This window comes from Paraburkholderia sp., assembly GCF_024281035.1.
Taxonomy (GTDB): domain Bacteria; phylum Pseudomonadota; class Gammaproteobacteria; order Burkholderiales; family Burkholderiaceae; genus Paraburkholderia.
In genome coordinates, this window is sequence record NZ_JAMXLH010000037.1 from 1 (window position 1) to 55467 (window position 55467).

The window sequence follows — 55467 nt, forward strand, 5'->3', positions numbered from 1 at the left end:
AGAAGCTGAAGACCGAAGCCAAGGTGCTGTAAGGGTTCAAGGAGATTACGAAATGACGGTTCTGGTTATTGCCGAACATGACAATGCGTCCGTGAAGGCCGCAACGCTGAACACGGTTGCTGCTGCAACGAAGATCGGTGGTGACGTGCACGTGCTGGTTGCGGGCCACAATGCTCAGGGCGCAGCGGATGCCGCTGCAAAGATCGCGGGCGTCGCGAAGGTGCTGCTGGCCGACGCGCCGCAGCTCGAAGCGGGCCTTGCTGAAAACGTCGAGGCGACGGTGCTCGCCATCGCGAAGCAGTACTCGCACATCCTCGCGCCTGCAACGGCTGCGGGCAAGAACGTCGCGCCGCGCATCGCCGCGAAGCTCGACGTCGCGCAGATCAGCGATATCACCGCAGTGGATTCGCCGGACACGTTCGAGCGTCCGATCTACGCGGGCAACGCAATCGCGACGGTTCAGTCGGCCGATCCCATCAAGGTCATCACGGTTCGCATGACGGCGTTCGACGCCGTTGCTGCAGAAGGCGGCAGCGCAGCGGTCGAGAAGCTCGAAGCCGCAGCCGACAGCGGCCTGTCGCAGTTCGTGAGCCGTGAAGTCACGAAGCTCGACCGTCCGGAACTCACGAGCGCAGCCATCATCGTCTCGGGCGGCCGCGGTCTGGGCAGCGGCGAGAACTACACGAAGATCCTCGAGCCGCTCGCCGACAAGCTCAATGCAGCGCTCGGCGCCTCGCGCGCAGCGGTGGATGCGGGCTACGTGCCGAACGACTACCAGGTCGGCCAGACCGGCAAGATCGTCGCGCCGCAGCTGTACATCGCGGTGGGCATCTCGGGTGCGATCCAGCACCTCGCCGGTATGAAGGACTCGAAGGTGATCGTCGCGATCAACAAGGACGAAGAAGCGCCGATTTTCAGCGTCGCCGATTACGGCCTCGTGGGCGATCTGTTCACGCTCGTGCCGGAGCTGGTCAAGGAACTCGGCTGATCGCCAGCGCGGACCAGTGCGACGCTGGATGCAAGGCGCGATGTAACGCGTACTGAGCGCAAGGCATCAGGCACAACAGGAAGGGGCGCTGCGGCGCCCCTTTTTTTACGCCGTTCACAAACAGTGGAGAGAGGAGACCGACATGTACAACGCGCCGACGAGCGACATGCTGTTCGTGATGAAGCACCTGGCGGGCCTCGACGAAATCGCGGCGCTGCCGGACTACGAAGAGGCGACGCCGGAAACGGCCCAGGCCGTGCTCGAAGAGTCGGCGAAGCTGTGCGGCGAAGTGCTCGCGCCGCTCAACGTCGAAGGCGATCGCAATCCGAGCCGCTGGGACAACGGCAAGGTGAGCGCGACGCCGGGCTTCGCCGAGGCGTTTCGCCAGTTCGTCGCGGGCGGCTGGCAGGGCGTGAAGCATCCGCACGCGTACGAAGGCCAGGGGCTGCCGAAGCTGGTGGCGACGCCGTGCGTCGAGATGCTCAACGCGTCGAATCTCTCTTTTGCACTGTGCCCGCTCCTGACCGACGGCGCGATCGAGGCGCTGCTCACGGCCGGCACCGAAGAGCAGAAGCAGCGCTATGTGCCGCGCCTGATTTCCGGCGACTGGACCGGCACGATGAATCTCACGGAGCCGCAGGCCGGTTCCGATCTCGCGGCGGTGCGCACGCGCGCCGAGCCGCAGGGCGACGGCACGTACCGGCTCTTCGGCACGAAGATCTTCATTACGTGGGGCGAGCATGACATGGCCGAAAACATCGTCCATCTGGTGCTCGCGCGCACGCCCGACGCGCCCGCGGGCGTCAAGGGCATCTCGCTCTTCATCGTGCCGAAGTTCCTCGTGAACGACGACGGGTCGCTTGGCGCGCGCAACGACGTGCATTGCGTCTCGATCGAGCACAAGCTCGGCATCAAGGCGAGTCCCACGGCCGTGCTGCAGTACGGCGATCACGGCGGCGCGATTGGCCAGCTCATCGGCGAGGAGAATCGCGGTCTCGAATACATGTTCATCATGATGAACGCCGCGCGTTTTGCGGTGGGCATGCAGGGTGTCGCCGTGTCGGATCGCGCGTACCAGAAGGCCGTCGCCTACGCGAAGGAGCGCGTGCAGAGCCGTCCCGTCGACGGATCGTCGATCGAGGCCGTCACGATCATTCATCATCCGGACGTGCGCCGCATGCTCTCGACGATGCGCGCGCTCACCGAGGCGTCGCGCGCGCTCGCGTACGTTGCGGCAGCGCAGAGCGACCTCGCGCACAGCCATCCCGACGCAGCCGCGCGCGCGCAGCACGAGGCGCGCTACGAATACCTCGTGCCGATCGTGAAGGGCTGGAGCACCGAACTCTCGGTCGAGGTGGCGAGCCTCGGCGTGCAGGTGCACGGCGGCATGGGTTTCATCGAGGAAACGGGCGCCGCGCAGTTCTATCGCGACGCGCGCATCCTGCCGATCTACGAAGGCACGACGGCGATTCAGGCCAACGACCTCATCGGGCGCAAGACGCTGCGTGACGGCGGGGCGGCAGCGAAGGCGCTGATGGCCGATGTCGCGCTGACGGTCGCCGCGCTCGGCGAGCAGGACGGCACGCCGTTCAAGTCGATGCAAAAGCATCTCGCGGCGGGACAACAGGCGCTGGCGTCCGTGGTGGATTACGTGCTCGCGAATGCGAAGCGCGATCCGAACGCGGTGTTCGCGGGCAGCGTGCCGTACTTGATGCTGGCGGGCATCGTGCTGGGTGGCTGGCAGATGGCGCGCGCGATGCTCGCATCGGCGCGTCTGAAGCCGGAGGATCCCGCGTTCCACGGCGCGAAGATCGCGACCGCGCAGTTCTATGCCGAGCATGTGCTGCCGCAGGCCGTGGCGCTCGAAACGGCAATCGTCAGCGCGAAGGGCGACGAAGGCGTGCTGGCGCTGTCGGTGGATCAGTTCTGACTGCGATGTGCGTCGCGACAGACGCCGCAATGAAAACCGGCGCCGCTTCTTGCGAAGTGCGCCGGTTTTGTGTGTGCCGTGGAGCGGCTGCTACGTTATGAGCACATTATGCGTAAGCGGGGCGGCCCGTGCCTTGCGTGTCGCCGAGGTAGCGATGCACGGAGAGGTCGTCGGCGCGGATCGCCGGCTGCTTGCCCGAGATGAGATCGGAGAGCAGCTGGCCCGAACCGCACGACATCGTCCAGCCGAGCGTGCCGTGGCCCGTGTTCAGGAACAGGTTCGACAGCGGCGTGCGGCCCACCACCGGCGTGCCGTCCGGCGTCATCGGACGCAGGCCGGTCCAGAAGGTGGCTTCGGTCGTGTCGCCGCCGCCCGGGAACAGGTCGTTCACGCACATTTCGAGCGTGGCGCGGCGCTTTTCGCGCAGCGTCTTGTCGAAGCCCACGATCTCGGCCATGCCGCCCACGCGGATGCGGTCGTCGAAACGCGTGATCGCAATCTTGTAGGTTTCGTCGAGCACGGTCGACACCGGCGCTTTGTCGGCGTTGACGATCGGCGTGGTGATCGAGTAGCCCTTGAGCGGATAGACGGGGATCTTCACGAGGTTCGCGAGCATCTTCGTCGAGTACGAGCCGAGCGCCACCACATAGGCGTCTGCGCGCACGAGTTCGCTGCCGCACTGCACGCCCGCGATGCGGTCGCCCGTGACGGCGAGACCGTCGATCGGCGTGTTGTAGCGGAATTTCACGCCGAGTTCCTCGGCCATCGCGGCGAGCTTCGTCGTGAACATCTGGCAGTCGCCGGTTTCGTCGCCGGGCAGGCGCAGGCCGCCCGTCAGTTTGTGCGACACCGCGCCGAGCGCCGGTTCGGCGCGCTGGAGTTCGGCAGCGGTGAGCAGCTCGTAGGGGACGTTCGCTTCCTTGAGCACGGCGATGTCCTTCGCCGCGCCGTCGAATTGCTGCTGCGTGCGGAACACTTGAAGCGTGCCGCCCGTGCGGCCTTCGTACTGGATGCCTGTATCGGCGCGCAGCGCCTGCAGACAGTCGCGGCTGTATTCGGCGAGGCGAACCATGCGGCCCTTGTTGAGCGCATAGCGTTCGGCCGAGCAGTTCATCAGCATCTGCCACATCCACTGAAGCTGGAACTTCGTGCCGTCGAGGCGAATGGCGAGCGGAGCATGCTCCTGGAACATCCACTTGACCGCCTTGAGCGGAATGCCCGGCGCGGCCCACGGCGCGGCATAGCCCGGCGAGATCTGACCTGCGTTGGCGAAGCTGGTGTCGAGTGCGGGGCCCTCTTCGCGGTCGATGACGGTGACCTCGTGGCCCGCACGCGCGAGATACCACGCACTGGTCACGCCGACCACACCACTGCCCAAGACGACAACTCGCATAGCTGCTCCGATTCGATTGTTGATGCCACGCCGACTGTGCGCCTGTGCAGGTCAGTTACCGCCCTGGAGGCCCGCTGGATGCGGGAAACAGGAAAAAATACGGTTTAAACGGTGTGGCTAGTAATAACAGCTATGTTATTGTTGAATGTCTAGATTTTGTTATTGTATTTTTGAGATATTCAGGAAAAAGACATGAGAACGCAGCGCCAACCGGTCCGTGCGCTCGACCGGCTCGATCACCGCATCCTCAAGCTGCTCCAGGAGGACGGCCGCATGGCCATGAAGGACCTCGCCGAACAGGTCGGACTCTCGGTTACGCCCTGCATCGAACGGGTCAAGCGCATGGAGCGCGATGGCGTCATCACCGGCTACTACGCGCGCGTGAATCCGGCGGTGCTGGGTGCGGCGCTGCTGGTGTTCGTCGAGATCACGCTCGACCATAAAAGCGGCAACATGTTCGAGAAATTCCGCCGTGAAGTGCAGAAGATCCCCGAGGTGCTCGAATGCCATCTGGTCTCGGGCGACTTCGACTATTTGATCAAGGCGCGCATCGGCGAAATGGCCGACTACCGCAAGCTGCTCGGCGACATCCTGTTGCAGTTGCCCGGCGCCGTGCAGTCGAAGAGCTACGTCGTGATGGAGGAGATCAAGGAGACGCTGATGATCGCCGTCCCTGAGTAACGGCGCTCCGGCGCTCCGGCGCTCCGGGTTTCGGGACGCGAAAGGCCCCTCTTTTTCGGACTCGACAAAGCGGCCATGTACTGTATATTTATACAGTACATGGCCGCTTTTTATCGTTTCGAATTTCCCCGTGAATATCCCCGACCACGATCGCCACGACGATCCCGACGCATGGCAACCCGTCGCGCCGCCCGCGCCGAGGAAGGGGCGCGGCGCGGTCACGAACCTCCAGGGGCGCTACGAAGTGGATCAGCGCGAGGCGTTCGACGACGGCTGGCAGCCGTCTCCGGACGACCCGCTTGACTGTGCGCCCGCGCTCTCCACGCAAGTCTTCGAGGAGCGGGCGAAAACCATCCTCACGCGCAACCAGTCGCCGGATCTTCCGTTCAACGTATCGCTCAATCCCTATCGCGGTTGCGAGCACGGTTGCATCTACTGCTTTGCGCGGCCCACGCACAGCTATCTGGGGCTGTCGCCGGGGCTCGATTTCGAAAGCCGCATCTACGCGAAGATCAACGCGCGCGAACTACTCATGCGCGAGCTATCGAGGCCGTCCTACGAACCCGAACCCATCGCACTCGGCGTCAACACCGACGCCTGGCAGCCCGTCGAGCGCGACTTGCGCATCACGCGCGGCGTAATCGAGGTGCTGGCCGAACGGCAGCATCCGTTCGCGGCGATCACCAAGTCGTCGCTGATCGAGCGCGATCTCGACCTGCTCGTGCCCATGGCGCAGCGGCGGCAATTCATGGCGGCGATCACGATCACGACGCTCGACGCCGGAATCGCCCGCACGCTGGAGCCGCGCGCCGCAGCGCCCGCGCGGCGTCTGCGCACGATCCGTACACTGGCCGAGGCGGGGATTCCGGTCGGCGTGAGCATCGCGCCGGTGATTCCGTTTGTCACGGAACCCGATATGGAACGGGTGCTCGAAGCTTGCGCCGAGGCGGGCGCGACGAGCGCGAGCTACATCGTGCTGCGTCTGCCGTGGGAAGTCGCGCCGCTGTTCCAGCAATGGCTCGCCGCGCATTTTCCGCAGCGCGCCGGGCGCGTGATGAACCGCGTGCGCGACATGCGCGGCGGCAAGGACTACGACGCGTCGTTCTCGCAACGCATGAAGGGCACCGGGCTCTGGTCCGATCTGCTCAAGCAGCGCTTTCGCCAGGCCGTGAAGCGCCTCGGGCTGAACGAGCGGCAACACGGCATCCTCGACATGTCGGCGTTCGTCGGCGCGAAGGTTGCGCGTGAGAAGCCGCAGCTCGATCTGTTCTAGCGCGTGCGTCCGCGTGGTGGCGGGTGTCCGCGTGGGTTGGCGTGCGTTATTGCGAGATCGCCTTGGCGGCTTCGACCTGCGATTCGAAATAGGTTTGGAACGAGAGGGCGAGGCCCGTCATCAGCAGGAAAGCGCCGATCAGGAGCGAAAAGATCACGATTAAAACGACGGTCCAGCCCGAGCGGCTTGTGCGGCCGGTCTGCGCATTGAACTGCGCGTCCCATTTCTCGTCGGGGCGCAAGCCATAGACGATGGCCGCCAGAAACGCCGAGAGCACGGAAACCGCGCCGATCACGGCGAGCGCCCAGCCGGGAATCGAGGCGCGCGCGGTGGCGGCGAGCAGCAGGACGCCGGGGATGCCGATCAGCGTGCCGATGACGTGCGCCCAGCCCCAGACGTCGCGCGGGCCGTACAGATAGAAGCGGTGCGCGCCGAAGCTGCCGAGGAAGCACGCGAGCGCGGCGGTGAGCGTCCTGGAGCGAAAGCGTGCGGGATTGTTTTCGTTGGACATGGGCGGGCGGAGTCGTTGGCGCCGTGGGCGGCGCGGACAATTGGGGATTGTACGTCGCACCCGTGACCGTGCGCGCAACCTGCGGCGAGACCGTACCCGGCGTGCCGCCGCCGTCTGCTTACGGCTTCGTATAGGTCACGCGATAGATCGCGCCCGCGTAGTCGTCGCTGATAAGGAGCGAGCCGTCGGGCAGCGGCAGTACGTCGGCGGGCCGCCCCCATTCGGTTTCGTCGGCGTTGAGCCAGCCTTGTGCGAACACGTGCTCGCGCGCGTTCGTGCCGTCGGCGTTCGCCGTGATCCGTACGACGCGGTAACCGGTTTTCTTGCTGCGGTTCCACGAGCCGTGTTCGGCGATGAAGATGCTGTCGCGATAATCGGGCGGGAACATCGCGCCGGTATAGAAGCGCATGCCGAGCGACGCCACATGCGCGCCGAGCTTCGCGACCGGCGGCGTGAAGCTGCTGCACGGATGACCCGCTCCGAAGTCGGGATCGGCGATATTGCCGCCGTGGCAGTAGGGGAAGCCGAAATCGAGACCGGTGCGTGCGAGGCGGTTGAGCTTGTCGTCGGGGATGTCGTCGCCCATCCGATCGCGGCCGTTGTCGGTGAACCACAGTTCGTGCGTCTGCGGATGCCACGCGAAGCCGACCGAATTGCGTACGCCGCGCGCAATCGTCTCGTAGTGGCTGCCGTCCGGGTCTATGCGGCCGATCATCGCGTAGTGCGTACGCTGCAGATCGTTCGCGGGGAGGCAGACGTTGCACGGCGCGCCTTGCGGCACGTACAGCTTGCCGTCCGGCCCGAACGCGATGAATTTCCAGCCGTGGTGGCGCGCCGCAGGCAGGGCGTTGGTCACGACGACGGGTTTCGGCGGATCTTCGAGATGCGAGTCGATGGCGTCGAAGCGCAGGATCGACGAAATGGCCGAGACATAGAGCGAACCGTCGCGCCACGCCACGCCGACCGGCATCGGCAGCCCCGATGCAATCACATGGCGCCGCACGAGCTTGCCGTCGCGCAGTTCGAGGGCGTAGACGTGGCTGTCCAGGCTGCCGACATAGAGGATGCCGTTGGGCGAAAGCGTCATTTCGCGGGCTGCGGGGACGTCGTCGGAGAGCACTTCGATGTGAAAGCCCGGCGGCAGCGCGATGCGCTCGATTGGCAGCGCCGCGTGTACGAGCGGCGCTGTCAGGGCGAGGAGGGCCGCAAGGGTGGGGAAAAGCGCAGCGGCGCGCGCGCGGCGTGTCAGAATGGCGTCGTCTGTCTCGCGCGGGGCTGCGCGGGCCCGACCGGCCTGGTCAGCAGACGGGGAGCGAACCGGGGAACGATCATCCTGTGGCGTTCCGGCATCGCGCCGCGATTGCGCAATAATGCACACAACAACTCGCAAAACAACCCGCACAGCTGGCCCAAAGCGCCCAACGAGCCGCAGCAGCGCCGTGAGAGCCCGCACGCAGCGGCCATCCGTCCGTGATCGACTGCCATTCATCGCACTCTCCCGCTCGGTTTTCCCAGTTAAGTGTTTGTTATGGCTTCGGTTTCGGGATATAATCGCCGGTTTCAGTGGTTCCGAACCCCGGTTTTCAAGGATTCTAGTATGGTCATCATCCGTCTGGCACGCGGCGGCTCGAAGAAGCGCCCTTTCTACAACATCGTCGCAACCGACTCGCGCAATCGCCGCGACGGCCGTTTCATCGAGCGCGTGGGCTTCTACAACCCGGTCGCGACCAAGGGTGAAACGCTTCGCATCGCGCAAGACCGCGTGACGTACTGGCAAGGCGTTGGCGCACAACTGTCGCCGGCCGTCGAGCGTCTCGTGAAGGAATCGCAAAAGGCGACGGTTGCTGCTTAATTGCGGCGTTCGTGTCTTTTTGCCGACTGGTTTTACGCACGCACGCGCAGCATGAGCCGCGCGTGCGTGTTGGTTTTACAGCAGGGTTTGCAGCGGATTTCGCCGCAGGCTTTGCCAAGTGAGTGGGTTGTGAGGTTCGCCGATGCATGACGACGCAAAAGCGGACGCACCAGCCGCTGATAAATCACCTGACACGGCGGCCGGCAAAGCGGTCGACAAGCCGCGCCAGGGCGCAGCCGATGAGGCCGGGCGCCGCGCTGCACCGTCCTTCGGGGCGTTCGTGCGCAAGCCTGCGCGCGAAGGCGCGGCAGGCGCGAGCGGCAAAGCTGCGGCAGCCGTGGCTGAAGGTCTGCGCCCCGAAACCGAGGCGAGCTTTCCGGCGGACGCGCTCGAAGTGGGCGCCGTGGTCGATGCTTACGGTCTCAAGGGCTGGGTGAAAGTCGCGCCGCACGCGCAGGGCGGCGGCGCGTTGCTCTCGGCGAAGCGCTGGTGGCTCGTCAAGGGCCGCGAGCGGCAGTCGACGGCGCGTGTTGCCGCGAAAGTGCACGGTGACAGCGTCGTCGGGCAGCTTGCCGGCGTAGCCGACCGCGACGCCGCGATGCTGCTGCGCGGTTCGCGCATCTACGTGAGCCGCGCCGAATTCCCCGCTCCCGCAGCCGACGAGTATTACTGGGTCGACCTGATGGGTCTCGATGTCGCCAACGAGGCGGGCGTCGAACTCGGCAAGGTCGCCGACCTGATCGACAACGGTGCGCATTCGGTGTTGCGCATCGAGTATCCGTCGACGGGCAAGGACGGCAAGCCGGCCACCGGCGAGCGGCTGATTCCGTTTGTTGGCGCGTATGTCAAGACGGTGGACCTGACGGCGAAGCGCATTGTCGTCGACTGGGAAGCCGATTACTGATCACGCAACTGAGCCCGCGCCGTTGTTTTGTACACCGCTTTGTACACATTTCGCTGACTGGAGAGGGCGATGCAGTTCGATGTCGTGACGCTCTTTCCCGAGATGTTCCGCGCGCTGACCGACTGGGGCATTACCAGCCGGGCGGTAAAGCAGGCGCGTTATGGTCTGCGCACGTGGAATCCGCGCGATTTCACGACCGATAACTACCGCACGATCGACGATCGTCCGTACGGCGGCGGCCCCGGCATGGTGATGCTGGCGAAGCCGCTGGAAGAGGCGATCGGCGCGGCGAAAGCCGCGCAGGCGCAGGCGGGCTTGCCCGCGCCGCGCGTGTTGCTGATGTCGCCGCAAGGCGCGCGCCTCACGCACGAGCGTGTGATGGAGTTCGCGGCCGAACCCGGGCTCGTGCTGCTGTGCGGCCGTTACGAAGCGATCGACCAGCGTCTTGTCGACCGTTGCGTCGACGAGGAAGTGAGTCTCGGCGACTTCGTGCTGTCGGGCGGCGAATTGCCCGCGATGGCGCTGATGGATGCCGTCGTGCGGCAGCTGCCGGGTGTGCTCAACGATGCGCAGTCGGCGGTGCAGGACAGCTTTGTCGACGGTCTGCTCGACTGTCCGCATTACACGCGCCCCGAGGAATACGACGGCGTGCGCGTGCCCGATGTGCTGCTTGGCGGCCATCATGCGGAAATCGAGCAGTGGCGCCGCCGCGAGGCGCTGCGCAATACGTGGAACAAGCGGCCCGATCTGATCGAGCGGGCCAGAAAGAACAAGATGCTGAGCCGTGCCGACGAGGCATGGCTTGCTAGTCTCGCGAAAGGTCCGGGCGAAGCGTAAGGCTTCGGACGGGCGCGCCGCGAGGCGCCCAGGCGGCGCCGCTTCATGCGTGAACGGCGCCAGTTGTGAACCCATCCTCTATCGGGGCCGTGGCTGCCGGAATCCGGCACAGGTGCGAACGCCGACAAGATGGCTTTTGGAGTGTATCCATGAACCTGATTGAAAAACTCGAACAGGAAGAAATCCAGCGCGTGCTGGGCGAGAAGACCATCCCCGAATTCGCCCCCGGCGATACGGTGATCGTCAACGTGAACGTGGTTGAAGGTAACCGCAAGCGCGTTCAGGCATACGAAGGCGTCGTGATCGCGAAGCGTAACCGCGGCCTGAACTCGTCGTTCATCGTGCGCAAGATCTCGTCGGGCGAAGGCGTCGAGCGTACGTTCCAGACGTACTCGCCGCTCTTGGCCAGCATCGTTGTGAAGCGTCGCGGCGACGTGCGTCGCGCGAAGCTCTACTACCTGCGCAACCTGTCGGGCAAGAAGGCTCGCATCAAGGAAAAGCTGGTGTCGAAAGACCGCGCAGCCGCTCCGGGCGAGCAAGCGTAAAAGCTGTAAGAAAAAGCACCCTCCGGGGTGCTTTTTTCGTTTTCGACGCAAAATATTTGCCATGCAGGACAGTTCGCTCCGCCACCTTGCCAACGGCCGCCAAGGGCCACCCGCGGCAGGGAAGTGCGGATCATCCGCACCCCGGGTGCGTGTATTTCGAGAGAACCGTTGATTCGCCCAGTTTTTGAACCTGAAAGCTTGCCGATCGAATCGACCGGCGCCAGGCTGCCGCTCGTGGCCGCCGAGCGGCTCACGCCACCGGGTTTGCGCGCGCGCTTCGAACAGAGCCTGCCGTGGGATCCCGAGCCGCAGGAAGCCGCGCTGTTCGACGTGCGCGATCCGCGCCGCGCTGCGGTGCTGATGCCGCTCGCGATGCGAGAGTCGGGCGTGACGGTGCTGCTCACGCAGCGCGCCGATCACCTGAGCAACCATGCGGGCCAGGTGAGCTTTCCGGGCGGCAGTCTCGAACCCGCCGATCCCACCCCGATTGCCGCCGCGCTGCGCGAGGCGCATGAGGAAGTGAATCTCGATCCGGCGCGCGTCGAAGTGCTCGGCGCGCTGCCCGACTACCTGACCGGCACGGGCTTTCGCGTGACGCCGGTGGTCGGCCTCGTGCACGAGCCGTTCAGTCTCGCCGCCGACGCGCTCGAAGTGGCGGAGATCTTCGAAGTGCCGCTCAGCTTCCTCATGGATCCCGCGCATCATCAGGTACGCGTGCTGCGCTGGGCGGGCGGCGAGCGCCGTTTTTTCGCGATGCCGTATTCTGGCGCCGATGCGGGCGGCATACTCGCGCCGCATTTTATCTGGGGTGCGACGGCGGGCATGCTGCGCAACTTCTACCGCTTCCTGTTGGCCTGATACCGTGCCGTGCGCGCAAACACCACAGCGTTTTTGCGCCGTAGTGTTGTAGGTTTGCCTCCCGCGCTCAGGCACATCTGGCCCTGTGATATCGTTGCAACCAACTTTACAACCACAAATCGCACGGCGCGTCGCATGACCTTCTTCTCCGTATTGCTCGCTCTCGTCATCGAACAGATGCGGGCGCTTTCGCCGAACAACCCCATCATGGGTCTCGTGCGCCTCAATGCGGAATGGGCGGCGCACGGCTTCGACGCCGGCAAGCCGAAGCACGGTCTGATCGCCTGGCTCGTCGTCGTGCTGCCGTGGACGCTCGTCACGGCGCTCGTCTACTACGTGCTCTATCACATCAGCTTCGTGCTGGCGTTCCTGTGGAACGTGGTGGTGGTGTACCTCACGCTCGGCTTCCGGCAGTTCAGCCACTATTTCACCGACATTCACCTCGCGCTCAACAACGACGACCTGCCGCACGCCCGCGAAGTGCTGCAGGAGTGGACCGGCATGGACACCGTCGACATGCCCGCGAGCGAGATCGTGCGCCACACGCTGATCCACGCGGTGGTGGCGTCGCACCGGCACGTCTTCGGCGTGTTTTTCTGGTTTCTCGTGCCGATCGGCCCGGCTGGCGCCGTGCTGTACCGCATCGCCGAATATCTCGCGCGCGAGTGGTCGCGCCCCACCGGCGAGCGCAGCGAACCGTTCTCGAACGTCGCGCAGCAATTGTTCTTCGTGATTGACTGGGTCCCCGCGCGCCTTACGTCGCTCGGTTTTGCGATCGTCGGCAATTTCGAAGATGCGATCTACGCCTGGCGCAATCATGCGAACCAGTGGCCCGACACCAACGAAGGCGTGTTGCTCGCGGCGGGCAGCGGCGCGCTGGGCGCGCGCCTGTCGGGGCCGCTTGCCGAGCCGTCCAGCCTCGACGAGCTCGCCACGCCGGGCGAGGGCGGTCCGTACACGTTCGGCGACGACTGCACGCCGCGTACGCTCCAGTCGGCTGTCGGCCTCGTGTGGCGCGCCGTGATTCTGTGGATGATCCTGCTGCTCATGGTCACGATCGCCCTGTGGTTCTGAGCTTCTGAGCTTCGGCGCTTTCTGACGCTTACATGCAAACGGCCCGCTTCGAGCGGGCCGTTTGCATGATGTGCCGTGATTCTGTGCCGTCATTCGTCGCGCACGTCGCGCTCCCGCCCGCACTGCCAGCAGACCGTGAACTGAGCCTCCAGCGTTTCGCCGCAGCGCGGGCAACGCCAGGAAGGCGCGCCGGCGGGCGGCCCGCTCTTCGCTTCGTCGATGAGGCGAAGCGCGAGCGTTTCGTCGCGTTCGTCGACGAGCCAGATTTCCGGCGCGCACTGCTCGGCAGGAATCTCGCCCATCGCGCCGCTCAGGTAGCGGTTGTGCAGCTCGCACGGCACGCCCGCCGTTTCGAGGATGTTCATCCAGTGCTGGGCGATCAGCAGGTTCGGAGCGCGTACGAGCTTGAGCATGGTATTGGCCCGTTCAGCGCACGATCTGGCTGATCTCGTGCATGAGCTGCGCGTAGAGCGCCTGGCGCTCCGGCGCGACGCGGCCGTCGTCGATCGCTTCGAGCACCGCGCAGCCCGGCTCGTGCAGGTGATGGCAGTTGTAGAAGCGGCAGTGCGCGAGCAACGGCCGGAACTCGGGGAATGCGCGCTCGAGCCGGCCTTCGGTCAGGTGATAGAGGCCGAACTCCTGGAACCCCGGCGAATCGATCAGCGCGCCGTCGCTGGCTGCTCCGTCATCCGGCAGCTTGTAGAGGCGCGTGAACGTCGTCGTGTGGCGGCCGCTGTTGAGCGCCGTCGAAATCTCGCGCGTGGCCGCCTCGGCGTCGGGGATCAGCAGGTTCACGAGCGTCGACTTGCCCATGCCCGATTGCCCCAGCAGGATCGTCGCGTGGCCGTGCAGATGCTCGGCGAGCGTCGCGCGCGCCGCTTCCGGCTGGCCTTTCACCGACACTTCGAGCACCGTGTAACCGAGCGCCCGATAGCGTTCGAGCCGCGTGCGCGCAAGCGGCAGCGCGGCTTCCACGTCGATCTTGTTCAGCACGATCAGCGGCTTGAGGTCGTTGGCTTCGGCGGCCACGAGCGCGCGACCCAGCAGATCCTCGCTGAAGTGCGGCTCGGTGGCGAGCACGATCAGCAACTGGTCGAGGTTCGCGGCAAAGAGCTTCGACTTGTACTGGTCGGAGCGATAGAGCAGGTTGCGCCGCTCGCCGATCGCGACGATCACGCCCTGGTCGGCCGAGGTCGACTGGTACTCGACGCGGTCGCCCACGGCCACCTCGCTCTTCTTGCCGCGCGGGAAGCACTGGAGCGGCGCGCCGCCGTCCTCGGGCGCCACGAGATAGTGGCGGCCGTGCGCGGCGATCACGAGCCCGTGCAGCGTGTTCCCGGCAGTACCTTTCGCGCCGCCTGCGCTGCCCTTCGAGACGCGCCGGTTCATGCGTGCGCGAGCAGCCGGTCGATCCGCTGCGAGGCGGGCGGGTGCGAGTAGTAGAACGCGGTGTAGACGGGATCGGGCGTCAGCGTCGACGCGTTGTCCTCGTAAAGCTTCACGAGCGCGCTGACGAGGTTCTGGGCGTCGGTTTGCGTCGCCGCGAAGGCATCGGCTTCGAATTCGTGTTTGCGCGAGCTGAGGCTGCCGAGCGGCGTCACGAAGAACAGGAACACCGGCACGGCGAGGAAGAACAGCACGAGCGCAAGCCCTTCGTTGCCGCCGAGCAGCGACGGCCGCACGCCAAGCCCTTCGTAGAACCACACGCGCTGCGACAGCCACCCGAGCAGCGCGAGCAGCGCGAGGCTGATCGCAAACGTCACGGCCATGCGCTTGACGACGTGCCGGCGCTTGAAGTGCCCGAGTTCGTGCGCGAGCACGGCCTCGATCTCGCTGCCTGACAGGCGTTCGAGCAGCGTGTCGAAGAACACGATGCGCTTGGCCGCGCCGAAGCCCGTGAAGTAGGCGTTGCCGTGCGCCGAACGGCGGCTGCCGTCCATCACGAAGAGACCCTTGGCGGCGAAGCCGCAGCGCTGCATCAGTGCTTCGATGCGCGCGCGCAGCGCTTCGTCCTTGAGCGGCTCGAACTTGTTGAAGAGCGGCGCGATGAGGCTCGGATAGAGCACGAGCACGAGCATCTGGAACGCGACCCAGACGACCCACGTCCACAGCCACCAGAGGCTGCCCGCCTGCTGCATGAGCCACAGCACGACGAAGAGGAGCGGAATGCCGAAGAGCGCGCCGATCAGGAGACCCTTGATGCGGTCGACGAAGAACATGCGCTTCGTCATGCGGTTAAAGCCGAAGCGCTCTTCGATCACGAACTGCCGGTAATAGTCGAGCGGCAGTTCCACGATGCCGCTGACGGCGAGCACCGCCGCAACGAGCGCCATCTGCCCGACGTAACTGCGGCCGAGCCAGCCCGAGATGCCGAAATCGAGCGCCTGCACGCCGCCAAGCAGCGTCAGCACGATCAGCACTACGGCGGAGAGCAGGATTTCGAGCACGCCGAGCCGCGTGCGCGTGATCGTGTAGTCGGCGGCGCGCTGGTGGGCGGAGAGCGGGATCGTGGCCGAGAATTGCGCGGGCACCGCGCCGCGGTGCGCGGCGACGAATCGCACCTGGCGCGAGGCGAGCCAGAGTTTGGTCGCGACCATGGCGACCGCTGCGATCACGAAGAGGGCACTGAAGATCAGCGCAGGAGACATATTGGGCATCCGGGGGATCCGTAGTATCTATGCGAGAATTATATGTTCTAGTCGGCTGTGCTACTCATCCTCGCGCATTTCGCGCGTCGACAGCGCGCAGCTGCGTCCTTACCGATCCGGGTTGCAACTCATGACAGATACAAATTCCGCCACGTCGAACGGCGAGGCACCGCTTATCGAACGCACCGACATGAACCTGATCTGGCTCGACATGGAGATGACCGGGCTCGATCCCGACAACGACCGGATCATCGAAATTGCCGTGGTCGTGACGAATTCGACGCTCGACAAGGTGGTGGAAGGTCCGGTGCTGGCGATCCATCAGACCCCGGCCGATCTCGACCGCATGGACGAGTGGAACCGCAATACGCACGGCCGCTCGGGCCTGATCGAGCGCGTGCGCGCCTCGACGGTGACCGAGGAAAGCGCCACCGAGCAGATTCTCGCGTTTCTGTCGCAATACGTTCCGCCGGGCAAGTCGCCAATGTGCGGCAACTCGATCTGTCAGGACCGCCGCTTCATGGCGCGCTGGATGCCGACGCTCGAGCGTTTCTTCCACTACCGCAATCTCGACGTGAGCACGCTCAAGGAGCTGTGCCGCCGCTGGCAGCCCGCGATCTACAAGGGCTTCCAGAAGCGCGCGATGCATACGGCGCTCGCCGACATCCACGAATCGATCGACGAACTCAAGTACTACCGCGAGCATTTCCTCGTGCCGGCTGCGTCAGGCGCGGCGCCGGAAGGCGAACCGGCGGGCGGCGTGGCGAAGTGAGCGTGCCGCGCCGGGCTCGCCCGGCGCACGGCAGTCAGGCGCTCCTCACGCCGCTTATGCCCCTCACGCAAGTTATGCGCGCGGCGCGCGCTGCGCGCTCTTCGGGCGGAACGCCGCGACGACTTTCGGATCGGTTTCGATATACGGTCCGCCGATCAAGTCGATGCAGTACGGCACCGCCGCGAAGATGCCCGGCACTTTCACCGCGCCGGTTTCGTCGCGCAGACCTTCCAGCGTTTCCTTGATCGACTTCGGCTGACCCGGCAGGTTGATGATCAGCGCCGAGTGGTCCTCGGTCTCGCGGATCACGGCCACCTGGCGTGACAGGATCGCCGTCGGCACGAAATTCAGGCTGATCTGGCGCATCTGCTCGCCGAATCCCGGCATTTCCTTCGTTGCGACCGCGAGCGTCGCCTCGGGCGTCACGTCGCGTCGCGCCGGGCCCGTGCCGCCCGTCGTCAGAACGAGGTCGCAGCCAACGCCGTCCACGAGCGCCGTGAGCGTCGCCGAGATGGTCGCGGCGTCGTCGTGAATCAGGCGCGTTTCCGCTCGCCAGGGCGACTTAAGCACCGCGCCGAGCCATTCCATCAGCGACGGAATCCCCTTGTCCTCGTAGACGCCCGCGCTCGCGCGGTCGCTGACCGACACGAGGCCGATCACCAGTTCGTCCGGATGGTTGCGCTCAGGCTTCGTCATCGCCGGCATCCTCTTGTGCGTCGTGGTCTTCCTCGTCGCCTTCGGCCGCACCGCTCGCGGTCTTGATCCACTGGAACAGTTCGCGGTAGTACTTCGGCGGACGGCCTTGCTGCTGCTCGCGGCGCACGTTGCGGATCAGCGTGCGGCCTTCCTGCGGATCGGCGGCGGGATGCTGGCGGATGAAGTCGGTGAGCGCTGCGTCGTCGGCGAGCAGTTTCTCGCGGGTGCGCTCGATCCAGTGCAGGCGCGCCGTGGCGGCCTTGTTCACGCCGCGGTGCTCGTCGAGCGCGGTGCGCAGCGCAGCCGTTTCGGCTTCGGTCAGGCCGCGCATCATGCGGCCCACGTACTGGAGCTGGCGGCGCTTGCCTTCGTGGTCGGTAATCCGGCGCGCCTCGTGGACGGCGTCCGCGAGATCCTCGGTCATCGGCATGCGCTTGAGGGCGTCTTTCGGCAGCTCGACGAGCGCCGTGCCCAGTTCCTGGAGCGCTTCCATTTCGCGCTTGATCTGCGACTTGCTCGGGCGGTCGTAGCCGTTGTCGTCGTCTGCGGCGGCAGCGTCGTTTATCGGTTGAATGCGGGTTTTGCGTTTCATGGGCGGTATTGTAGCGTGCCGGGGCGGCGCGGCCGCACGCGCAGGCGCTGCCTGCGGTGGCCCGAAACCGCCCGAATCAGGCCGAATCAGGCAGATGCCGCCGCGCGCAGCCCGGAACGGACCGCGCCTGGAGGCCGAGGCGCGTTTTCGTCGCTGCCCGACTGCGGTGGAGAACCGGATACCTTGCTATGATCGCGGGATGCGCCAAGGGCGCCGAATCAACCGACACACGACACCAGCGGGCCCCGGTCATTCATGGGCCCAGAACCGGACAGTAACGACAATGGCAGCAGACATCGAAGCCCGGCAGCGCTTTTTCCCGCACACCCAGGACGAACTGAAGGAGATCGCGTCGGACATCCTTCGTCACGCGAAGGCGCTCGGTGCGAGCGACGCGGCGACGGAAATTTCCGAAGGCGACGGGCTGTCCGTCTCCGTGCGGCGCGGTGAAGTCGAAACCATCGAGCACAATCGCGACAAGATGGTCGGCGTGACCGTCTATATCGGCAACAAGCGCGGCAATGCGAGCACCTCGGACTTCTCGCCGCAGGCGCTCAAGGACACGGTCGCAGCCGCGTACAACATCGCGCGCTTCACCGCCGACGACGACTGCGCGGGCCTCGCCGAGCGCGATCTGCTCGAAACGTCGCCGCGCGACCTCGATCTCTATCACCCGTGGAATCTTTCGGCGGAGGAAGCCGTCGAGATCGCCCGCCGCGCCGAAGACGCCGCGTTCGCCACCGATCCGCGCGTGAAGAACTCGGAAGGCGCGAGCGTTTCCGCGCAGCACTCGCAGTTCGTGCTCGGTACGACGGGCGGCTTCCTGCACGGCTATCCGTATTCGCGCCACTACGTTTCGTGCGCGCCGATCGCGGGCGAAGGCCGCCACATGCAGCGCGACGACTGGTACACGTCGCGGCGCAGCGCAAGCGAGCTGGCTTCGCCCGAAGCCGTCGGCCGCTACGCCGCCGAGCGCGCGCTGTCGCGCCTGAACGCACGCGGCCTCGATACGCGCAAGGTGCCGGTGCTGTTCGAGGCGCCGCTCGCGGCCGGGCTGCTCGGCGCGTTCGTGCAGGCGACGAGTGGCGGCGCGCTCTATCGCAAGACGTCGTTCCTCGTCGACAGCCTCGGCACGCAGGTGTTCGCGCCGCATATCCAGATCGTCGAGGATCCGCATGTGGCGCGCGCAGCGGGCAGCGCACCGTTCGACGAAGAGGGCGTGCGCACGCATCGCCGCGAAGTCGTGAAGGACGGCATCGTGCAGGGTTATTTCCTGTCGTCGTATTCGGCGCGCAAGCTCGGCATGCAGACCACCGGCAACGCGGGCGGCTCGCACAACCTGCAGTTGAAGAGCTCGCTGACCGAGCCCGGCGACGACTTCGAGGAAATGCTCAGGAAGCTCGGCACCGGTCTGCTGCTGACGGAACTCATGGGGCAGGGCGTGAACTTCGTGACGGGCGACTATTCGCGCGGCGCGTCGGGCTTCTGGGTCGAGAACGGCAAGATCCAGTATCCCGTGGAAGAGATCACCGTGGCCTCGACGCTGCAGGAGATGTTCCACCATATCGTCGCCGTGGGCGCGGATACGCTTGCGCGCGGCACCCGGCAGACCGGCTCGGTGCTGATCGAGCGGATGACGGTGGCGGGGCAATAACGCGGCTTTCGGTCTGAATTCGGCCTGAATTCGGCCTGAACCAACGCAAACGGCACGCTTTTCAGCGTGCCGTTTTTGTTTGTGCTTGCCTGTGAGCGGCATGTGCTTAAGAGCAGTGTGTCAGTCGCGGCGTTCGTAAGTCACGAACGCGAAGTCGAAGTCATTGGGCGGATTGGCGTGCAGCGTCTCGCGCGACGTTTCGCGCCACAGCGCGGGGTCGGGCGCGGGGAAACTGGCATCGCCCTTGAAGTCGGCGGCGATTTCGGTGACCACGAGCTTGTGGGCAAGCGCGAGCCCGTCTGCGTAAAGCTGCGCGCCGCCGATCAGAAAGGCCTCGGGCGCCTCGTCCTGCGCCGCGAGCGCGAGCGCCGCTTCGAGGCTCGTCACCGTGTCGCAGCCGGGAAAGCGCTTCGAGCCGTCGCGCGTGACGACGATGTTGCGCCGTCCGGGCAGCGCGCGGCCGATCGATTCGTGCGTCTTGCGGCCCATGACGATGGGCGCGCCCATCGTGGTCCGTTTGAAGAAGGCGAGATCTTCGGGCAGCCGCCAGGGCAGTTCGTTGTCGCGGCCGATCACGCCGTTGCGGGCGCGCGCGACGATTACCGTGAGGGTTGTCATCGAATGGAGCAGAGGGTTGGGAACATCGCCCCGATTTTACCCGAGCGCCGCTTTGCCTCTCTCGTGTGCTCGCCTCGGACCCTGCCGGGGCACTACGGCTCGTTTTCGGCCTCGCCGCCGAAGATCGTTTTTTCGTCGCGCAGGCCATGCGTGCCCATCAGCCGGTAGAGCGTCACGCGGGAGATGCCGAGGTCCGCGGCAGCTTCCGCGAGACGGTGGCGATGACGCAGGAGCGCGGCCTCGATCGCGCGCTTCTCGGCCGATTCGCGCGCCTGCGAGAGCGTCACGGTCTGCTGTGCGGTGAAGTGCGCGAGGTCGAGATCGTCAGCGGTGATCAGCTTGCTCTCGGCCATTACGATCGCGCGCCGCACGCGGTTGATCAGCTCGCGCACGTTGCCCGGCCAGTTGTAGTTGTACATCGCCTCGATCGCGTCGGGCGCAAAGCCGCGGATCTTGCGCGCGCTGTCCATCTTGAACTTGTGCAGGATGTGATGCGCGAGGATTTCGATGTCCTTGCCGCGCGCGCGCAGCGGCGGCTCGTCCACGCGCAGCACGCACAGCCGATGAAAGAGGTCGGCGCGGAAGCCGCCGGTGCGCATCGCGGTTTCGAGATCGACGTGCGTCGCCGAGATGATGCGTACGTCCACCGGAATCTGCTCGTGGCCGCCGAGGCGCTCGATCTTGCCTTCCTGGAGAAAGCGCAGCAGGCTCGCCTGGCTTTCCATCGGCAGGTCGCCGATTTCATCGAGAAAAAGCGTGCCGCCGTTGGCCGCCTCGACGCGCCCGATCTTGCGCTGGTTCGCGCCCGTGAACGCGCCGCGCTCGTAGCCGAATAATTCGGATTGCAGAAGATGATGCGGAATCGCGCCGCAGTTGATCGGCATGAACTGCGCCTTGCGGCGCGACGAGCGCTCGTGGATCGCGAGCGCCGTGAGTTCCTTGCCGGTGCCCGACTCGCCCGAGATGAACACGGTCGCGTCGGTGCCCGCGACCTTGCGGATCGTGCGAAAGAGCTGCTGCATCGCTTCGCAGGTGCCCACCATTTCGTCTTCGTCCTGGACCGTGGCCGCGGGCGTGTCGAGGTCGCAGAGCGACACCATGCCGTACGCGTGCGTCATGAGGTAGTCGAGCGTCGCGTTCGTCACCGGCAGATGCACGAAATCGAAGCAGAAGTGGCGGATCAGCCGGCGCACTTCGGGGTCGATGAGGTGCGCCGCGTCGGTGAGCGCGATCCAGCCGACCTGCTGCAGCCGCAGCACCGCTTCGAGCCCCGCGCAGTCGCGCAGCGCGAAGCCGGTCAGATCGATGAGACCCGCGTACGCGGGTTCGGGCTTCACGAGCCGCGCCGCCTCGTGGGCGGTGCGCGCCGTCGCCAGCTCCCAGCCGCGGCTTTTCAGGTAGGCCGAGAGCGCCGCGTCGGGCGTGCGGGCGAGATAGATCAGCGTGCGCACGGGATCCGCCACGGGATCCGAAGCGGGCTTCGAAGCGGGCTGTGAAGTGGGCTTCGAAGCGGGCTGTGAAGTGGACTGTGAAGCGGGCTGTGAAGCGGGCTTCGACGCGGGCTTTGAAGCCGGTTGTGTAGCGGGCTCGCCGGTCTCGTGCGTCGCGCCGGGCACATCGGGCGGCCTCGCGATAGCAGGCCGCTGGCCCGCGCCTGCGAGAGGCGTCACGGTGGCGCTGATGGGAGAGGATTCACGCACAATCGTCCTCGTGTTCGTCAGAAGGTATAGGGGAACCGCACGCCGACGACGAAGTTCGGCGCGTCGGGCGTGAGGCCCACGGCGACCGCGCCGTTGATCGTCAGGTGCTTGTTGACCACGTGATTCAAGCCGAAGTTGAGCACCGACGCGGTGGTCTGGCTGCCCGGCACGCTGGCCCAGGCGCCGCCCGGCGCCTTGGTCTGCGACTGCGGCGAGATCGCCATCGTGTAGGAGATGCTGGCCGAATCCTTGTCGGAGAACGCAAGCGCGACGCCGCCGCCGAACTGGTAGATGTCGCCGAGCTTCACATCGGCTGGCTCGACTTGCCCGACCACCGACGAAATGTCGGCGAACGAGCGTGCAATGTTGTACGTGTACGAGAAGCTGCCGAACAGCACGACCGGGTCGTAGGTCTTCAGCACGGACAGGCCGGCCGTGATGTTCCAGAAGCCGGTGCCCGTGGGCAGCCTGGTCGGCGCGACGAGGTTGGTGTTGTCGGCGCTGATCTGCACGAGCTTGATGCCGAACGGCGAGCTGCCGGTCGGCGTCTTCACGCGCAGGCTGCCGACCACGTCGGGCAGGTTGTTGGTTTCCTTCAGGAACTGGTAGTAGACCCCGAACGTCACGTCGCCGATGTCGGACGAGTTGACCGAGGCATCGGAGAGCGTGCCCGCCGCGCCGCCCGCGCCGCCGATGATGAAGCTGCTGTGGCGGTAGATATAGGGCACGTCGACGTCGACGCTGATGCGGTCGGTCAGGCCGTAGCGCGTGTCGAGATCGGCCTGAAGCTGGTGCGATTTCGTCTCGCCCAGATTGATGTTGCCGAGGAAAATCGCGTCCAGCGCGAGGAAGCCCGAAAGCTGCAGCTGGCGCCGGTCGTAATACGTGTCGCTGATGCCCCAGTCGAGCGTGAGCCGGCGGTCGAAGAGCGGCGCGTGCTCGCGCTCGACGACAGCCTGCTCGGCCTGGGTGCGCTGCGGCTGCGCTTCTTTCTGCGTTTCGCCAATCGTGGGATTCACGCCGACGGGCGCGCCCTGTTGCGGGCCGCTCGACGCCGAACCGCCGGTTGCGCCGCCGCCCGGCCCGGAATCGGGCGAGGGCGGATTGACCGGCACGCCGGTCGCGGTCCCCGTGAGCGAGCCCGGCGCCGTCGCGCCCGGCAGCGCCTGGGCGAGCGGCGGCAGCGGCATTGGCAGGCCGTCGTCGCCGGGCTGTTCGGCAACCGCCGTATCGGAAGCAGCCGTAGCGGAGGCGGCGCCAGGCACGCCGCGACCGCGCTGCGCCATCTCCAGATTCGTGACCTGGCGTTCGAGCGACTGGATCTGCTTTTGCTGCTCGTCGACCACACGCATGAGCATGTTGACGCGCTCCTCGATCGACTGATTCTGAAGCTCCTGGGCACCCGCCGAATGCGCGAGCACGAGCAGCACGGCGGCTGCGGGGATCGCTGCGAGCTTCGGGCGCGGCGGTCCCGCCCTGAACATCGTGTTCATTCTTGTTTCCCCCGGGGTTTCGAGGCGGGTGGCCGACCGGTCGTCGTGCAACCCGCTCCCGCATGTCGCGATGTGCCTCGTCCCTGCTGTGCCAATCGTGGGGCGCGCACCCGCGCTGCTTTCTCCGTGTCAGTGCAAGTTGCGCAACGCCTGCAGTACGCCGGTCTGCCGGATCACGGCGCCGCCCATCTGCTGCGTATGCAGCGCGAGCGACAACTGATTGGCGACCTGCTGGTTATTCCCTGCGATCTGGAGCAACTGGGCGATGGCGCTTGCCTGTTGTGCGCCGCCAGGCACGATGTTCTGGGTGGCGATGCCGGCTGGTGTCTGCACCGTTACGTTGATGCTGTTATTGGCGAACGTGATGCCCGCCTGGATGCTGCCGTTCGCGTTCGTGGCGAACGCCGCGGTCTGGTTGCCCGCGGCCGGGACGCCCGGCTGCGGCGCGCTGCTGCTCACGTTGTTGCCCGCGCCGTTGCTGTATTCGACGATCGCGCCGTTGGTGCCGACGTTGTTGTTGCCCGCGACCTGCGTGACCTGCGACACGCCGTTGACCGCCACGTTCTGTCCGCCCGCGGCGACCGCGGCGGGATCGGCGCCGCTGTTGTGCAGGTTGGTCCCGCGGCTCGTATCGGTGACTCTGGCCGCGGTCTGGATCTGCGCGGTGAGCTGGTTGGCGAAGTCGCGCGCGACCGTCAGCGCGCCCTGGGCAATGGCCGTGGCGCCATTCGGCAACCGCCATTGGGTCAGCACGCTCAGGACGAAGCCGGAAATCATGTCGCTGCCGGCGTACTTGCCGCTCTGACTGGCGAGCACGTCGTCGCCGACGCTCTCGCACTGGATGCCGTGCTGCGCGACGCTGCCGGGGCTCAGGAAGGCCGGCGGCGTCGGGGCGTCGATGCTGCCTGCGCTCGCATGACTGCAGGCCAGCGCGAGGAGCGCTGCCGTGACGCCACGGGGTGAGAGGCTGCGTTTCATGGCTCGATCAGGACATCAGAACATCACGGCCCGCTCGAGGCCGTAATCGACGAAGGGCGTCGCCGCCGTGCCGTTCGCCAGTGCATTGGCGCGCAGCTTCAGCGCAAGCGACTCGTTGTTCTGCAGCAAAGGAGAATCCTCCCTGAACGGTTTGCCGAGCACCGCGAAGACGAGACCGTTCCAGGTCTTCGCGAAGTCGCCCTCGGCGACGATGCGGTTGCCGAGCGCCGGGTCCGCGAGGAAGATGCGCCCGTCTTCGGCATGCTTGACGATCACGAAGTGCTCGTAGCCATTGATGTTCATGAGCACGAGCACGGGAATCTGCAGGTGATACAGCGCGTCGGTGTTGACACGAAACCCACGTCCGCGCAGGCCGATCGTTTCGACGAACTTCTTCATGTCGAGCATCGAAAAGCCGTTCTTCTGGACCACTTCCGGTTTCGAAAACGTCATCATCCGGCGGATCAGCTCCACCTCCGGAATGTCGATGCCGTAGCCGTACTTGAGGAGGGTCGCGAGCGCCGCCGCGCCGCAGCTGTAGTCGAACTGCTGGGTGACGATGCTGCTGTAACGGATGTCCTTCATCGAGCGGATCGGCAACTTCACCGGCACGCCGATGAGATTAGTCGCGTCGAGGCTCGACTGTGCGTGGGCGAGCGCACACAACGTGCACGCTGCGAGCGCTGCGACACAAGCCTTCAGCGCCGGGAACCGGTCGAGCCCGGACATGGTTGCCTCCTGCCGAAATCGCGCCGGCTGCGGACGTCGCAGCCGGCGCGGGTCCTGGCGCTTACTTCGATACGGTCAGCGCAGCGATGGCGAGGCCGTTGTGCTGCACGTTGCCCGCGCCACCGGCGATGTTCACGCCGATGTTGCCGCTTGCGCCGGCGAGCGCGTTCGGCGCCATCGTGGCGGTGCCGCCGAAGCTGCCGGTGAAGTTCAGGCCGGCCGACTGGCTGCTCTGGTCGGTGGCGACCATCGCTGCGCTACTTGGGGCCGACTTCTCGATGCTGCTCGATGCGGCGAGGCTGTTGTTCTGCACGTTGCCCACGCCCGCGGCAATATTCACGCCGATATTGCCGCTTGCGCCGGCGAGCGCGTTGCTGCCGACCGACGCGTTGACGTTGAAGTTCTTGATCTTCGCGTTGCCGGTGGACGACTGGCTGTTGAAGATCTGTGCGTTGCCGAACACATTGCCTGCATCGATCATGGCGAGCGATGCTTCGTTGTTCTGCGCGTTGTCGACGCCTTCCGAGATGTTGATGCCGACATTGCCCGAGACGCCTGCGCCGGGCGCGCCGGTGCCGCCGATATTCGCGTCGAGCGAGCCGGCCGGAATGCCGTTGTAGTGCGTCGTGACCGCGCCGACCGTCGTGACGTCGGTGGTGTTGTCATGCGCCTGCACGTTCCAGTTGGCCGCGACCGAGTGCGAGTCGATGGAGCCGGATATCGAATAGCCGCTCGACTGCTCGTGGAAGGCCTGGTGGCCCGAGCCCTCGTTTGCCGAGAAGCCCCAGACGGCAGCCTGACCGGAACCCTGCGTGCCTTCGAAGTAGCCGCCGATGCCCGAGCCCTTCGCGTAGCTCGACGCGTGGTAGCCGCCGGAGAAGCCGCCCGCCACATAGCCTCCGCCGCCGCCCCACTGGTTGTCGCCGTAGCTGTAGTGGCCATACGAGCCGCCGGCGTGGCCGCCGCCCGATACATGGGCGCCGTGGCTCTGGTTCACGTCGTAGAAGTAGCCGCCGATCCCGGAGCTTTGCTGGCTATATTCGTAGCCCCCGCCTGCCACGCTCGCCTTCTGGTTCGCGTAGGAATACCCCGATGATTCCTGGAAGCCTTGCGCACCCCCCGATGCCCTGAAATTCGTCTTCGTGACCGAAGCGGACGCGGTGCCGCCGGCGTCGACCGTCCGCGACGTGTTGTGGACGAAGGTGGTCAGGTGACCCGTCGTGTACGTGCCCACCGGCTGGTTCGGTGTCAGCGTGACGGCGTCGAGGTTGACGCTCTGCGTGTTGTTGACGACCGCGCCGGTGGTGTTCGACACGTCCACGCAGCCGAACAGCAGGACGCCGCCCCACAGGTCGACGCCTTGATGGATGACGGTGGAGTTGAAGATGTACGGATCCGTCCCGCCGTGGGCGAAAACGCTGCCCGAGGAGACCGCGAGAACGGCCGCAGCGATGAGAGTGCGCTTCATGATGTCGCTCCGATACTGATTTGTTCAGTTAGAAAAGAGTGCCCGCCGGGGGACGGAGCACAAAACTGTTCGCCGTAGCATTACCGGCTCCGACGGTCTGGTTCACCTGCACGAGACCCGTCGCATTCCTGAATGCGGCACTGCCGATACGCGCTTCACGAATGCCATTGGTCTCGTTCGATCGACCCGGACCCCCGTTCGTCGCTGCCGCCGCGGACAGTTCCGCATCCGAGGCGACATCCACACCGATCACACCAGTGCCGATCCGCGCACTGTTGCTCTGCGTATTTCCCACGCCCGCAGCCTGGTTGACCATGACTGCACCCGACGCGTTGGCAAAGGCGCCCTCGCCGATGCTCGCGCTCGCATTGCCGAGGCGCGCCCGCGCGCGTGCGTACTGTTCGCCGCTGATGCCGTTGACCATGACCGGGCTGCCGCTCGTGACCGTGAGCTGATTGGCCTGCGCGTTGTTGAGGCCGGCTGCCTCGTTGACGGCGACCGCGCCGAGCGTGCCGTTTGCCGCGCCCGCGCCGATGTCGGCGCTCACGCTGTTGACCGTCTGCGCCTCTGCTTGCACTTGTGCCGCGCCTGCGCAGACGAGGCATGCGGCGAGGGCGAGCGCTGCCCGCTGCGGCCAGCGCGGACACATGCGGGACGCGCTCATTTGAGGGCTCCGAGGGCGGCGGCGAGCGGTGCGAGCGCGCCGCTCACGCCGGACGAGATCGTGTTGCCGATACCGCCCGTCTGGGCGCCTGCGCCCATCGCCACAGTGCTGCCGGTGTTCCGGCCGCTCAGGATGCCGGTGAGCGCCTGCATGCCCGCGGCGTTGGCGTTGTTGGCCGGGCCGCCCGGCGCGACGCCGGCGGAGCCGCGTGCGTTCGTGAGATCGGCGTCGGAGGCGACGGCGGCCATCGCCGGATCGAAGCCGCTGGCGGGGAAGGTGGTCGCGCGCACGGCGACCGGATCCTGGCGCTTCGGCACGTTGGCGAAGGCGCTGCGCGGAGTGATGTCGCGCGCGACGATGATGTCGCCTGGATTCTCGCCCTGTTGCGCCGCGGCGACGGCTGAAACACCGACCGCAAGGAATCCGCAGACAACTGCGGCGCCCCTGGCCGAACGCCGGGTGTGGGCCGGTGTCGTGATGCAGGCTGGCATGCTGGTCTCCAACGAGTCCGGCCTGCGTGGCTCACGCCATGCCGGACGCCGTTCCGCGCTAGCGGCCCGGTTTACTTTCTCGTGTAATTAGCGATGTTTCCTTGCGCCGCCTGCGAGTTGTCGACCGGGATCGGCAATGGTGCGGGCGGGGCGATTTCATCCCACAGGGTGACGCTGCCGCCGCCGCGCATGAGCTGCGGCGTGGCCGCGACCATCACCATGCCGACCGCGCCGCCGCGCTGGTGCGCGAGCGTCTGGTCGTCCAGCGGGCTGCCGGCTACCACGGGGTCGTCGGCGGGCGGTGTCGAGTCTTCAGCGAGTGCGCCGGTGTCCGCGTGCGCGCTGTCCGTCGGCGGCGGGCTCGTGTCGAGCGCCGCCGGGATGAGCGCGGGCGCGGACAACGTATGGAGCGTTGCAGGAATGACATCGGCGGACGCGGCGGCGCGCACCTGGGTGGCGGGCGTACCGGCTGCGTCGTTCGCTGCGTTGTCCGGCGTCTGCGCGCGCACCGCCGGTGCAAGCCCGAGCAGCGCCGCCGCCGCGAAGGCAGTGAAGGCAGTAAGGGCTGCGGTGCCGCCGGTGACAGGGCGCCTGACGATGAGGTGGTTGAGTCGCATGGCGTATCTCCTCGTGCCGGAGATTTAGCGAAACGTGTGCCATGCGCCGCAATCCATTGATGTACTTCGGTGGGCGCTTTTCCCGCCGATTCTCGAATGGCGGATTTTCGCCAAAACGTTTCAGCGCTGAAACGTGAAACCCTTAAAACAGCGTGAAGTATTGCGTATGCAATACATTCTGGAAGCGCAACATTAATGATGGTGTTATGTTGGAAACAACTGCTTTATTAATTTTCCTGGCGGCAATAAGCTGCGCCGGGCGCTGAAAACCTTTCCATCCGGCCCGTTTTGATTCGTCAGGCATAATTTCTAACCAGAAATGTTGCGCATAGAGTAAGCTTGATCAAAAGACTCTTGAGAAAATTAGAATAAGACCCCCTCGGGGGCAATGACACACACGCCGCGTCTCGGGGATTCATCGTCGCCCAAAGCATGTTCGTTCGCTTCTAATCGAGGCAGAATGATCGGTGCTTTATGCTCCGTGTCTGGGCATTCAGGTGCGTGTCGTCATTTTCAAACAATATGTCGGCGAGAGGATCTGAATAATGGAACCCGCAACGCGGCAACTGGTGTATGTATCACGCAGTCCAAGCGACGCGCTGAATGAGCGGTTCCACGAGCGCGGCTGGCAGGTGGAAGTGGTCGGCAACGCACGTGACGCGCGCCGGGTGCTGCGCGCCGGGTCGCCCGCGGGCGGCCTGCTGGACCTCTCCAGCCATTTCCATCTGGAGGAGATCGGCTCGTTCGAGCCGTGCCTCACGTTGCCCAACGTCGGCTGGGTCGCCGCCACGACGACCGGCCAGCTCCAGGACGCCACGCTGCGCCGTCTCGTGCGCGATTACTGTTTCGACTACGTAACGGTCCCATGGAGCGGCGAGCGCATCGTCGATTCCGTCGGACACGCGTATGGCATGGTTTCGCTGGGCGAAGCGGCCTCGAACGACACGACGGGCGGCGCCGAAGGCGAGATGGTCGGCTCGTGCGAGGCGATGCTCGCGCTCTTTCGCTCCATCCGCAAGGTCGCCCTGACCGACGCGCCGGTCTTCGTCTCGGGCGAGTCGGGCACCGGCAAGGAACTCACCGCAGTCGCCATTCACGAGCGTTCGTCGCGGCGCGGTGCGCCGTTCGTGCCGATCAACTGCGGCGCGATTCCGCCGCATCTGCTGCAGTCGGAACTGTTCGGCTACGAGCGCGGCGCGTTCACGGGCGCGAACCAGCGCAAGATCGGGCGCGTCGAGGCGGCCCATGGCGGCACGCTTTTTCTCGATGAAATCGGCGACCTGCCGATGGAAAGCCAGGCGAGCCTGCTGCGCTTTCTCCAGGAGGGCAAGATCGAGCGCCTCGGCGGTCATCAGTCGATGCCGGTGGATGTGCGCATCATTTCGGCGACGCACGTCGACATGCGCGCCGCCATGGCCGAAGGGCGCTTCCGGCAGGATCTGTATCACCGCCTGTGCGTGCTGCAGATCGACGAGCCGCCGCTGCGCGCGCGCGGCAAGGACATCGAACTGCTCGCGCGGCACATGCTCGAGCGCTTCCGCAAGGACGGCAGCCGGCGTCTGCGCGGCTTCTCGCCCGACGCGATCGCGGCGCTCCACAACTACAGCTGGCCGGGCAACGTGCGCGAACTGATCAACCGCGTGCGGCGTGCAATCGTGATGTCGGAAGGGCGCTCGATCACCGCGCGCGATCTCGAACTGGGCGACTACGTCGAGGTGATGCCGGTGTCGCTCGCGCAGGCGCGCGAGTCCGCCGAACGCCAGGCGATCGAACTCGCGCTCCTGCGCCATCGCGGGCGCCTGGGCGACGCCGCGCACGAACTCGGCATCTCGCGCGTGACGCTGTACCGGCTGCTGTGCGCGCACGGCATGCGCCACATGGAAAGCGAGCCGCTCTCGCCGCATCCGGGCGGGATGGTTTCAGCGGTCAGCCTGTAAGTCCGGCTTGCACCGCGCCACGGGCGGCCCGTGTCTCGTCCCGGTGCGTCTCGTCTTCTGTGCGCGCCGCGTGCGCGTTCATGCGGCACCCGCTCGCCGGGGCGGTTTTCCTGACCCTGGCGGCGCGCTTGCTAAAATCGGGGTTTATCGATCCGAACCGGGTGCTGCTCGCCCGCCGAAGGGACCCCGCATGAAACAGTATCTCGAGCTTGTCCGCTCGATTCTCGACACCGGCACCTGGCAGGAAAACCGCACCGGCATCCGCACGATCAGCCAGCCCGGCGCCATGCTGCGCTTCGATCTCCAGCAGGGCTTTCCCGCCGTGACGACGAAAAAGCTGGCGTTCAAGTCGGCGGTCGGCGAACTGATCGGCTTTTTGCGTGCGTCGAGCAGCGCGGCCGATTTTCGCGCGCTCGGCTGCAAGGTCTGGGACGCCAATGCCAACGACAACGCGCAGTGGCTCGCGAATCCGTATCGCGAGGGCACCGACGATCTCGGCGACGTCTACGGTGTGCAGTGGCGGCGCTGGCCGGCGTACAAGGTGCTCGATGCCGACGCGACGGCGCGTCTCGCCGACGCCGAAACGCGCGGCTACGCGCGCGTGGCGCAGTTCGTCGAGGACGGCCGCCCGAAGGTGCTGCTTTACAAGGCCATCGACCAGTTGCGCCAGTGCCTCGACACGATCGTGAACAACCCCGCCGACCGGCGCATTTTGTTTCATGGCTGGAATCCGGCGGTGCTCGAGGAAATCGCGCTGCCCGCGTGCCACCTGCTCTATCAGTTCCTGCCGAATCCAGTGAAGCGCGAGATCTCGCTGTGCCTGTATATCCGCAGCAACGACGTCGGGCTCGGCACACCGTTCAACCTGACCGAAGGTGCGGTGCTGCTGCACCTCGTCGGGCGCTTGACCGGCTATACGCCGCGCTGGTTCACGTACTTCATCGGCGACGCGCACATCTACGAAAACCAGCTCGACATGCTCAACGAGCAACTGCGCCGCGAGCCGTTCGAGAGCCCGCAGCTCGCGATTTCCGAGCGCGTGCCCGAGTATGCGAAGACGGGTGTCTACGCGCCCGAGTGGCTGGAGAAAGTCGAGCCCGCCGATTTCTCACTCGTCGGCTACCGGCATCACGAGCCGCTGACCGCGCCGATGGCGGTCTGATTCCTCGCTGCTTTTATCCCCGATAGAAAAACCGCAGTCCTGATGAGGGCTGCGGTTTTTTGTTGACGCTGCTGCATGCCGCGATGCCGCGATGCCGCGATGCGTGCGGTGCAGGCGCTTAGCCGTGCGGATGATCCTCGTGGCCGCGATTTGCGTTCGGATTCGGATGCGGCGCGGGGGCCGGAGCCGGAGCCGGGTGCGGCTGAGGTTGCGGCTGCGGGTGGAACTCAGCTCGCGGCTGAGGCTGAGGTTGCGGCTGCGGGTGGAACTCCGGGCGCGGCTGCGGTTGCGGCTGCGGACGGAACTCCGCGCGCGGCTGGGGTTGCGGCTGCGGTTGCGGGCGGAACTCCGCGCGCGGCTGGGGTTGAGGCTGCGGCTGCGGACGGAACTCGGCTCGCGGCTGGGGTTGAGGCTGCGGCTGCGGGTGGAACTCCGCTCGCTGCTGGGGTTGAGGCTGCGGTTGCGGGCGGAACTCCGCTCGCGGCTGGGGTTGAGGCTGCGGTTGCGGACGGAACTCCGCGCGCGGCTGCTGCTGCGGCTGCGACTGCGGTTGGAATGCCGCATGTTGCTCTGGCGACTGCGGACGAACCTCAGGGCGCGCTTGCTGCTGCGGCTGCGGCATGCGTTCGGGCGCGGCCTCGCGCATCTGGGGCTGCGGCTGGCCGCGGGACACGTCGCGCGGCTGCTGCATCGCGAATTGCGGCGAGCGGTTGTTCTCGCGCGCGGCGGGCTGGTCGCGCGTGGCCATCGGTGCATGCGGCTGCGTCCACATCGGCTGATGCGTTTGAACCGGCGCCGCATTCGGTGCGCGGCCCGGCTCGCGGGCGGGCGTGCCAGGCATACCGCCGGGCGCGGCCTCCATCGGCCGCCCCGCAAACTGCGGCGGGCGCGGCACGCCGTGGCCCTGCGCGGCGGGACCCGGAACGCGCGGATTCGCCATCGCAGGCACCATTCCCGCCTGGGCACGGTCCTGCGCGGGCGCACGCGCGGCGAAATCGGGCGCACGACCGGGCTGCGGCGCCACGCTGCCGGGCCGTCCGTTCCCGGCGATCACCGGCGAATGCGGCGGCACCACGCGCACGTTCTGCTGGCCCCATGTGCGCTGCGGTGCGCCGAACGGCGCATGCGCGGGCGCCGAAGCGCGCACCACTGGCGCGCCCGCGCCCGGCACCGTGCCGTGCTCGCGCGCGAAGCGTTGGGCGAGATTGTCGTGCAGGGCAGGCGGTGCTACAGGCGCGCGCGTCGCCACGACCTGACGCTGTGCGAGCGCACCCGGCGGACGATAGTCGGCGCGTCGCATATTGCCGCCGAAGCTGCCCGACACCGGTGCGATGCCCGGCGTGCCAGATGCGATGTGCGCGCCGCGCCATTGCCGCGGATCGACGCGCTGCGCGAAGCGCGCAACCGGCTGGCCGTGGACGAACGCCGTCGCGGGGACCGCCGTCACGGCGCCTGGCACGCGATAGTTCACGTACGTATTGTTCACGTACGAATTGCGGATGTTGATGTTGTTGACGACGGTCCGGTTCACCCGCTCGTAGTAGTGCGGGCTCCAGTCCTCCGAACGCGGGTGCCACGGCTCGCCCGGGCCGAGCGCGAACCACGCGACGCCTGCCGCCGCGATGCCGCCGCCGCTCAGCGCGACGCTCCAGTCGGGGCCGCCGTCTCCGCCGCCGACGAAGGCGACGAGCGCAGGTGCATAAACCGGCGGCTCGCTGTCGACCAGCGGACCCGGAACCCAGGCCCACTCATCGTCGATATTGGCCCAGCGTCCGTAGTGGTAGGGCGCAAAACCCCAGGGCGCGTCGTCGACCCACGTCCAGCCCCACGGCGCCTGCCAGACCCACTGGCCGTCGTGATACGGCGCCCAGCCCTCGGGCTGCGCGTTCGGCTCCCAGACTTCGCCGTATTGCGGGTCGTCGTGCCAGGTGCCGTTGGCGTCGAGGTCCTGATAGCCCGGCATGTCGCGCGAAACATAGCGCGCCGAGATCGAGCGGTCCTCCGCGGCGTCGCGCGCGCGCGCCCACTGATCGAATGAATCAGGCGGCGGTGCGGGCTCGGCGGCCTCCTCCTGCAGGTCGGTTCCGGCGAAGCGGATCTGCTGACCCGCCGACATCGGCAACTGGCCGTTCTCGCCGTAGACCGTCGCGCTGCCGCTGCGCACCGTCACGGTCGTCGAACTGCCGTCCGGCGCCACGTCGACGCGATAGTCGCCGGGGCCGTTCACGCCGAGCGCGAGATTCGGCGTGTCGATTTCCCAGGAGGTGCCGCGGGGCAATTCGCGCACCCGCGTCGAGAGCGTGCCTTGCGCGACCTTCAACTGGGCTGTCGAGTCGTCGAGATTCAGGACGTCGACGCTCGTTTGTGCGCCGACGCGGACCGCCGTCGATCCGATGTGCAACTCCGAGCGCGCGTTTGCGTCGTCCCAGAGCTGGTCGCCGGTCGTGAGCGGCCGGTTGAGCTGGGCGTAGGACCAGTCGGTCGCGCCGGCCGGTTCGGTCGTGACGGGGCCTGCCATGTAATCGAGCCGCGCGACGCGTCCTGGCGGATCGATGCTGGCGCTCTGGGCGGCCGGTGCGCCGCCCGGCGCGGACTGGGCGAACGTCGGCGCGGCAGCGAGATTAATCGCCGCCAGCGCGGCGCCGGCGATGAGCGTGAGGCCGGTGGTCCGGCGAAACTGGATGATCGTAGCGGTGCGGTGCTTCACGTTGTTTCTCCACAGCACGCCTTCTAGTTCAGCGTGTTCTGTCAGGAACTGTAGCGGCCCCGCTTGTTTCCATGCGCGCGGAATTGTAATGGGTCATCCTCGTTATGTAACAGAACGTGTGTCGCCCATTGAGCGTGAAAGATTGCACGGAGAAACCGCCAGTTTTGCGGGCGAAAATGCGAAGCGCGCGGCCTATACAACACCGCGCAACACCGCGCAACGCCGTGCGACATCGCGCGACGAGGCTCAATCGCGCGATAGCACCGCGTCAGCTCGCGGTGAGCGCGTCGAATGCGCGCTGACCCTTCGGCGTGATGCGCAGCACGCGCGGCAGGCTCGCGCGTTCGACCCAGCCGCCCGCGATCCACGCGTCGAGAAGCGCCGCGCCCAGTGCGCCGCCAAGGTGCGGCCGCCGCTCGCTCCAGTCGAGGCAGGTGCACGCGAAACGGCGGCGTCGCGAGCGCAGCGCGCCGATGTCCACGCCCCAGTCGCGCAGGCGCGCGGCGCCGTCGGGTGTCGCGTCGATGGTCTCGCCTTCGCACACCAGCACGCCGTCGCCGACCAGCCGCTCGAACACTTGCACCGCGACTTCGCCCGCCATGTGGTCGTAGCAGGTGCGCGCGTGGCGCATTTCGAGCGGCACGGTGCGGGCGGGCTTCGTCGCGGGCAATGTCGCGGTGCTCGCCTGGGCGATATTCATCAGCGCTTCGATTGCCGCGGCGACATCGGGCGTCGCAATCCGGTAGTAACGGTGACGGCCGCGCACGTCGAGTGCGAGCAGGCCGCCGTCGGTGAGGCGCGCGAGGTGGGCGCTCGCAGCCGATGGCGAAAGTCCGGCGATCAGCGTGAGTTCGCCGGCCGGGCGGGCGCTGCCGTCCATCAGCGCCCACAGCATGGCGGCGCGGCCGGGATCGGCGAGCAGCGCGCCGATGCGCGAGAGGCCGGGAAAGTGGCGGGTATCGGCGGCGGGTGTGGCTGGCATGGCGATTCCTCGATAGTGGTCCGGCGGCGGCATGCGGGTGCTCGTGGGTGCCCGCTGGCGTGCGCGGGGGGGCGCGGGGGGGCGTGTAACGTCACTTTAGCCGCACGCAGCATTCGACGTTTCAGCGCAGCATGAAATATCGAATGCGGCGTTCGTGCAGGCCGTATGCTCACGGCGCTAGAATTCAAGTTCCTATCCCGACTTCACCCACTGTCATGACGCGTCTTCTCGCCAGCGCGGCCGCGTGCTCGCTCGCGATTCTGTGCACGGCGTGCGCCGGCGGCCCTGTGGCGTCGAGCGACGCAAGCGGCATCACGATGTACGGCACGCTCGACGAAGGCATCGTCATCCGCCACTGATCGCCGCGCTCGAGCACCGCGCTGGCTGGCAGGAATTGACGCAAAATTGACGAGACTGCCAACCGCATCGATGCGACGATGAGGGCATCGTGTCCGACTCGATGTCTTCGCCATGTCTCCTCCAGTCTCTAACGCGCGCCACGTCGTCTTCGCCGTCGCTCCCAATCTCGTGCTGCTCGACGCCTGCGGGCCCATCGAGGCGTTCTGGCGCGCCGAACTCATGGTGCGCGCCGGACATCTGGCACAGCCCGCACAGCCCGCGCACGGCGAGCCGTGTGCCTACCGCGTCACCGTCGCCTCGCTGGCGGGCGGCGTGCTGCCTACCTTCGCGGGCCTGCCGGTCGTCACGGAGCGGCTCGACGCGCTCGACTGCGCCAGCATCGATACGCTGATCGTGCCGGGCGTCCCCATCGACGACACGACGCTCCTGCAGCCCGAACTCGTCGCGTGGATTGCCGCTTGCGCACCGCGCGTACGGCGTGTCGCGTCGATCTGCACGGGGGCGTTCTATCTCGCGGCGGCGGGGTTGCTCGACGGACGCCGCGCGACGACCCACTGGCGCAATGCGGAGCAACTGAAGCGGTGCTTTCCGGCGGTCGATGTCGATCCCGATCCGATCTTCCTGTGCGACGTGCGCGGCTCAAGCGTTGTCTGGACGTCGGCGGGCGTGACGGCGGGCATCGACCTCGCGCTTGCGCTGATCGAAGAGGATTGCGGGCATGCGGTGGCAATCGAGGCCGCGCGGCGGCTAGTCGTGTTCATGAAGCGGCCTGGCGGCCAGGCGCAGTTCAGCGAGCCGCTGGCCGCGCAGACGTCGGCGGGCGGCACCTTCGACGCGCTGCACGGCTGGATGGCGGCGAATCTTCATCGGGAACTGAGCGTCGACCGTCTGGCCGAGGCGGCGCGCATGAGTCCGCGCACTTTCGCGCGCCGCTATGTCGAGGCGATGGGGCGCACGCCCGCGCGCACCGTGGCGGCGATGCGCGTCGAAGCCGCCGCGCATGCGCTCCTCCAGTCGCGCCGGCCGCTCAAGCGGATCGCCGCCGATTGCGGCTTCGGCAGCGAACAGAACCTGCGACGCGCGTTCGAGCGCTCGTACGGCGTGCAGCCGCTCGATTACCGGGCGCGTTTCGCGGCGGCGTAGTTCTACACATTCTTCTGCACATTGCTGTGCGGTTTTCGACAGGGCTTTCCGTGCGGCGCGGTTCGTGGGACGCTTGCTGTGCGGCGCGTGCCAGACGGGGCACGCGCAGGCGCAGCGCCGCGATGGCTGCGCCCGTATAATCGACGCCTCCCGAGACAACCCCCCCGCGCGAGCGGACATCCCACGAGCGGAGCCCATCATGAGTACGCCATCCCAGCCGCTGGACCGTTCGGAAACGACGTTTCGCTTCCTTGCCGAGCCGACCTCGGTGAATTTCGGCGGCAAAGTGCACGGCGGTGCGCTGATGAAATGGATCGACGAAACCGCCTACGCGTGCGCCGCCGTCTGGTCGGGCCGCTATTGCGTGACGGTGAGCGTCGGCAACATCCGCTTTCGGCGGCCGATTCAGGTCGGCAACATGGTCGAGCTGCGTGCGCGCGTCGTCGCGACGGGCCGTACGTCGATGCACATTCACATCACCGTGCACGCGGGCGATCCGAAGAGCGGCCAGTTGCGGCTCACGACCGATTGCCTGGTCGTGTTCGTCGCCGTCGACGAAAACAACAATCCGATTCCGGTGCCGTCGTTCGTGCCGGAAACCGACGAGCAGAAGCGTCTTGCCAAATACGCGCTCGACGTGAAGGAAGCGCTCGATGCGATCGTCGAACTGAAACCCGACGAAGTTGCGAAGGGCGTCGTTTAGTGCGTCTTTCAGGGCTTCGTTTGAAGCGGCGATGAAGAACGGGCGGCCTGGGCCGTCCGTTTTCGTGTTTGCTTGCGTGCGCAATGAACGCCGCTACGCCTTCAGATTCCCGACCATCTCCTCGGGACGCACCCACTGGTCGAATTCCTGCTCGGTGACATGGCCGAGCGCGAGCGCCGCGGCCTTGAGCGTCGTGCCTTCCTTGTGCGCCTTCTTGGCGATCTGCGCGGCCTTGTCGTAGCCGATGTGCGGATTGAGCGCGGTGACGAGCATCAGCGATTCGTTGAGCAGCGTGTCGATGCGCGCGCGGTTCGGCTCGATGCCCACGGCGCAATGGTCGTTGAACGAGAGCACGCCGTCCGCGAGCAGGCGAATCGACTGCAGCACGTTGTGCGCGATCATCGGGCGAAATACGTTCAATTCGAAATTGCCGCTCGCGCCGCCCACATTCACGGCGACGTCGTTGCCGAACACCTGGCAGCAGAGCATGGTAACTGCTTCGGATTGCGTAGGATTAACCTTGCCTGGCATGATCGAACTGCCGGGCTCATTCTCGGGAATCGACAATTCGCCCAGCCCGCAACGCGGTCCGCTCGCGAGCCAGCGAATATCGTTGGCGATTTTCATGAGGCTCGCGGCGACGGTCTTGAGCGCGCCGTGCGCGAATACCAGCGCATCGGCGGCGGCCATCACCTCGAACTTGCTCGGGGCCGTTACGAAGGGCACGCCGGTGAGCCTGCCGATCGTTTCGGCCACCTTCTGCGCGAACTGCGGGTGCGCATTCAGTCCCGTGCCGACTGCCGTGCCGCCCTGCGCGAGTTCGTACAGATGCGGCAGCGCCGATTGCACATGGCGGATGCCCTGATCGAGCTGCGCGACATAGCCGGAAAACTCCTGGCCGAGCGTGAGCGGCGTGGCGTCCTGCAGGTGCGTGCGGCCGATTTTCACGATGTCGGCGAAAGCCCGTGACTTGCCGTCGAGCGTGTCGCGCAGCGTCTTCAACGCGGGCAGCAGATGCTTGACGACGCCGTACGCGGCGGCGACGTGCATCGCCGTGGGGAACACGTCGTTCGACGACTGGCCGCGGTTCACATCGTCGTTTGGATGGACGAGGCGCGCTTCGCCGCGCTCGCCGCCCAGAATCTCGCTCGCGCGGTTCGCGATCACCTCGTTGAGGTTCATGTTGGTCTGCGTGCCGGAGCCGGTTTGCCAGACCGCGAGCGGGAATTCGCCGGGATGTTTGCCGGCGATGATCTCGTCGGCGGCCTGCATGATGGCGTGCGCCTTTTTCTCGTCGAGCACGCCGAGCCCGAGATTCACCTCGGCTGCCGCGCGCTTGATCGTGGCCAGCGCGGTGATCAGCTCCGGCGACTGCTTCTCGGTGGAAATGCGGAAATTCTGCAGGGAGCGCTGCGTCTGCGCGCCCCAGAGGCGCGCGGCCGGCACGGCGATTTCGCCGAACGTGTCGCGTTCCATTCTTGTGTCTTCGGTCATGGTCCACTCCGGTGGATGGTGCGGCGCCGACTCGCGGGGTCGAAGCCCGACGTCGGATCGCGCACTCAAAGCGCGCGGTCGGCGTTTGCAGTCGAAGCTCGCGGTTAAAGCTGATTGTCGAGCGGCAACAGCAAGAATAGCCCGGTTAGCACGTTCCGGTAGAAACCCGCGTGGGGATCGAGGTTGTAGGTGTGAACCACGCCGTTCTCCACGTCGGTCCACACGAGCGGTGAATGCGCGGCGGTGTTGCCCGTAAGCTGCGCACCTTCTTCGGGCGTGGCGAGCGTCACGCGGTAGCTGAGTTCGGGCGAAGTCGCGCGCGCGAAATAGCTGGCGACTTCGTGTGCGAGCGTGGGGCTGTCGATCGTGAGCGCGAGTTCGGTGTTGAGACGCGCCGAGCGCGGATCGAGATTGAGCGAACCGATCACGAGCGTGCGCTCGTCGATCACGTAAGCCTTCGCGTGCAGGCTCGCTCGCGAGCCCGAACCCGCGATGCCGCGCAGGCGCAGATCCCGCCGCCCGGGTTGGGTCGGCTTGAACTCGTAGAGTTCGGCGCCCGCGTGCAGAAGCGGCACGCGGTAGGGGCTGTAGCCGGCCTGCACGGCGATGGCGTCGGTCGCGGCGAGCGAGTTGGTGAGGATCGCGACGCGCACGCCGTGCGCGCTCAGCTTGTGCACTTCCTGTACGCCCGTATCGTGCGGCACGAAATACGGCGTGAACACGAGCACGCTCGTCTGCGCGGTGCGGATGCGCTCGATCAGCGAGCGCATCGCGTCGCCTGGCTGTGCGCTCTGCGTCTCTTGTGCATTGGCGATCTTGCCGGGCGAATCGGCGACGAACGTGCAATCCGCCCAGTCGAGCCCCAACTGGTGCCCGGCGATCTGCGCGGCAAGCGGAGTGGCGTTCAGCGGCTTCGCATCGTACGGGTCGGCGTTCTTGTGCCAGTGCTCGCGCAACATGTTGCGCGCGTTGTCGAGTTCGTGCTGATCGAAGGTCTGATGATTCAGCGCGCTGAGCGGATACGACATGCTGCTGTTCCAGTAGTCGTCGAAACTCGCCGACACCTGCGCGGCGACCGGACCGGCCGCGAGCACGTCGAGGTCGGTGAACTGCAGCGTCGGGCTTGCGCTGAAGTACTCGTCGCCGAGATTGCGGCCGCCGACGATCGCCAGCTGGTTGTCGACGATCATCGCCTTGTTGTGCATGCGGCGCGTGAACTGGTCGAGGTCGGTGAACAGGTTCGCCGTGCGCGTGAACAGGCTCTCCTGCGCGCTGCCGTACGGATTGAACACGCGGATCTCGATCAGCGGGTGCGTGTTCAGCGCGGCCATCAGGCTGTCGATGTCGTGAAAGTTCAGATCGTCGACGAGCATGCGCACGCGCACGCCGCGATCGGCCGCGTAGAGCGCCGCGCCGAGCAGCAGCTTGCCGGTCGTGTCCTCGTTCGCGATGTAGTACTGCAGATCGAGCGTGCGCGTCGCCGCACGGGCGAGTGCGATGCGCATCTGGAGCGCGTCGGTGCCGGTGGCGAGCAGGCGAAAGCCCGACTGGCCAGGATGCGCGGCCTCGGGCGCCGCGAGCGCGGCGTGAAGCGGCGTATCCGCGGAGGGTGACAGTGCGTGCGTGGTCTGGCGCGGGAGTGCCGTGGCGGGCGGACGTGTCGCGCACGCTGTGACGAGCGAGGCGCAGAGCACCGCGAAAAGCAAGAGGAGACGGGTTCGTGCAAAGAACACGATGCGCCGTGTGCGGCGCGCGCGGGAGCGGGCGGGGGACGGCGAGACGCGCTGCGCGTGCGTGGCCGCGCGGTTACGGCACGGCGAGGAATCGGTTGGGACTGGATGCGCGGTCAAGCAGAGTCTCCGGGGCGAACGAGGCGCGCAGCGTTTCGTATTCGTTTCACGGCGTTCGCGAGGATTCTACGGGAAGCGGCGCAGCGGGCGCCGCGAGCCGTCCCGACGGCCGCCGTCGTTTCGGATCGGCTGGAAACGTCGGGACACGGGCGCATGCGACACTGCATTCGTCCTGAACGAATGGAGATGGCGATGCATGCAGCGAAGCCTGTGACGACCTTGAACGTCGCACGCGGAACGTGCCGCACATGGCGTGCCGCGCGTGGCGGCTGGCTGATCGTGCGCGCGTGCGCGTGGCGCGCGTGGGTCACGGTGGAGGGCGATCCCGCGGATTACTGGCTCGCGCCTGGCGAGGCGCTGCTTTTGGCGCACGGGGAGCGGGTCAGGATCGGCGGATGGAACGAGGATGTCTGTTGCGAATGGCGCGCGCTCGATGCGGTGCCGAGGGTGCCGTTGGCGCTGCTGGTGCCGTCGATGCCATCGGTGCCGCTGGCGCCTTTGCGCGGCACGCACTGAGCCTGACCCTCGCGGCGCTTCAGCCGCGCGCCGCCGATCCAGTGTCGCGGCGCAGGCTCCTGCGGTGAAAGCGCCACGTCATCAGCAGCGCAACCGTGGCGAGCCCTGCGGCGAGGCCCCACCAGAGGCCGCGTGCACCAAGGCCGAAGTGGAACGCGAGCACATAGCCCGTGGGAAAGCCGATGCCCCAGTAGCCGAGCGTGGCCGCCAGCATCGGAATACGCGTGTCCTTGAGTCCGCGCAGGCAGCCCGATCCCACCGTCTGCACGCCGTCGACGATCTGGAACAGCGCGGCCACACCGAGCAGCGACGTTGCGAGCGCGACGGTTGCCGCGTTGGCGGGGTCGTCCAGATGCAGATACAGGCCGACGATCCAGCGCGGCGCGAGCACCATCACGAGCGCCGACATCGACATGAATCCCACGCCGAGCCCGAGCGCGGCGAATCCCGCATGGCGCGCCGCGTGCGGTTGTCCCGCGCCGGCCCAGTAGCCGACGCGCACGTTGGCCGCCTGGCCGATCGCGAGCGGCACCATGAACGACACCGATGCGACGTTCAGCGCGATCTGGTGCGCCGCGAGCGGCATGGCGCCGAGCAGGCCCATCAGCAGGCCGGTGGCGAGGAACAGCGTGGCTTCGACGGCATAGGTGATCGCGACCGGCCAGCCGATCGAGACGAGTTCGCCCATCAGCGGCGCCGTGGGCCGCCGCGCGGCAACGAAATGCTGGTGCGAGGGCCGCAGGTGCAGGAGCGCCATCAGCACGATGGCGATGAGCCAGACCGTGATCGCGGTGGCCGCAGCCGAGCCGAGGAACCCGAGCCGCGGCAGGCCCCACACGCCGTGGATGAGCCCGTAATTGAGAAAACCGTTGACGAACACGCACGCGATCGATACCCAGAGCAGCCGTTTTCCCGCACCGATCGCGGGCAGGAACGAGCGCATGAGCCCCACGCCGATCAGGCTTGCGGGCGCGCCCCAGCGCAGCACCGCTGCGTATTCGCCGACGTGATGCGCAAGCAGCGCCGGCTCGCCGAGTGCGAGCAGGATGGGCGTCGCAAACGAGAGCAGCGCGAACGCGGGTAGCGCGAGCATCAGGGAGAGCGCGAAACCGGTCCAGTAGATATGCGGCACGTGGCTCTCGTTGTCCGCGCCGCGCGCCTGCGCGACGCTCACGCTCACTGAGGTCAGCACGCCTTGCAGCACCGTCACGACGACGAAGAACAGGTTCGCGCCGAGCCCGCCTGCGGCGAGCGCGTCGGAGCCGAGGGAGCCGAGCAGCACCGTGTCCGTGACGCCCATCGCCATCTGCGAAAGTTGTGCGATGGCGAGCGGCGCGGCGAGACGGGCGGTGTCGGCGGCGTGGCCGGTCAGCGTGGGTGGCGCGATGGCGCGCGCGGCGAGCGTCGGTCGAGTCATGAAAAACAAGCGGCGCGAATAATCGCGCCGCGTATACGTTAGAGAGGAGAGGGCGTTCTGTCGAAGCTCACAGCTTATGGCCGGATGGCGGCGTTGTCGATCACGAAGCCCATTTTTGGTGCGAATTCTTTCAATCGGCTTCTTTCAATCGGCTTCGCGCACGGCGATGCGCGTGTCGCCGAGCAGCACCACCTGGCCCGCGCGAATCTTGCAGGTCTTGCGCAGTTCGACTTCGCCGTCCACCTTGACCGCGCCCGAAGCGACGATCTGTTTGGCCGAGCCGCCGCTATCGGCGAGTCCGGTGATCTTCAGGAGGTTGTGCAGTTCGACGAAATCGCCGGTCAGCGTGAAATCGAGGTTAGGCATGGCGTGTACGGTTCTCCGGCCTTTCAGACGGCCGGAATCGGGTGAGTCGAAGGGTTCGCATCATAAGCGATGTGATGCGGCCATGTGCTGCGGTCTTGTACCGTGCGTTGACCCAATGTCGGTGTTCTCGCACGCAACATGGCTTCAGAGAGGATACGCCGTGGCGCGCTGCGCCGAACCGCTGCCGTTCGGCCATAAATGCCGCCAGATCGCGGTGCGAACGGCGCTTGCGGGCGCGGGGTGTATGGATATACAGTATGCGTCGCCGCCCCCGATCCCTGACGCCCACTGCCGTGTCCACCGTTGTCGAAAACCCCGCTCCGAGCACCGCCGCCTGGCTCGCGAAGCTCAACGACGCGCAGCGCGCCGCCGTCGAACATGGCGGCCCCGGCGCATTCGCTCCGGGCGCGACGCTGCCGCCGCCGCTGCTCGTCATCGCGGGCGCGGGTTCGGGCAAAACCAATACGCTCGCCCATCGCGTCGCCCATCTGGTTGTCAACGGCGCCGATCCGCACCGTATCCTGCTGCTAACTTTCTCGCGGCGCGCGGCGCTCGAAATGACGCGCCGCGTCGGCCGCATCGCCGCCGGCGTGCCAGGCGCGGCGGCTACGCTCGCCCAGGGGCTCACGTGGGCGGGCACGTTTCATGGCATCGGCGCGCGCCTGCTGCGCGAGTACGCCGAACACATCGGCTTGTCGCCCGCGTTCACGATCAACGACCGTGAGGATTCCGCCGATCTGATGAACCTTGTGCGCCATGAGCTTGGTTTGTCGGCGAAAGACAAGCGCTTCCCGTCGAAGTCCACGTGTCTGGCCATCTACTCGCGGGTCGTCAACACCACGGATACGCTCGCGGAGGTCCTCAATCGGGCGTTCACGTGGTGCCTCGAATGGGAACCGCAACTGCGCGCGCTCTTCGCGGCGTACGTCGATGCGAAGCAGAAGCAGAACGTCCTCGACTACGACGACCTGCTGCTCTACTGGGCGCACATGGCTGCCGAACCGTCGATTGCCGCCGATCTCGCGGCCCGCTTCGATCACGTTCTGGTGGACGAGTATCAGGACACCAACCGCCTGCAGGCCGCGATCCTGCTCGCGCTCAAGCCCGACGGGCGCGGGCTCACGGTGGTCGGCGACGACGCGCAGGCGATCTATTCGTTTCGCGGCGCGACCGTGCGCAACATCCTCGACTTCCCGGCGCACTTCGATCCGCCTGCGCGCCAGGTGACGCTCGAGCGCAACTACCGCTCGACGCAGCCGATTCTCGCCGCGTCCAACGCCGTGATCGACGCCGCGCGCGAGCGCTTCACGAAGAACCTCTGGAGCGAGCAGGCATCGGCGCAGCGTCCGCGTCTCGTGACCGTCGCGGACGAAGCCACCCAGGCGCGCTATGTGGTCGAGCAGATTCTCGCGGCGCGCGAGGAGGGCATGAAGCTCAAGCAGCAGGCCGTGCTGTTTCGCGCCGCGCACCACAGCGCGACGCTCGAAATCGAACTCGCGCGCCGCAACATTCCGTTCGTGAAGTTCGGCGGGCTGCGCTTTCTCGATGCCGCGCACGTCAAGGACGTGCTCGCGGTGCTGCGCTGGGCCGAGAATCCGCTTGACCGCGTCGCGGGCTTTCGCGTGACCCAGCTGATGCCGGGCGTCGGTCCGGCCACGGCTGCGCGGCTGCTCGATCAGGTTGCGGCGTGTACGGGCGCGTATCGCGCCGCCGAGGCGCTCGCCGCGTTCGCGCCGCCGCCGCGCGCGGCGGCCGACTGGGCCGCGTTCGCCGCGCTGATCGAGAACGTCGGTGCGCGTGCGACGCCGTGGCCCGCCGAATTCGAGCTGGTGCGGCGCTGGTACGAGCCGCATCTGGAGCGCAATCACGAAGACGCGTCCGCGCGGCTCGCGGACCTGCTGCAAATGGAGAGCATTGCGAGCACCTACGCGTCGCGCGAGCGCTTCCTCACGGAACTCACGCTCGATCCGCCGGATGCGACGAGCGCCGAATCGGCCGATCCGCTGCTCGACGAGGACTACCTGATTCTCTCGACGATCCATTCGGCCAAAGGGCAGGAGTGGCGCAACGTGTTCGTGCTCAACGGCGTGGATGGCTGCATTCCGTCCGATCTGGGCGCGGGCAGCGACGAGGAACTCGAGGAAGAGCGGCGTCTGCTGTATGTGGCGATGACGCGCGCGAAGGAAGATCTGCACATTGTCGTGCCGCAGCGCTTCTACGTGCACAACCAGACTGCGTCGGGCGACCGCCATGTCTGGGCGTCGCGGACGCGTTTCATTGCGGCGTCCGCGCTGCCGCTCTTCGAGTCGTGCGCCTGGCCGCCCGCGCCCGTGGTGACGGCGCCGGGTGCCGCAGGCCTCGCGGCCGCCGCGAAAGCGAAGATCGAGATCGGCGCGAAGCTCCGGAAGATGTGGGAGTAGGCCGCTTCAGCGTGGGCGCCGGCCGGCCTGGTGTGGCTTGGTGCGGCTTACTGCATCTTGGTGGGATTGTGGCCGTGCGGCTCGTTGTTCCGGGGCGGGATGAACACGTTGCGCAACCAGGCGGCCATGCGCGAGAAGAGGTCGTCGGGTTCCTCGACGAAAATCTCCGGCTTTAACAGGCGCAGATACTCGACGATCTGCTGCGCTTCCTGCTTCTGGAACGCGCCGTGGTTGATCGCAAGGCGCAGCAGCCCGCGCAGTTCGCCCAGGCGCTCGCGCGCGGTACTGCCGGTGCTCGTTTCGCAGCCGATCTTCGCTTCGTAGATGCGCTGGCGCATCGATTCGGAGAGGCGCCACGCGGGCGTCTGCATCGTCTCTTCGAGCACCCGCATGTCCTGCACGGACGCCTTGATCTGCGCCGCGAGCGGATCGATCAGCATCGATTCGCCCTGCGCTTCGGTGACGATCGCCTCCGCCCAATCCCGGCACTGCTTGGTCAGTTCCTCGGGCGTCCACTCAGGGCGCGACGCAAAGCCGAAGCCAAATTCGGTTGCCTGCCGCATCAGGATCGAGACCACTTCGGGGAATTCCTTGTCGAGCGTGCGCTTGGCCCAGGCATACTGCCCGCCCGCCAACATGCGCTGCACCGCGTGCTCCGTGAGCGGCACCATGTTGTCGAGCAGCTTGGCGCGCAGGAAATCCTCGAACGACGGCGTCGCGAACTGCGGATCGAGCTTAAGCGACACGCGCAAGAAGGCTTCGAAGTCCTTGCGCAGCGTCGCAAGCGTTTCGTCCTTGAGATTGAGGGTGATGTGCCCCATGTGGTCGTCCCGTGTAATCCGTGCCGTATTGCATCGTGCCGACGCAAGATGCACCGCGCGCAGGAACCGCCGACCGCGAGCACGTGGTCAGTGGCGCCGAAGCAGGCTTTGACGGGATTAACGGCGAAACGAAAGGAAACTTGAGCGGGGACGCGCGGGTCGCGCCTGGCGGGGCGAACCCGCCGGCGGTTTTGCTCGCGGTTTGCTGGCGGCTTTGCCTGCGGTTTTGCGTGCGGTTTTGCCTGCGGGTTTGCCAGATCAGTCAGCGCAGGACGACGCCTTGCCAGAGGAAGAACACGGCAAGGCCGACTGCGATCGTGACGAGCGGCCGGCGCGTGAGCGCGCTGACCACGATCGCTGCGAGCGCGCCGACCAGCTGCGGATTGCGCCACGTGAGTTCGGCGCCCTGGCCGTGCGGCGAAACGGCCATCGGCACGATGATCGCGGTCAGCACGGTCACGGGCACGAAGCCGAGCGCGGTGCGCACGAGCGGCGGGAACACGAGCCGCTCGCCCAGCACGAAGACGGCGGTGCGCACGAGCCAGGTGATGACGGCCATGCCGAGAATGAGGACAACGTAGTTCATTGGCCGGCTCCTGCGGTATTGCGCGCGGCGCCTGCGGGGCGTGCCGGACCGGCACTGTCGCGCGAGCCGCGCGGCAGCGAGAGCACGACGCCGACTGCGACGCCCGCCAGCACGGCGGCGAGCAGGCCGAGCTTGTACGGCCAGGCTTGCCAGAAGAACGCGAGCGCACCGGCGGTCACGGCAGCGGCGATGTAGCGCACGGCGACGAGCTGCGGCACGACGATGGCGATGAAGGTGGCGACCATCGCGAAGTCGAGGCCGAGCGACTGCAGGCCGGGAAACGCGGCGCCGAACAGCAGGCCGACGGCGGTCCAGATCTGCCAGTTGACGTACATCGCGACGCCGGAGCCGAAGAAGTGCCACGGCGAGATGTCATCGCCGGGCGGGTGGCGGCGAAAGTGAGCCCAGGCGACGGCGAAGACTTCGTCGGTGAGCAGGCCGCCCAGCACGAGACGCCAGCGCAGCGGCAGATGCGAGACGTAGGGCGCGAGCGTCGCGCTATAGAGCACGTGGCGCAGGTTGACGACGAGCGTGGTCGCCCAGATCACGATGAAGCTCGCGTGCGAGGCGATCAGGCCGAGCGCAATGAACTGCGCGGAACCAGCGAAGACGGCGAGCGACATCAACTGGCCATGCCAGAGCGCGAGCGGGCCCGAGGTGACGAGCGTGCCGAAGATCACGCCGAAGGGCGCGGCGCCGACCATCATCGGGATGGTGTCGCGTGCGCCCGAGACGAATTCCTGGGAGCGGGTGGGATGCGTGGTCAAACTGTCCTCCTGATACAGGACGACAGCATAACGGGCGCGCGTGCGCGCGGCTTGTACGTTCTTGCGCCGGTGGCGGGCGGGGACGGATGGGAGCGTGTGGCGTGGGGCCGGAACCGATGGGCCGGTTGCACGCGGGTTCTACGGGGTCTGCCGTGCGTTCTGCGGCGGGTTCTGCCGGTTTTGAGGCTCTACGACGACTGCCAGCGCCCAGGCGGCACACCGAACACGCGCCGAAAGTGCCGTGTGAAATGGCTCTGATCGGTGAAGCCGCTGGCGGCGGCCACATCGGCGACCGACGCGCCCGCGCGCAGCGGCGCGAGCGCGCGCTGCAAACGCAGCTGCGTGCGCCACGCGTGCGGCGGCAGGCCGGTCGCCTGGGTGAAAAGCCGCGTCGCATGGAACGGCGAGAGGCCGACCGCTTCCGCGAGGTCGGCCACGCGCAGCGGCGTGGCGAGGTCGGCGGCGAGCAGGGATTTCATCGTCTCGACGCGCGGATCGTTCGTCTGCGGGCGCAACGGTGCTTCGGCCGTGCTGCCGTGGCGCACGAGCAGCGTCGAGAGCGCGTCGAGGAGGGCGCCTTCCACGGCTAGCGCGTCACCAGCGGGTACGGAATCGGCGCCGATGCCGGAGCCTGAGCCTGAGCCTGAGCGGCGCCGGTCGGTGTCGGCTTCGAGCAACTGGTGGGCGCGCGAGAGGCGGCGGGCCAGATCGGGATCGCGGATCACATCGGCGCCGAACCACGGCAGCGGCTGCGCGCGGCCCGCGATTTCGGCGGCGAGAGCTTGCAGATAGTCGACGGGAACGTACATCACGCGATAGCGCCAGCCCTCGTCGACCGCGCGCGAGCCCGTGTGCAGCTCGCCCGGACTGATGACCGGCACCGTGCCCGCTTCCGCGACGTACTGCGTGCCCCGATAGCGATAGCACTCGGCGCCTTCTTCGATCACGGGGATCGCGTAGGCGTCGTGCCAGTGCGGCGCGAACGTGTGCTCGTGATATTCGGCGGTGAGCAGATCCGCGCCAGGCAACAGCGGCGTGCGCCAGTAGCGGGCGGAATCGCGAAAACGGCGGGCGGTCATGACGGGAGTCCGAAGCAAGCCCCAAGTTTAGCGCGGCGGCTAGCGCAGCGGGATTGCCGTTTCAGGCGGCACCGGCACGGCGCTCACGCTGTTTTTCGCGCTGCCGCTCACGACACGGTCGCTGTAGGTCAGGTAGACGAGGGCGTTGCGCTTGGCATCCACGACGCGCACGACGTGCAGCGTCTTGAAGAGAAACGACATGCGCTCGCTGAAGACATCGGCTTGCTGCTTGAGCGGGCCCGTGAACGACAGCGGCCCGACCTGGCGGCACGCGATGGAGGCTTCGGTGGGATCCTCGGCAATGCCAAGCGTGCCCTTCACGCCGCCCGTGCGTGCCCGCGAGACGTAGCAGGTGACGCCCTTCACCTGCGGATCGTCGTAGGCTTCGACGACCACGCGATCCGATCCGGTGATGCGGAAATTCGTATTCACGCTGCCGATCTCTTCGGCGTGTGCGGTGGCGAGTGCGCCGAGGCATGCACCGGCGACGGCGGCGCGCGACAGCAGGGAGGCGAGACGAAACACTTTCATGGGGATTCCCGAAGAGGACCAGACGCTATTATCGGGCAGGGCGCGGGGCTTTCGTGACGTTGCTGTGGCGTCGGATGCGCACGAGGTGAGAAGCCGCGAAAAAGAAAAAAGGCGTTGCACGAAATTCGCGCAACGCCTTCGATTTTTGGCTCCCCGACCTGGGCTCGAACCAGGGACCTACGGATTAACAGTCCGGCGCTCTACCAACTGAGCTATCGGGGAACAGCAATACAGCAAATCTTCACTACATAAAAAAACCCGTTATGGTCAACGGGCTTTTGCAATCCTGTGCCAAATTCTTGGCTCCCCGACCTGGGCTCGAACCAGGGACCTACGGATTAACAGTCCGGCGCTCTACCGACTGAGCTATCGGGGATCAACAAAAGCAGAGAACGAAATTCTATGGGGCGCTGTGGGATCTGTCAACACCTCTTGCGCCATCCTTAAGGCAATTCGTTGCCGGACGACGCAACGGCCGTGAAGACCGCAATGGAGAGTGTGATGTGGCTGCTCACCGCAGCCGTGGCAGCTTTAGCAGCAACCGCGCCAGCAGCCTCAGCAGAGACCACGCACAGCACGCTGCTTTGCGCCGCGCTTTTACAACGCGGCGCGAGGCACGCCGGAAGCGCTGTTTAGCGCTGGAGCATCCCGAGCTTGTCCTTCACGTCCTTGAACTCGTCGGCTTCGGGCAGCGGCGACTTGGTCTTCGTGATGCTCGGCCAGCCCTTTGCCAGTTCGGCGTTCAGGTCGATGAAGTTCTGCTGGTCGCCAGGCACGTCTTCTTCGGCGTAGATGGCGTTCACCGGGCACTCAGCCACGCACACGGCGCAGTCGATGCACTCGTCCGGGTCAATCGCGAGGAAGTTGGGACCTTCGCGAAAGCAGTCCACCGGGCACACATCGACGCAATCGGTATAGCGGCACTTGATGCAGCTTTCGGTCACAACGTGGGTCATTCAGGCAACTCCTGCATGCTTTGTATCGGGGGGATGGTGCGTGCGCCAGGCGCCTGCGCCAAAAACGCTATTGTAACTGAACGCGAATTCTCCCAGCCAGAGGCAAGCGCCCGTTATCAGATCGTTTCGTGATTAGTTTATTGCAGCCGCGAGCGTGCGTGCCCATTGTCCCTGCTGTCCGCGCGGGCGTGCAGCCGCGCAGCGGTGCGCGCGCGCGTGCAGTCCGCCCGGCAAGGCGCGCATGCAATCGGGTAACATTGTCGCACCGCTGGCGCGGCGCCTGCCGGGACCCGCGCGTGCGCTGTTGCGCCGCGGGTCCGGGTGTTGCGCAGGTTTTCGCAGGCCCGCGTCCTCAGAATGCAGTCCGGCCGATTCACCATGATCATTACTTCGCTGCTCGACACCGATCTCTACAAATTCACGATGATGCAGGTGGTGCTGCATCACTTCCCGGCCGCGAGCGTGGAATACCGCTTTCGCTGCCGCACGCCGGACATCGACCTCGTGCCCTACGTCGACGAAATCAGGAGCGAAATCCAGAAGCTCTGCCGTCTGCGCTTCACCGAGGCCGAACTCGAGTATCTGCGCCGCCTGCGCTTCATCAAGAGCGATTTCCTCGATTTCCTCGCGCTCTTCCATCTGAGCGAGAAATACATTTCCGTCACGCCTTCGCCGAAGCAAAACGGCGAGATCGACATCGAAATCACGGGCCCCTGGCTGCACACGATCCTCTTCGAGATCCCGGTGCTCGCGATCGTCAACGAGGTGTACTTCCGCAACACGCAGCAGGCTCCGCAGTACGGCGAAGGCCGCGAGCGCCTGCGCCACAAGATCGAACTGCTCGGCGCGAAGCCGGAATTCGCAGACTGCAAGATCGCCGACTACGGCACGCGCCGCCGTTTCTCGAAGCGCTGGCACGAGGAAGTGATCCTCACGCTCACGCAGGATCTCGGCGAGCAGTTCGCGGGCACGAGCAACGTGTACTACGCGATGAAGCACAATCTCACGCCGCTCGGCACGATGGCGCACGAATATCTGCAGGCCTGCCAGGCGCTCGGCCCGCGTTTGCGCGACTCGCAGATCTACGGCTTCGAGATGTGGGCGAAGGAGTATCGCGGCGACCTCGGCATCGCGCTTTCGGACGTCTACGGCATGAAGGCGTTCCTGCGCGATTTCGACATGTATTTCTGCAAGCTTTTCGACGGCGCGCGCCACGATTCCGGCGATCCGTTCGACTGGGGCGAGCGCCTGCTCCAGCACTACACGGACAACCGCTGCGACCCGCGCACGAAGACGATGATTTTTTCGGATGCGCTCGACATCCCCAAGGTGCTGCGCCTTTACGAGCGCTTTCGCGGACGTTGCAAGCTTGCGTTCGGCGTCGGCACGAACCTCACGAACGACCTCGGCTACCAGCCGCTGCAGATCGTCATCAAGATGGTCCGCTGCAACGGTCAGCCGGTTGCCAAGCTTTCGGATTCGCCGGGCAAGAACATGTGCAACGACCGCGCGTATCTCGCGTATCTGCGCCAGGTGTTCGGTATCGAGAGGCTGCCCGACGAAGACTGCGCGAACGCGTAGTTGAAGGGGCGCGAGGTGATGCTCTCGCGGTTCATGGGCGCGCAGCAGCCGTCTTCCGCGCACATCGCGCCGGTATAATCGGCGCACGTCCGACTTCAACAAACCGAGGACTCCCTATGGATACCACGGCTGCCCGCCACAGCATACTCGCGCGCATTCGCGCGGCCCAGGGTCGCAGCGCGACGCCGGACGCCGCCGAGCGCGAGGCCGCAACCGACTACCTCGAGCGCCATCCCGAAGGCCCGCGTCCGCCGGTCGAGGGCGATCTCGTCGCGCACTTCGTACGCGAGGCGCAGAAGATGTCCTCGACCGTCGACGAGGTCGAAGGCCTCGCCGCGGTTCCCGCCGTCGTCGAGCGCTATCTCGCTCAGCACAACTTGCCGATGCAGGCCGTCGCCTGGCAGACGCTCGACGCGTTCGACTGGGCTGCCGCAGGACTTTCCGTCGAATTCCGCAAGCCGGGCGACCGCGATCTCGTCGGCCTTACGGGCTGCTTTTGCGCGACCGCCGAGACCGGCACGCTCGTGTTGCTGTCGAGCCCGCAAACGTGGGCTTCGGGCGCGCTCCTGCCCGAGACGCACATCGCGGTCGTGCCAGCCTCGCGCATCGTGGCCGGTCAGGAAGATGCCTTCGCGCTGATTCGCAGCGAACGCGGCGAGTTGCCGCGCGCGGTCAACTTTGTCTCGGGGCCGTCGCGCACCGGCGACATCGAGCAGACCATCGTCCTCGGCGCGCACGGGCCGTACCGCGTACATGTCGTCGTCGTGCATGGCGCGTAAGGGGACCATGCCGGCGCGCGGGCCACGCGCGCACACCGGGAGCTGGCATGCGGCGCTGCGCCGTTGCGGGCAAGTCATGAATGGGACGCGTCGCGCAGCGACCGGAACAGGCGCCGCGCTGGCCTGGGGTTTGATGCCCGAGTACGCGTATGCCGAGGGCGTCGAAGTGGCCACACTCTCCGCGAGCTGGGCCTTGCCGTTCGCAGGCCTGCTGCTGTCGATCGCGCTCTGTCCGATGCTCGCGCCAGCATTCTGGCATCACCATTTCGGCAAGATCGCCGCCGCCTGGTCGCTCGCATTCGTGCTGCCGTTCGCCGCGCTGCACGGCGTCGCCGCCACGTGGCCGATGTTGCTGCATGCGCTCATCGACGAATATCTGCCGTTTATCGCGCTGGTCGGCGCGCTATACACGATCGCGGGCGGCATCTGCGTCTACGGCAACCTGCGCGGGTCGCCGCGCACGAACACCGCGATGCTCGCGCTCGGCACGCTGCTCGCGAGCGTCATGGGCACGACCGGCGCGGCCATGCTGCTGATCCGCCCGCTCCTGCGCGCCAACGACAACCGGCGCCACAACGCTCACGTCGTCGTGTTCTTTATCTTTCTCGTCGCGAATGCTGGCGGCTTGCTCACGCCGCTCGGCGATCCGCCGCTCTTTCTCGGCTTCCTGAATGGCGTTGGCTTCTTCTGGACTGCTCAGCACCTTGCGCTGCCGATGCTGTTCGTCTGCGGCGTGCTGCTCACGGTGTTTTACGCGCTCGATGCGTGGCTCTTCAGCCGGGCAGGCGATGCGCGCGCCGCCGCCCTCGATACGACGCCCGATGTGACTCCCGACTCGACGCCCGATTTGACGCCCGATGTGACGAGCGACAGCGGCCAGTCCGGCATCGGCGGCAAGATCAACTTCGTGCTGCTCGCGCTCGCCGTCGCGCTCGTGCTCATGAGCGGCATCTGGAAACCCGGTCTGTCGTTCGCCTTCGCGGGCGCGCACGTCGAACTCCAGAATCTGCTGCGCGACGCGGGGCTCGTGGCGCTCGCGCTGGCGTCGCTTGCGCTCACGCCGCGCGCGGTCCGCGCCGCCAACGACTTCAGCTGGGCGCCCATTGTCGAAGTCGCGAAGCTCTTCGCGGGCATCTTCGCGACGATCACGCCGGTTATCCTGATCCTGCGCGCGGGGGAGGCGGGCGCATTTGCGCACCTGATCCAGCTCGTGAACGCGACGCCGGGCCAAACCGACGGCATCGCCTATTTCTGGGCGACCGGTCTCCTGTCGTCGTTCCTCGATAACGCGCCGACGTATCTCGTGTTCTTCAATCTCGCGGGCGGCGACGCCCCGACGCTGATGACGGCCGGCGCGAAGACGCTCGCCGCGATTTCGGCGGGCGCGGTGCTGATGGGCGCGATGACCTACATCGGCAACGCGCCGAATTTCATGGTGAAGGCGATCGCGGAATCGCGCGGCGTGCGCATGCCGGGTTTCTTCGGCTATCTTGGCTGGTCGTGCGCGATACTCGTGCCGGTCTTTTTGGCGACCGCCTGGCTCTTTTTCGCCTAGCGGCGCCGCAAGCGGTGCCCGACAATGACGCAACGCGGGCAACGCATGCGCAATCGAACCTGAAGTGGAGAGCAATGATGCAGAAGATCCTTGTGGCGCGGCCGATCTTTCCGGACGTGATCGAGCGGCTCAAGCAATATTTCGACGTCGACTGGAACAACGGCGACGCACTTCCCGCCGGTGAACTCGCGCGCCGTCTCGCCGACAAGGATGGCGCATTGACCGCGGGCGACCCGATCGGCGCCGCGGTGCTTGCCGCCGCGCCGAAGCTGCGCGTGGTCGCGAACATGGCCGTCGGCTACAACAACTTCGACATGGCCGCGTTCAATGCCGCGAACGTGCTCGGCACCAATACGCCCGACGTGCTCAACGAAACCACCGCCGATTTCGGCTGGGCGCTGATGATGGCCACGGCGCGCCGCATCACCGAATCGGAGCACTTCCTGCGCGCGGGCAAGTGGCAGAAATGGGCGTACGACATGATGCTCGGCGCGGACGTGTACGGCTCGACGCTCGGCATCGTCGGCATGGGCCGCATCGGCCAGGCGATCGCACGGCGCGCGAGGGGCTTCAACATGCGCGTGGTCTATCACAACCGTTCGCGCGTCGCGCCCGAAATCGAGGCGGAACTGAACGCCGAATACCGCACGAAAGAAGCGCTTTTGCGCGAAGCCGATCACGTCGTGCTCGTCTTGCCGTACACGGCGGACAATCACCACACGATCGGCGCGGCTGAATTCGCGCTGATGAAGCCCACCGCCACGCTCACCAACATCGCGCGCGGCGGCATCGTCGACGATGCGGCGCTGGCCGAGGCGCTGCGCGAGCGTCGCATCGCGGCTGCGGGCCTCGATGTATTCGAGGGCGAGCCGAGCGTGAATCCGGCGCTGCTGACCGTGCCCAATGTCGTGCTGACGCCGCACATCGCGAGCGCGAGCGAAGCGACGCGCCGCGCCATGGCGAACCTCGCCGCCGACAACCTCATCGCCGCGCTGGGCGCCGGTCCGCGCGCGGGCCAGCCGCCCAGTCCGATCAATCCCGCCGTGATGGGGAAAGCCCGTTCATGAGCCCGTTGTTCCTGATGTCCGCTGCGACGCTGCTGGTCGCTGTTGCACTCGTGGTGGCGCTCGTCGCGTTGCAGCGCGCGCGCAGCGGCGATGACGCCGACGCCGACGCGCTCCACCACGCGCTCGACGCCCTGAGCGACCGGCTCGCCGCATCGACCGACACGCAGGCGCGCGCAGCCGAGCGCATCGAGCGCGAACTGCGCAACGAGATCGCGCGCACCGCGCAGGCGTCGCGCAGCGAGTTCGGCGGCGGCTTCGCGCAGGTGCAGCAGGCGCTCGCGTCGCATCTCACGAGCATTGCGACGGTGCAGAACAGCCAGATCGACGGTTTTGCGCAGCAGCTCGTCAAGCTCACCGAGACCAATGCGCAGCAGCTCGAAGCCGTGCGCCAGAGCCTGCAGCAGCAGGCGCAGCAGGCGCGCGACGAGCAGGGCGCGGCGCTGCGCCACTTCGGCAACGTGCTCGCGCAGCAGCTCGCGCAGCTCACCGAGGCCAACGACCGTCGTTTCGCCGAAGTGCGCGCGACGCTCGAGCAGCGCTTGAAGGACATCGAGGCGAACAACGCCGCGAAGCTGGAGGAAATGCGCCGCACCGTCGACGAGAAACTGCACGCGACGCTCGAACAGCGCCTTGGCGAATCGTTCAAGCTCGTGTCCGATCGGCTCGAACAGGTGCATCGCGGGCTCGGCGAAATGCAGACGCTCGCGGCCGGCGTCGGCGAC

General features: G+C 66.5%; 54 protein-coding genes and 2 tRNA genes (1 of these 56 only partly in view). 25 read left to right on the forward strand and 31 right to left on the reverse strand.

Going from position 1 to position 55467, the window contains the following annotated elements; genetic code table 11:
• Nucleotides 1–52 precede the first annotated feature (52 nt).
• Both Q0L30_RS12900 and Q0L30_RS12905 read left to right on the forward strand, forming a co-directional pair.
• A complete protein-coding gene (locus Q0L30_RS12900; protein ID WP_296655622.1) occupies nt 53–988 on the forward strand; it encodes an electron transfer flavoprotein subunit alpha/FixB family protein in 936 nt (311 codons plus the stop codon).
• A gap of 142 nt (nt 989–1130) precedes the next feature.
• Nucleotides 1131–2918, forward strand: coding sequence for an acyl-CoA dehydrogenase (locus Q0L30_RS12905; protein WP_296655625.1), 1788 nt, complete (start codon nt 1131–1133; stop codon nt 2916–2918).
• 106 nt (nt 2919–3024) lie between these two features.
• Here the strand turns inward: Q0L30_RS12905 and Q0L30_RS12910 are convergent, their stop codons facing one another.
• Nucleotides 3025–4311, reverse strand: a complete 1287-nt coding sequence (locus Q0L30_RS12910) for a D-amino acid dehydrogenase (RefSeq protein ID WP_296655629.1) — start codon at nt 4309–4311, stop codon at nt 3025–3027.
• A 192-nt stretch (nt 4312–4503) separates the two neighbouring features.
• Here Q0L30_RS12910 and Q0L30_RS12915 point away from each other — a divergent pair, with 192 nt between their 5' ends.
• Together Q0L30_RS12915 and Q0L30_RS12920 are read left to right on the forward strand one after the other, a co-directional pair.
• Nucleotides 4504–4992 carry an Lrp/AsnC ligand binding domain-containing protein gene (locus Q0L30_RS12915; protein ID WP_296655632.1) on the forward strand — a complete coding sequence of 163 codons (489 nt, stop codon included), beginning with the start codon at nt 4504–4506 and terminating at the stop codon, nt 4990–4992.
• A 136-nt stretch (nt 4993–5128) separates the two neighbouring features.
• Nucleotides 5129–6265, forward strand: coding sequence for a PA0069 family radical SAM protein (locus tag Q0L30_RS12920; RefSeq protein WP_296656897.1), 1137 nt, complete (start codon nt 5129–5131; stop codon nt 6263–6265).
• 46 nt (nt 6266–6311) lie between these two features.
• On the opposite strand, the gene Q0L30_RS12925 is transcribed toward Q0L30_RS12920, so the two are convergent.
• Nucleotides 6312–6776, reverse strand: a complete 465-nt coding sequence (locus Q0L30_RS12925; protein WP_296655634.1) for an NINE protein — start codon at nt 6774–6776, stop codon at nt 6312–6314.
• A 118-nt stretch (nt 6777–6894) separates the two neighbouring features.
• Nucleotides 6895–7968 (reverse strand): PQQ-dependent sugar dehydrogenase, encoded by a 1074-nt coding sequence (locus Q0L30_RS12930; RefSeq protein ID WP_296656899.1) that lies wholly within the window; start codon nt 7966–7968, stop codon nt 6895–6897.
• Here Q0L30_RS12930 and Q0L30_RS12935 point away from each other — a divergent pair.
• The 7 genes from Q0L30_RS12935 to Q0L30_RS12965 all read left to right on the forward strand — a co-directional run bounded on the left by Q0L30_RS12935 (nt 7903) and on the right by Q0L30_RS12965 (nt 12846).
• Nucleotides 7903–8250 carry a hypothetical protein gene (locus tag Q0L30_RS12935; protein WP_296656913.1) on the forward strand — a complete coding sequence of 116 codons (348 nt, stop codon included), beginning with the start codon at nt 7903–7905 and terminating at the stop codon, nt 8248–8250. The two genes, Q0L30_RS12930 and Q0L30_RS12935, sit on opposite strands and share 66 nt — an antisense overlap.
• Before the next feature lie 123 nt (nt 8251–8373).
• Entirely contained in the window at nt 8374–8628 is a 255-nt protein-coding gene (gene rpsP, locus Q0L30_RS12940; protein ID WP_293034524.1) for a 30S ribosomal protein S16, read from the forward strand.
• A gap of 142 nt (nt 8629–8770) precedes the next feature.
• On the forward strand, nt 8771–9532 hold the full coding sequence (gene rimM / locus Q0L30_RS12945) for a ribosome maturation factor RimM (protein ID WP_296655640.1): 762 nt from the start codon (nt 8771–8773) through the stop codon (nt 9530–9532).
• A gap of 69 nt (nt 9533–9601) precedes the next feature.
• On the forward strand, nt 9602–10369 hold the full coding sequence (trmD, locus tag Q0L30_RS12950) for a tRNA (guanosine(37)-N1)-methyltransferase TrmD (protein WP_296655642.1): 768 nt from the start codon (nt 9602–9604) through the stop codon (nt 10367–10369).
• 149 nt (nt 10370–10518) lie between these two features.
• Nucleotides 10519–10914, forward strand: coding sequence for a 50S ribosomal protein L19 (gene rplS / locus Q0L30_RS12955; RefSeq protein ID WP_027795316.1), 396 nt, complete (start codon nt 10519–10521; stop codon nt 10912–10914).
• A 168-nt stretch (nt 10915–11082) separates the two neighbouring features.
• Nucleotides 11083–11772 carry a CoA pyrophosphatase gene (locus tag Q0L30_RS12960; RefSeq protein WP_296655646.1) on the forward strand — a complete coding sequence of 230 codons (690 nt, stop codon included), beginning with the start codon at nt 11083–11085 and terminating at the stop codon, nt 11770–11772.
• Between the two features lie 135 nt (nt 11773–11907).
• Nucleotides 11908–12846: a CobD/CbiB family protein gene (locus Q0L30_RS12965; RefSeq protein WP_296655649.1), complete on the forward strand. Its 939-nt coding sequence runs from the start codon at nt 11908–11910 to the stop codon at nt 12844–12846.
• 89 nt (nt 12847–12935) lie between these two features.
• Here the strand turns inward: Q0L30_RS12965 and Q0L30_RS12970 are convergent, their stop codons facing one another.
• Genes Q0L30_RS12970 through Q0L30_RS12980 form a run of 3 tightly spaced genes read right to left on the reverse strand, consistent with a single transcriptional unit; the run spans nt 12936 to nt 15494 of the window.
• Nucleotides 12936–13259, reverse strand: a complete 324-nt coding sequence (locus Q0L30_RS12970; protein WP_296655651.1) for a DUF2007 domain-containing protein — start codon at nt 13257–13259, stop codon at nt 12936–12938.
• Between the two features lie 13 nt (nt 13260–13272).
• A complete protein-coding gene (gene rsgA, locus Q0L30_RS12975) occupies nt 13273–14235 on the reverse strand; it encodes a ribosome small subunit-dependent GTPase A (protein WP_296655653.1) in 963 nt (320 codons plus the stop codon).
• Nucleotides 14232–15494 (reverse strand): M48 family metallopeptidase, encoded by a 1263-nt coding sequence (locus Q0L30_RS12980; protein WP_296655655.1) that lies wholly within the window; start codon nt 15492–15494, stop codon nt 14232–14234. The genes rsgA and Q0L30_RS12980 overlap by 4 nt, the downstream gene beginning before the upstream one ends.
• Nucleotides 15495–15624: 130 nt before the next feature.
• Here Q0L30_RS12980 and orn point away from each other — a divergent pair, with 130 nt between their 5' ends.
• Entirely contained in the window at nt 15625–16266 is a 642-nt protein-coding gene (orn, locus tag Q0L30_RS12985; RefSeq protein ID WP_296655658.1) for an oligoribonuclease, read from the forward strand.
• Nucleotides 16267–16338: 72 nt separating this feature from the next.
• Here orn and mog read toward each other — a convergent pair whose 3' ends face one another.
• Complete coding sequence (gene mog, locus Q0L30_RS12990; protein ID WP_296655661.1) at nt 16339–16962, reverse strand: molybdopterin adenylyltransferase; 624 nt, start codon at nt 16960–16962, stop codon at nt 16339–16341.
• Nucleotides 16949–17554: a ribosome biogenesis factor YjgA gene (gene yjgA / locus Q0L30_RS12995; protein ID WP_296655665.1), complete on the reverse strand. Its 606-nt coding sequence runs from the start codon at nt 17552–17554 to the stop codon at nt 16949–16951. The genes mog and yjgA overlap by 14 nt, the downstream gene beginning before the upstream one ends.
• Nucleotides 17555–17837: 283 nt before the next feature.
• Here yjgA and pmbA point away from each other — a divergent pair, with 283 nt between their 5' ends.
• Entirely contained in the window at nt 17838–19208 is a 1371-nt protein-coding gene (gene pmbA, locus Q0L30_RS13000; RefSeq protein ID WP_296655667.1) for a metalloprotease PmbA, read from the forward strand.
• A 120-nt stretch (nt 19209–19328) separates the two neighbouring features.
• Here pmbA and Q0L30_RS13005 read toward each other — a convergent pair whose 3' ends face one another.
• The 9 genes from Q0L30_RS13005 to Q0L30_RS13045 all read right to left on the reverse strand — a co-directional run bounded on the left by Q0L30_RS13005 (nt 19329) and on the right by Q0L30_RS13045 (nt 27966).
• Nucleotides 19329–19826: a dihydrofolate reductase gene (locus Q0L30_RS13005; RefSeq protein ID WP_293046523.1), complete on the reverse strand. Its 498-nt coding sequence runs from the start codon at nt 19824–19826 to the stop codon at nt 19329–19331.
• A 92-nt stretch (nt 19827–19918) separates the two neighbouring features.
• Nucleotides 19919–21289 (reverse strand): sigma-54 dependent transcriptional regulator, encoded by a 1371-nt coding sequence (locus tag Q0L30_RS13010; protein ID WP_296656901.1) that lies wholly within the window; start codon nt 21287–21289, stop codon nt 19919–19921.
• Nucleotides 21290–21543: 254 nt separating this feature from the next.
• A complete protein-coding gene (locus Q0L30_RS13015) occupies nt 21544–23019 on the reverse strand; it encodes a hypothetical protein (protein ID WP_296655671.1) in 1476 nt (491 codons plus the stop codon).
• 129 nt (nt 23020–23148) lie between these two features.
• Nucleotides 23149–23997, reverse strand: a complete 849-nt coding sequence (locus tag Q0L30_RS13020) for a peptidase C39 (RefSeq protein ID WP_296655674.1) — start codon at nt 23995–23997, stop codon at nt 23149–23151.
• Nucleotides 23998–24012: 15 nt separating this feature from the next.
• Nucleotides 24013–24726, reverse strand: coding sequence for a C39 family peptidase (locus Q0L30_RS13025; RefSeq protein WP_296655677.1), 714 nt, complete (start codon nt 24724–24726; stop codon nt 24013–24015).
• A gap of 61 nt (nt 24727–24787) precedes the next feature.
• Nucleotides 24788–26194 carry a hypothetical protein gene (locus Q0L30_RS13030; RefSeq protein ID WP_296655679.1) on the reverse strand — a complete coding sequence of 469 codons (1407 nt, stop codon included), beginning with the start codon at nt 26192–26194 and terminating at the stop codon, nt 24788–24790.
• Between the two features lie 28 nt (nt 26195–26222).
• On the reverse strand, nt 26223–26858 hold the full coding sequence (locus Q0L30_RS13035; protein WP_296655682.1) for a hypothetical protein: 636 nt from the start codon (nt 26856–26858) through the stop codon (nt 26223–26225).
• Entirely contained in the window at nt 26855–27349 is a 495-nt protein-coding gene (locus Q0L30_RS13040) for a hypothetical protein (RefSeq protein WP_296655686.1), read from the reverse strand. Before Q0L30_RS13040 ends, Q0L30_RS13035 begins: the two co-directional genes overlap by 4 nt.
• A gap of 71 nt (nt 27350–27420) precedes the next feature.
• Nucleotides 27421–27966, reverse strand: coding sequence for a hypothetical protein (locus tag Q0L30_RS13045; RefSeq protein WP_296655689.1), 546 nt, complete (start codon nt 27964–27966; stop codon nt 27421–27423).
• Between the two features lie 545 nt (nt 27967–28511).
• Here Q0L30_RS13045 and Q0L30_RS13050 point away from each other — a divergent pair.
• A complete protein-coding gene (locus Q0L30_RS13050) occupies nt 28512–29903 on the forward strand; it encodes a sigma-54 dependent transcriptional regulator (protein WP_296655692.1) in 1392 nt (463 codons plus the stop codon).
• 190 nt (nt 29904–30093) lie between these two features.
• A complete protein-coding gene (locus Q0L30_RS13055) occupies nt 30094–31065 on the forward strand; it encodes a thymidylate synthase (RefSeq protein ID WP_296655695.1) in 972 nt (323 codons plus the stop codon).
• A gap of 118 nt (nt 31066–31183) precedes the next feature.
• Here the strand turns inward: Q0L30_RS13055 and Q0L30_RS13060 are convergent, their stop codons facing one another.
• A complete protein-coding gene (locus Q0L30_RS13060; RefSeq protein ID WP_296655699.1) occupies nt 31184–33772 on the reverse strand; it encodes a DUF6600 domain-containing protein in 2589 nt (862 codons plus the stop codon).
• Between the two features lie 268 nt (nt 33773–34040).
• Nucleotides 34041–34754 carry a helix-turn-helix transcriptional regulator gene (locus Q0L30_RS13065; RefSeq protein WP_296655702.1) on the reverse strand — a complete coding sequence of 238 codons (714 nt, stop codon included), beginning with the start codon at nt 34752–34754 and terminating at the stop codon, nt 34041–34043.
• A 215-nt stretch (nt 34755–34969) separates the two neighbouring features.
• Between Q0L30_RS13065 and Q0L30_RS13070 the strand changes: the two genes are divergently transcribed.
• From Q0L30_RS13070 to Q0L30_RS13080, 3 genes are all read left to right on the forward strand, one after another.
• Nucleotides 34970–35113, forward strand: a complete 144-nt coding sequence (locus Q0L30_RS13070) for a hypothetical protein (RefSeq protein ID WP_296655706.1) — start codon at nt 34970–34972, stop codon at nt 35111–35113.
• Between the two features lie 112 nt (nt 35114–35225).
• Nucleotides 35226–36257 (forward strand): GlxA family transcriptional regulator, encoded by a 1032-nt coding sequence (locus Q0L30_RS13075; RefSeq protein ID WP_296655708.1) that lies wholly within the window; start codon nt 35226–35228, stop codon nt 36255–36257.
• Nucleotides 36258–36453: 196 nt separating this feature from the next.
• Nucleotides 36454–36960: an acyl-CoA thioesterase gene (locus Q0L30_RS13080; protein WP_296656903.1), complete on the forward strand. Its 507-nt coding sequence runs from the start codon at nt 36454–36456 to the stop codon at nt 36958–36960.
• A gap of 93 nt (nt 36961–37053) precedes the next feature.
• Here Q0L30_RS13080 and fumC read toward each other — a convergent pair whose 3' ends face one another.
• Nucleotides 37054–38454, reverse strand: a complete 1401-nt coding sequence (gene fumC, locus Q0L30_RS13085) for a class II fumarate hydratase (RefSeq protein WP_296655711.1) — start codon at nt 38452–38454, stop codon at nt 37054–37056.
• A 104-nt stretch (nt 38455–38558) separates the two neighbouring features.
• Nucleotides 38559–40187 carry a phospholipase D family protein gene (locus Q0L30_RS13090; protein ID WP_296655715.1) on the reverse strand — a complete coding sequence of 543 codons (1629 nt, stop codon included), beginning with the start codon at nt 40185–40187 and terminating at the stop codon, nt 38559–38561.
• 309 nt (nt 40188–40496) lie between these two features.
• On the opposite strand from Q0L30_RS13090, the gene Q0L30_RS13095 reads away from it, so the two are divergent.
• Nucleotides 40497–40820, forward strand: a complete 324-nt coding sequence (locus tag Q0L30_RS13095; protein WP_296655718.1) for a DUF2917 domain-containing protein — start codon at nt 40497–40499, stop codon at nt 40818–40820.
• Between the two features lie 19 nt (nt 40821–40839).
• On the opposite strand, the gene Q0L30_RS13100 is transcribed toward Q0L30_RS13095, so the two are convergent.
• Together Q0L30_RS13100 and Q0L30_RS13105 are read right to left on the reverse strand one after the other, a co-directional pair.
• Nucleotides 40840–42237, reverse strand: coding sequence for an MATE family efflux transporter (locus tag Q0L30_RS13100; protein ID WP_296655721.1), 1398 nt, complete (start codon nt 42235–42237; stop codon nt 40840–40842).
• A gap of 144 nt (nt 42238–42381) precedes the next feature.
• Complete coding sequence (locus Q0L30_RS13105; protein WP_233863831.1) at nt 42382–42603, reverse strand: RNA-binding S4 domain-containing protein; 222 nt, start codon at nt 42601–42603, stop codon at nt 42382–42384.
• 293 nt (nt 42604–42896) lie between these two features.
• Here Q0L30_RS13105 and Q0L30_RS13110 point away from each other — a divergent pair, with 293 nt between their 5' ends.
• Nucleotides 42897–45023 carry an ATP-dependent helicase gene (locus Q0L30_RS13110; RefSeq protein ID WP_296655736.1) on the forward strand — a complete coding sequence of 709 codons (2127 nt, stop codon included), beginning with the start codon at nt 42897–42899 and terminating at the stop codon, nt 45021–45023.
• Nucleotides 45024–45070: 47 nt separating this feature from the next.
• Here Q0L30_RS13110 and Q0L30_RS13115 read toward each other — a convergent pair whose 3' ends face one another.
• The 8 genes from Q0L30_RS13115 to fdxA form a co-directional block, all read right to left on the reverse strand.
• Complete coding sequence (locus tag Q0L30_RS13115; protein ID WP_296655738.1) at nt 45071–45844, reverse strand: DUF4088 family protein; 774 nt, start codon at nt 45842–45844, stop codon at nt 45071–45073.
• Between the two features lie 262 nt (nt 45845–46106).
• Nucleotides 46107–46430, reverse strand: a complete 324-nt coding sequence (locus Q0L30_RS13120) for an AzlD domain-containing protein (RefSeq protein ID WP_296655740.1) — start codon at nt 46428–46430, stop codon at nt 46107–46109.
• The gene (locus Q0L30_RS13125; protein ID WP_296656905.1) at nt 46427–47137 is read right to left on the reverse strand and encodes an AzlC family ABC transporter permease; all 711 of its coding nucleotides are present in this window, start codon (nt 47135–47137) and stop codon (nt 46427–46429) included. The genes Q0L30_RS13120 and Q0L30_RS13125 overlap by 4 nt, the downstream gene beginning before the upstream one ends.
• Before the next feature lie 248 nt (nt 47138–47385).
• Nucleotides 47386–48276 (reverse strand): AraC family transcriptional regulator, encoded by an 891-nt coding sequence (locus Q0L30_RS13130; RefSeq protein WP_296655744.1) that lies wholly within the window; start codon nt 48274–48276, stop codon nt 47386–47388.
• A 39-nt stretch (nt 48277–48315) separates the two neighbouring features.
• Nucleotides 48316–48807 (reverse strand): CreA family protein, encoded by a 492-nt coding sequence (locus tag Q0L30_RS13135; protein WP_296655746.1) that lies wholly within the window; start codon nt 48805–48807, stop codon nt 48316–48318.
• A gap of 146 nt (nt 48808–48953) precedes the next feature.
• Nucleotides 48954–49029: transfer RNA gene (locus tag Q0L30_RS13140), tRNA-Asn, on the reverse strand.
• A 78-nt stretch (nt 49030–49107) separates the two neighbouring features.
• A tRNA-Asn gene (locus tag Q0L30_RS13145) sits at nt 49108–49183 on the reverse strand.
• Nucleotides 49184–49439: 256 nt separating this feature from the next.
• Entirely contained in the window at nt 49440–49763 is a 324-nt protein-coding gene (fdxA, locus tag Q0L30_RS13150; RefSeq protein WP_293033682.1) for a ferredoxin FdxA, read from the reverse strand.
• Between the two features lie 378 nt (nt 49764–50141).
• On the opposite strand from fdxA, the gene pncB reads away from it, so the two are divergent.
• From pncB to Q0L30_RS13175, 5 genes are all read left to right on the forward strand, one after another.
• Nucleotides 50142–51344, forward strand: a complete 1203-nt coding sequence (pncB, locus tag Q0L30_RS13155) for a nicotinate phosphoribosyltransferase (RefSeq protein WP_296655750.1) — start codon at nt 50142–50144, stop codon at nt 51342–51344.
• 116 nt (nt 51345–51460) lie between these two features.
• The gene (locus Q0L30_RS13160; RefSeq protein WP_296655753.1) at nt 51461–52123 is read left to right on the forward strand and encodes a lactate utilization protein C; all 663 of its coding nucleotides are present in this window, start codon (nt 51461–51463) and stop codon (nt 52121–52123) included.
• A 133-nt stretch (nt 52124–52256) separates the two neighbouring features.
• Entirely contained in the window at nt 52257–53678 is a 1422-nt protein-coding gene (locus Q0L30_RS13165) for a sodium:proton antiporter (protein ID WP_296656906.1), read from the forward strand.
• A gap of 77 nt (nt 53679–53755) precedes the next feature.
• A complete protein-coding gene (locus Q0L30_RS13170; protein ID WP_296655755.1) occupies nt 53756–54745 on the forward strand; it encodes a D-glycerate dehydrogenase in 990 nt (329 codons plus the stop codon).
• Nucleotides 54742–55467, forward strand: the 5' portion of a protein-coding gene (locus Q0L30_RS13175; protein WP_296655757.1) for a DNA recombination protein RmuC. 810 nt of this gene lie beyond the right edge of the window; only the first 726 of its 1536 coding nucleotides appear in the window; it begins with the start codon at nt 54742–54744; the stop codon falls past the right edge of the window. The genes Q0L30_RS13170 and Q0L30_RS13175 overlap by 4 nt, the downstream gene beginning before the upstream one ends.

Excerpts from the sequence above, each read along its gene's own strand:
- Q0L30_RS12900 (WP_296655622.1), top strand. The coding sequence starts at position 53 with ATGACGGTTCTGGTTATTGCCGAACATGACAATGCGTCCGTGAAGGCC.
- Q0L30_RS12905 (WP_296655625.1), top strand. The coding sequence starts at position 1,131 with ATGTACAACGCGCCGACGAGCGACATGCTGTTCGTGATGAAGCACCTG.
- Q0L30_RS12910 (WP_296655629.1), bottom strand. The coding sequence starts at position 4,311 with ATGCGAGTTGTCGTCTTGGGCAGTGGTGTGGTCGGCGTGACCAGTGCG.
- Q0L30_RS12915 (WP_296655632.1), top strand. The coding sequence starts at position 4,504 with ATGAGAACGCAGCGCCAACCGGTCCGTGCGCTCGACCGGCTCGATCAC.
- Q0L30_RS12925 (WP_296655634.1), bottom strand. The coding sequence starts at position 6,776 with ATGTCCAACGAAAACAATCCCGCACGCTTTCGCTCCAGGACGCTCACC.
- rpsP (WP_293034524.1), top strand. The coding sequence starts at position 8,374 with ATGGTCATCATCCGTCTGGCACGCGGCGGCTCGAAGAAGCGCCCTTTC.
- rimM (WP_296655640.1), top strand. The coding sequence starts at position 8,771 with ATGCATGACGACGCAAAAGCGGACGCACCAGCCGCTGATAAATCACCT.
- trmD (WP_296655642.1), top strand. The coding sequence starts at position 9,602 with ATGCAGTTCGATGTCGTGACGCTCTTTCCCGAGATGTTCCGCGCGCTG.
- rplS (WP_027795316.1), top strand. The coding sequence starts at position 10,519 with ATGAACCTGATTGAAAAACTCGAACAGGAAGAAATCCAGCGCGTGCTG.
- Q0L30_RS12965 (WP_296655649.1), top strand. The coding sequence starts at position 11,908 with ATGACCTTCTTCTCCGTATTGCTCGCTCTCGTCATCGAACAGATGCGG.
- Q0L30_RS12970 (WP_296655651.1), bottom strand. The coding sequence starts at position 13,259 with ATGCTCAAGCTCGTACGCGCTCCGAACCTGCTGATCGCCCAGCACTGG.
- rsgA (WP_296655653.1), bottom strand. The coding sequence starts at position 14,235 with ATGAACCGGCGCGTCTCGAAGGGCAGCGCAGGCGGCGCGAAAGGTACT.
- Q0L30_RS12980 (WP_296655655.1), bottom strand. The coding sequence starts at position 15,494 with ATGTCTCCTGCGCTGATCTTCAGTGCCCTCTTCGTGATCGCAGCGGTC.
- orn (WP_296655658.1), top strand. The coding sequence starts at position 15,625 with ATGACAGATACAAATTCCGCCACGTCGAACGGCGAGGCACCGCTTATC.
- mog (WP_296655661.1), bottom strand. The coding sequence starts at position 16,962 with ATGACGAAGCCTGAGCGCAACCATCCGGACGAACTGGTGATCGGCCTC.
- yjgA (WP_296655665.1), bottom strand. The coding sequence starts at position 17,554 with ATGAAACGCAAAACCCGCATTCAACCGATAAACGACGCTGCCGCCGCA.
- pmbA (WP_296655667.1), top strand. The coding sequence starts at position 17,838 with ATGGCAGCAGACATCGAAGCCCGGCAGCGCTTTTTCCCGCACACCCAG.
- Q0L30_RS13005 (WP_293046523.1), bottom strand. The coding sequence starts at position 19,826 with ATGACAACCCTCACGGTAATCGTCGCGCGCGCCCGCAACGGCGTGATC.
- Q0L30_RS13015 (WP_296655671.1), bottom strand. The coding sequence starts at position 23,019 with ATGAACACGATGTTCAGGGCGGGACCGCCGCGCCCGAAGCTCGCAGCG.
- Q0L30_RS13020 (WP_296655674.1), bottom strand. The coding sequence starts at position 23,997 with ATGAAACGCAGCCTCTCACCCCGTGGCGTCACGGCAGCGCTCCTCGCG.
- Q0L30_RS13025 (WP_296655677.1), bottom strand. The coding sequence starts at position 24,726 with ATGTCCGGGCTCGACCGGTTCCCGGCGCTGAAGGCTTGTGTCGCAGCG.
- Q0L30_RS13030 (WP_296655679.1), bottom strand. The coding sequence starts at position 26,194 with ATGAAGCGCACTCTCATCGCTGCGGCCGTTCTCGCGGTCTCCTCGGGC.
- Q0L30_RS13035 (WP_296655682.1), bottom strand. The coding sequence starts at position 26,858 with ATGAGCGCGTCCCGCATGTGTCCGCGCTGGCCGCAGCGGGCAGCGCTC.
- Q0L30_RS13040 (WP_296655686.1), bottom strand. The coding sequence starts at position 27,349 with ATGCCAGCCTGCATCACGACACCGGCCCACACCCGGCGTTCGGCCAGG.
- Q0L30_RS13045 (WP_296655689.1), bottom strand. The coding sequence starts at position 27,966 with ATGCGACTCAACCACCTCATCGTCAGGCGCCCTGTCACCGGCGGCACC.
- Q0L30_RS13050 (WP_296655692.1), top strand. The coding sequence starts at position 28,512 with ATGGAACCCGCAACGCGGCAACTGGTGTATGTATCACGCAGTCCAAGC.
- Q0L30_RS13055 (WP_296655695.1), top strand. The coding sequence starts at position 30,094 with ATGAAACAGTATCTCGAGCTTGTCCGCTCGATTCTCGACACCGGCACC.
- Q0L30_RS13065 (WP_296655702.1), bottom strand. The coding sequence starts at position 34,754 with ATGCCAGCCACACCCGCCGCCGATACCCGCCACTTTCCCGGCCTCTCG.
- Q0L30_RS13070 (WP_296655706.1), top strand. The coding sequence starts at position 34,970 with ATGACGCGTCTTCTCGCCAGCGCGGCCGCGTGCTCGCTCGCGATTCTG.
- Q0L30_RS13075 (WP_296655708.1), top strand. The coding sequence starts at position 35,226 with ATGTCTCCTCCAGTCTCTAACGCGCGCCACGTCGTCTTCGCCGTCGCT.
- fumC (WP_296655711.1), bottom strand. The coding sequence starts at position 38,454 with ATGACCGAAGACACAAGAATGGAACGCGACACGTTCGGCGAAATCGCC.
- Q0L30_RS13095 (WP_296655718.1), top strand. The coding sequence starts at position 40,497 with ATGCATGCAGCGAAGCCTGTGACGACCTTGAACGTCGCACGCGGAACG.
- Q0L30_RS13100 (WP_296655721.1), bottom strand. The coding sequence starts at position 42,237 with ATGACTCGACCGACGCTCGCCGCGCGCGCCATCGCGCCACCCACGCTG.
- Q0L30_RS13105 (WP_233863831.1), bottom strand. The coding sequence starts at position 42,603 with ATGCCTAACCTCGATTTCACGCTGACCGGCGATTTCGTCGAACTGCAC.
- Q0L30_RS13115 (WP_296655738.1), bottom strand. The coding sequence starts at position 45,844 with ATGGGGCACATCACCCTCAATCTCAAGGACGAAACGCTTGCGACGCTG.
- Q0L30_RS13120 (WP_296655740.1), bottom strand. The coding sequence starts at position 46,430 with ATGAACTACGTTGTCCTCATTCTCGGCATGGCCGTCATCACCTGGCTC.
- Q0L30_RS13125 (WP_296656905.1), bottom strand. The coding sequence starts at position 47,137 with ATGATGGTCGGCGCCGCGCCCTTCGGCGTGATCTTCGGCACGCTCGTC.
- Q0L30_RS13130 (WP_296655744.1), bottom strand. The coding sequence starts at position 48,276 with ATGACCGCCCGCCGTTTTCGCGATTCCGCCCGCTACTGGCGCACGCCG.
- Q0L30_RS13135 (WP_296655746.1), bottom strand. The coding sequence starts at position 48,807 with ATGAAAGTGTTTCGTCTCGCCTCCCTGCTGTCGCGCGCCGCCGTCGCC.
- fdxA (WP_293033682.1), bottom strand. The coding sequence starts at position 49,763 with ATGACCCACGTTGTGACCGAAAGCTGCATCAAGTGCCGCTATACCGAT.
- pncB (WP_296655750.1), top strand. The coding sequence starts at position 50,142 with ATGATCATTACTTCGCTGCTCGACACCGATCTCTACAAATTCACGATG.
- Q0L30_RS13160 (WP_296655753.1), top strand. The coding sequence starts at position 51,461 with ATGGATACCACGGCTGCCCGCCACAGCATACTCGCGCGCATTCGCGCG.
- Q0L30_RS13165 (WP_296656906.1), top strand. The coding sequence starts at position 52,257 with ATGCCCGAGTACGCGTATGCCGAGGGCGTCGAAGTGGCCACACTCTCC.
- Q0L30_RS13170 (WP_296655755.1), top strand. The coding sequence starts at position 53,756 with ATGCAGAAGATCCTTGTGGCGCGGCCGATCTTTCCGGACGTGATCGAG.